Raw genomic sequence first — 57671 nt, 5'->3', positions numbered from 1 at the left:
GCCGATGCGTTTAAGGCGGACCCGAGCGCGCAGAACGCCGCGAAAGTCGCGGCCTGGTGGAGCACGGTGGCGAACTATTTCGGCAGCGAGCATCCGCTACTCGGGTTTGATCTGATTTACGAGCCTGCCGACAAGCTCAATCACAACCCGCAGCAGCTCAACCGGCTGTATGGCGACGTGATCAAAACCATTCACCATATTGATGCGCAACGGATGATTTTCATTGCGCCGCGTTTTCGCGCCGTGCCGGAAGATCTCTCCATACTGAAACTGCCGCCCCAAAGCAGCCACTATGTGCTGGCGCAGTGGCACATTTTCCCGTGGGGGCCGCTGCGCGCGAACGGCAAATACCCGTGGACCTCCGGCACGGCGGCGGAAAAAGCGGCGATCCGCGAGCGCATTAACAGCGCCCGCCGCTGGCAGCAGAAAACCGGTCATGTCAGTTGGGTTGGCGGCTGGTCGGCGGCGCAGACGGTGAAAACCACGCCGTCGGCGGCGACGCTCGCCTTCGCCAGTTTTATGGCCTGCGAGCTGAAAAAGGCGGGCATTCCGTATGCGCTCAATGCCGCGAATGAGTTTTACGATGGGGAAGAGGGCGCGTGGCGGCCTGTGCAGGCCGCCCTGCTTGACGCAATGATGAACCCGACCTGCGCTGTGGAGCGCGCTCCGGGGCACGAGCACGTTAAATCGTCTGTTCCGGCATCCGCGCACGGTGCGCCAGCGGCAGCCAGCACGCCAGCATCAGCACACCCATCGCCGTCATCAGCATCCCGAGGCTAAACTGCCCGTTCTGCGGCAGCAGCGCGGATGACCACGCGAGCAGCCCGGAACCGCAGTTTTGCAGCCCACCCACCAGCGCGCCGGCGGTGCCCGCCAGGAACGGAAACGGCTCCATCGCGCCGCTGGTGGCAAGCGGAAACAGCATCCCGGCACCGAAGAAAAAGAGCGCGGCGGGGATAAGCAGCGTCCAGACATTCATGATGCCAAGCCACCCCGGCAGCCACATCAGCACGCCCGCCGCGAGGCAGCTCAGCACCGCCTGCCACATCAGCGTGGTGAAGCGCTTATGCGTGCGTCCCGCAAACCAGGCACCGAAGAACGCCGCCGGAATCGGCAGAATAAACAGCACGCTCACCGCGAGACTACTCAGCCCAAGCCCCGCGCCCATCAACACGCCGGAGCAGGCTTCAAACACCGCGACGCCCGCGAGGGCGGCAACCAGCATAATCAGGTAACAGTTAAAGCTGGCGGTGCCGAACAGCAGTTTATAGCTCGCGAGCAGGCGAGGGCGCTGCGCCTGCACCGGGCGGGTCTCCGGCATCCAGCGGAACATACAGAATGTCACCACGACGGCAAGCGTGAGCAGAAACGCGAAGCAGGCGCGCCAGCCCCACAGCGTATCCAGCAGGCCGCCGAGCAGCGGGGCCACCAGCGGGCTGACCAGAATCCCCATGTTCAGCAGGCTATTGGCGTGACGCAGCGCCGGGCCTTCATAGAGATCGCGCGGCAGGGTTCGCGCCATCACGCCGCCAACACCGGTGCCCATCCCCTGTAAACAGCCCGCGGCGATCAGCACCGGCAGGCTTTGCGCCTCCAGCGCGACGAGTGTTGCCAGGATAAAAATGGCCAGGCCCACGAGGATCACCGGGCGACGCCCAACGCGGTCGGAAATCGGCCCGTAAATCAGTTGTGACACGCCGTAGGTGAGCAGATACGCCGCCATCACGCTCTGTACTGCGCCTTCACGCACGTTCATCTCAAGCGCGATATCGGCGATAGCCGGGATATAAATCGTCTGCGCCATCTGCCCGACGGCGACAAGCAGAATCAACATCATTAACAAATGACGGTTAGCCAACATTCTCATCATGATTATTCGATATGCACAGGTGAACGAAACAGGATATATCTCTGTATGGATATTAAATGCGAGAGAAATATACCGCATACGTGGGGATTATCCAGTCAACTGTCATGTCGTCATGAAACAGGGCAGGCAGCTTTTACGGACACTCAACGGAAAGATTTATTGCCACGGTGAATGATGCCACGGCGCATGGCCGCGGCTTGCCTCAGGCCACAGAGGGCAGCGTCAACCGGTGGGTAATGTGCGGGTGATCCATTGGCAGAAATCCTGCCTGTAAATAAAAGCTGAAGGCAGATTCCGGCGCGCGGATATTGAGGTAATCAAACGTGTTATGGGCGTGATGAGCAAGCGTCGCCAGCAGTTGATTGCCGACGCCCACGCGGCGTACCGCATGGCTGACGTAAAGATGGCGCACCCGTCCGGCACGCGGATGATTATCGAACGGGCAGCGATTCAGCCCGCCGACACCGACCAGCGCGTCGCCAAGAAACGCGCCGAGCAGTCGTTCGCCGGGGGCGGAGAATGCATTACTGCCGTCCATCCAGTGGACGGCGAGCCGGTCCAGCATCGCAAAGCCGAGCGCCTGACTCTCTTCACGCAGCCGGTCAAAATCGATGCCGACCGGGGTAAGTGGCCTGATGGTGATGATTCCTGACATCGTTCCCTCCTGGGGATGTACCGTGTTAAAGAGGGGCGGTTGCCCGCCCCTCTTTGGTGCGGCCTGAACCTGAGTTACCGAAGGAACTTCAGGACAGCATCAAGCAGTTGCAGGACTGCAACAATGAGTTTCAGGATAAGGATAAACAAATCCACTCCGCTCATACGCGTCTCCTCTGGTAAAGGAGCACCAACTGGCGTACCTCTCCGCTGCCTGTTGCCAGTTGTTTTGTTGGCGTAACACAGTGTGCTCTCTCGGGGTTAAGGCACTGACGGCACCACCCGTTTCAGCCAGGACTCTTTATTGCGCCCGTTTAAATGCGGCCCCGTATCGCACGCTGTGACAGCAACATCATTATAGATAAACACTGTATAAATGAACAGTATTTTCTGGACAAGAAAGGGAGAGCTGGACCATACTGATGAAAAGCCACTGCTGCGCCGCGCGCCAATTGCGGGTGCGCGTATTTGATCGTATAGTTACAGGGTTGACGTAACACAGTGTGCTTTGCGGCTACCACCCGCAACAGTAGCTGAAAAAACCTCGCCTTCGGCGGGGTTTTTTTGTTTTCGTACCCGCCCTGCGTGTGATAAGCCAAATCTTTTCCTGACCCTGCCGTAATAATCACGGTGAATAATATTCACATCGGTAGCCAACAGGCAGAGTAAAAAAGCGACATGCACGATATATTTTGCACTGTTTGTAAGGAAAATCTTATGACAAAAAAGTGCAATCAACTGCGTTTATGCTTTCCTGGCAAATAGGCTTTTTATGAACCCTAAATGCGTTAGCACTATTTGCTGTCATCATTATTTAAAAAATTTTACTTAAGATCTTGCAGTGTCTTTTTTAGCATGAAATTACGCACCCACTAAATATGGTAGCTCACTATATTCACGCCTTCTTAATAATGCCTTTTCAGATTAATCTTAATGGATGCCCGCTCCGCATTATCCTGCCCCTTTACTCCGTTAACGCGTTACGTTTTGTCGTTAGTAGTTCTTGTAAATCAAGCGTTTAACATTATAAAAGCAAATAGCTATTGCTGAAGGTATTTACTCTTTTCCGGATTATTTCTTGCACCAAAGGGCGGAAAATTCCTAAAAATGCGCTATTGAGTTAATCAGGCAGTCGTTTTCACCGAAATGCCCGCCAGACCTGGTGTTGAATTGTCATGAGGGTTATGTAGAATTTTCCCGCTCTGCCTCAGAAATATGCGTAAAACGTCCGGGTTTACTTCGGTAAAGCCCGTGCGGTAGCTATCTCTGAAGAAAATGAAATTCCTTCACCGAAATGGCATAATCTTCCCTGGCAATGACAAACTTTTAGTCATAGCCTGAATCCAGAAGCCGTTATTTCTTTGTATACAGAATATATTTGCAACGGAAACCATCGATGAATATGCGAATCGTATTAGCCCTGCTGTTTGTGTTAGGCGTAGCTGGTTGTAAAGCGCCGCCTCCTGCCGTTACGGATGACACTATCGTGACCAGTGTGGTTAATGGCGTCACGCTCACCCACCGCCACGCGGTGACTCCGCCAAAAGAGTTCGAGCCTGTTAACGAAGAGTACCGCGCGATGTACCCGGCGTCGGTCATGACCCGCCCGGATTTCGGCGGCAAAGTGGTTCGTCAGCTCGAAACCGGCAAAACCTATAACGTACTGGGCCAGGTTGAAGGCCATTGGCTGGCCATCGCCGATCAGGGTGAAGAGCAACTGATTGGTTATGTTCCGCTGCGCGCGGCAGTGAAAAGCAGTCTTTATGACGCGACCGTCAGTAAAGAGATCCCGAAACTGCGCCGTAAAACAGCCAAAGCCAACTGCGTGACGGTGGATGGCAACAGCAAAGCCTGTAAAAACACCAAAAGCGGAACCTGGGTTATCGATTAATCCTGCTTCAATGAGCCACACCTCATGAAAAACCGTACCGTTTTACGCCAGGGCTTCCTGGCGTTTTTGATTGCCGCTCTCACCTTACTGAGCGGCTGTTTATCGTCTTCACGCAGCGTTCCTTCCCAGTACAGCCTGCATTTTCAGGCTCACCCGCAAATTAATAATTCCGCCCCGCTAAAAGTCCGGGTGCTGCTTTTGAAATCAGACGCCGACTTTATGTCTGCGGATTTCTTTTCGCTGCAAAACAATGCTCAGACCGTGCTGGGAGCCAACCTGCTCAACAGCGACGAGTTCTTCCTGATGCCGGGCCAGCTGAACAAAACCCTCAGCGGCCAGAGCTCGCTTGACGCGCGCTACATCGGCGTGATGGCGGAATATCAGGCGCTCGACGGCAAAAAATGGCGAATCTCGCTCCCGCTGCCCGCCCCCAGTGACTCCAGCATTTATAAATTCTGGAAATGGTCATCCGACGAACTTGAGGCAAAAGTGTTTCTTGACGTCAATGGGATCCGCGTCATCAACGAATAATCAGCGCCCTTACAGGACACCAGTATGAACAAAGCAGAAAAAGTGGTCTGGACCGAAGGGATGTTCCTGCGTCCGCACCACTTCCAGCGCGCGGAAAGTTTTCTGCAACACCACATCCGCGAATGGGGTTCGTTGCAGCGTCCGTATCTCTGGGGATTTCTCGATCTGGAATTTGACGAGGCGATGCTGCGTCAGGGACGCGTGGCGCTGAGCTACGCCAGCGGCCTGCTGCCGGACGGCACGCCGTTCTCTTTCCGCGACGCCCGCCACGGCCCGGCGCCGCTCGCCATTCCTGACAACCTCACGCACGAGCGCGTGGTGCTGGCGCTGCCCGCCCGCCGCGCCGGACGCGAAGAGGTGATTTTCAGCGAGGCGGCCGATTCGCTCGCCCGCTACGCCACCTTTGAAGAAGAAGTGGAAGACGACAACGCGCTGTCGGTCGGCGCGGCGACGGTACAGTTTGGCCGCCTGCGTCTCAAGCTGATGCTGGAGAGCGAACTGACCGCCGAGTGGACGGCCATTGGCGTCGCGCAGGTGATTGAAAAGCGCAACGACAACCAGGTGCGCCTCGATACCAGCTACATTCCGCCGATGCTCAACGCCATCAACAGCGGGCAACTCTACAGCATGCTCAACGATCTGCATGGTCTGCTCGGTCAGCGCAGCCAGCAAATCAGCCAGCGTCTGCGCCAGCCGGGGCGGTTTAACACCTCGGAGATGGTGGAGTTCATGCTGCTGTCGCTGATTAACCATCATCTCGGCCACGTCACGCATTTAAAAACGCTGCCGTTGCTCCACCCGGAAACCCTGTGGCGTGACTGGCTGGCGTTCGCCTGCGAGCTCACCACCTGGACGGCGCAGCGCGCGCCGGAGACGACGCTGCCGGTCTATGACCACGACAACCTGGCGGGCTGCTTTGGCAAACTGACGCTGATGCTGCGCCAGGGGCTGTCGCTGGTAATGGAAGAGAGCGCCATTCAGCTGCCGCTCACCGAGCGTTCGCACGGGCTCAACGTCGCCACCGTGCCGGAAAGCAACATGGTGCGCGAGTTCGGTTTCGTGCTGGCGGTCAAAGCCAACGTGCCGGGCGAGGCGCTGCAAACGCACTTCCCGGCGCAGATGAAAGTCGCGCCGGTCACCAAAATTCGCGATCTGGTGCAGTTGCAGTTGCCGGGTATGGTGCTGCGCGCCATGCCGGTTGCGCCGCCGCAGATCCCGTGGCATGCCGGCTACAGCTATTTCGAACTGGAAAAGGGCGGCGAACTCTGGAAAGAGATGGAGAAATCCGGCGCGTTTGCGCTGCATCTCGCTGGTGAATTCCCGGGCCTTGATATGGAGTTTTGGGCCATTCGCAGTACGAATGAATAACACGACGAGCGCTCACTATGGAACCACAAGCCACCGGCAGCGATGCCATTCTTTCCGGCGCCAGCAGTAATAATCCGCTGGTCGCGGCGGCTAACCCGCTGCTTAACGCGATCCCGCAGATTCGTCATTCTGTATCGCATGAAGATCAGGCCGGGCTGCGCCAGCGCCTGATAGACGAGATCCGCCGCTTTGAAGTGCGCTGCCAGCAGGCGGCGCTGCCTTACGAAGTGATCGTCGGCGCGCGCTACTGCCTGTGTACGGCGCTGGATGAAGCGGCTGCGCTCACGCCGTGGGGCAGCCGTGGCGTCTGGTCCGGCAGCGGTCTGCTCGTGACGTTCCACAATGAAACCTGGGGCGGCGAGAAATTCTTCCAGCTTCTGGCGCGGCTGTCGCAAAACCCGCGCGAGCACATCTTTCTGCTGGAGATGATCAACTACTGCCTGCTGCTCGGCTTCGAAGGGCGCTATCGCGTCATGGATAACGGGCGCACGCAGCTTGAAACCATCAAACAGCGCCTGTGGCAGATGATCCGCAGCGTGCGCGGCAGCTACCCGCCGCCGCTCTCGCCGCACCCGGAAGATCAACCGGTGCTGCGTAAACTCTGGCGTCCGGTGGTGCCGCTGTGGGCCTGCGTGGCGCTGGCCGGTTTCCTGGCGTGCCTGTTCTTTATCATTCTCAACTGGCGGCTTGGCGATAACACCAGCCCGGTGCTGGCGAAGATTTACCAGACGCCGCTGCCGGAAGTCACCGTTCAGCAACCCGCGCGTGAAGTGGCGCCGGTGCTTAACCTGCGCGGTTTCCTGCGTCCGGAAATTGAAGCGGGCCTGGTGGCGGTGCGCGACGAAGCCGACCGCAGCGTGGTGATTCTGAAAGGCGACGGCCTGTTCGCCTCCGCCTCAACGGTCGTGCGTGGCCGTTATGAACCGGTTATCGACCGCGTGGCGCAGGCGATGAACAACGTCAGCGGCAAAATCCTCGTGGTGGGCTACAGCGACAACGTGCCTATCCGCAGCGCGCGTTTCGCCTCGAACTACGAGCTGTCGCTCGCGCGCGCCGAATCGGTACAGAAAATGCTCCAGGCGCACCTCGCCGACCCGAACCGCGTTAAAGCGCAGGGCCGCGGCGAGATGGACCCTATCGCTCCGAACAATACGCCGGAAAACCGCGCCCGCAACCGCCGTGTCGAGATAACGCTGCTGGTGTCGCCGGATAACACACTGGCCGAGCTGAACGGATTGCCGCAAGGAAACTAGGATGCTGAATATTCTCCTTTCAATAGTGACCAACCGCATCTTGTGGGGGTTCATGGGCGTTACCGCGCTGTCGGCGGTCGTCTGGATGATCGGGCCATTGCTGTCCATCGTCGACAGCCGCCCGCTGGAGTCGGAAACCAACCGTATCATCAGCATTGCGCTTATCTACCTGATTTGGGTGCATAGCCACATCGTACCGCGGCTCTACAACGCCTGGCTGAACCGCAAGCTGATGGACAAACTCAACGAAGGCAAGCCTGCGGAAGAGGGCGGCAGCGACGTTAAGCGCCTCGGCAATGACGATAAAGTGCTGGCGGACCGCTTTGACGAAGCCGCGCAGATCCTTAAAAAAGCGCACTTCAACGCGCCGGGCCAGCGCGGCCAGTGGACGCAGCGCTTCAGCACGCAGTATCTCTATCAGCTTCCGTGGTATGTGATTATCGGCGCGCCGGGCTCCGGTAAAACGACGGCGCTGGTCAACTCCGGCCTGCAATTCCCGCTCGCCGATCGCTTTGGCAAAACGGCGCTGCGCGGCATTGGCGGCACCCGCAACTGCGACTGGTGGTTCACCAACGAAGCGGTGCTGCTCGATACCGCAGGCCGTTACACCACGCAGGAGAGCGAACAGGCGCAGGACGCCGGTGAATGGCTAAGCTTTGTCGATCTGCTGCGTAAATACCGCCGCCGCCAGCCGATTAACGGCGTGATCATCACTATCAGCGTCTCTGACCTGCTGACCCAGTCGCCGGAGGCGACGCAACAGCAGGCCGTCAACCTGCGCCAGCGTCTGGCGGAGCTGCATGAGCAGCTCGGTATCCGCTTCCCGGTCTATGTGCTGGTCACCAAAGCGGACCTGCTGAAAGGCTTTCGTTCTTACTTTGGTCGCTTTGATAAAGCGCAGCGCGACCAGATCTGGGGCTTCACCTTCCCGTGGGATCGCTCAAAACAGGCCGATTTCGACCTCCTGGGCGCGTTTACCCAGGAGTTCGCGCTGCTCCAGCAGCGTCTCGACGCCGGCCTGCCGGATACGCTGCTTGCCGAAAGCGACCCGAAAGCGCGCGCCGAGTGTTATCTGTTCCCGCAGGAGTTCGCGGCGCTGCGTCCGCTGCTCGCGGATTACCTCAGCACCGTTTTTGCCCGTTCTAACTTTGAAACCGAATTCTCACCGCGCGGGATTTATCTTGCGAGCGGGACGCAGGAAGGGCTGCCGTTTGACCGCGTGATGGGCGAACTCAACCGCGCGCTGTCGCTGCCGTCCGGCGGCAAAGAGGGCGACAACTGGGATTCGGTGAGCAAAGAAGCGCCGATCCCCGGCGGCAAAGGGCAAAGCTTCTTTATTAAAAACCTGCTGCAAAACGTGATTTTCCAGGAAGCGGGCATCGCCGGGCAGAACCGCTGGTGGGAGCTGCGCAACCGCGCGGTGCTGTGGTCTGGCTATGCGGCGCTGATAGCGCTCTTAGTGGTGCTGGGCGGTCTGTGGCTCACCAGCTATGGCAACAACAAAGACTATCTGGCGGAAGTGAACGATAAAGTGCCGGGCGTCGAGCGCCAGAGTAAAGCGCTGCAAACCACCGCCGGGCGCGATCTCTTCAGCATGCTGCCGTTCTTTAACAGCCTGGTGGATCTGCCAAAGAGTAAAGAATTTGACCTGAACTCGCCGCCGGTGACGTACCGCATGGGGCTTTATCGCGGCGATGACGTCAACGACGCTTCGCAGGCGCTCTACCAGAAAGCGCTGCAGGAAATGCTGATGCCTGCCGTGGCGCAGCTCATTACCGGCTGGGTGCGCAGCGACAACGGCAGCGACGTGGAATACAGCTACGAAGCGCTGAAGGCGTACCAGATGCTCTACCAGCCGAAGCACTACGACGGCAAATTCCTGCACTCCTGGGTGATGCTCAACCTTGAGCGCAACCTGCCGCAGAACGTCACCCAGGCGCAGCTTAACCAACTCGAATGGCACCTGACGCAACTGCTGGAGCCGCAGATCCAGACCTCGCCGTACGCCAAAGACGAATCGCTGATCAGCCGCCAGCAGGCGATGATCAACCAGAAGCCGCTGTCGCTGCGCGTCTATGGCCGCCTCAAGCGGTTGCTGGAGCGCGATGAAAACTTAAAGCCGGTGTCGCTCGCCACGCTGGGCGGCCCGCAGAGCGAACTGGTGTTTTCGCGTAAAAGCGGCAAACCGGTGAGCGACGGCGTGCCGGGGCTCTACACCCCGAAAGGCTACTGGGAAAGTTTCAACGGCCAGATTGATAACGTCACCGCCTCGCTGCATGACGACGACACCTGGGTGCTGGGCCTGACCACCGCGCAGGAAGATAAAACGCAGACCGACAACGCGGTGCGCCAGCTCTATATGCGCGACTTTATCAGCCAGTGGGACAGCTACCTGGCGGATATTCAGCTTAACAACAGCGCCGATCTGAACCAGCGCATCAACACGGCCCGCGTGCTTTCCAGCAGCAACTCGCCGCTGCGCCGTCTGGTGATGAACTTAAGCCAGGTGCTGACGCTCTCCCGCGCCGAGCCGCAGGCGGGCGAAGGGGAAGCGAAAGAGCAGGGCAACCGCGCGACCCGCACGCTGGAGGCACTCTTCAGCGATCGCGAAAGCGGGGCGACTACCGCCGCCGCCGCGCCGCAAACGCCGGAACAAGTGGTGACCGATCACTACGCGCCCATCATCGAACTGGCGCAGCCGCTGGAGAAAGGCGGCAAAACCATCGTGTTTGATGACTTTATCAAGCAGATCGATGAGCTCTACCGCTACCTGACCGCCGTACAGGACGCCGCCAACAGCGGTATGCCGCCGCCGGGCGGCGAAGCCATCAGCCGTTTACAGGCGAGCGCCGGGCGTCTGCCGGGCGGGCTGCAAAATATGTTCAGCCGCATGGCGGTAGGGGCGAGCAGCGACACCCAGCAGCGCGAACTGGAAAACGTCCGCAAGCGTATCAGCGTGGAAGTCGGCAGCTTCTGCCGCCAGGCGATCGCGGGCCGTTACCCGCTGGTGCGCTCCGCCAGCAGCGAAGTGACGCCGGACGATTTGGCGCGCATGTTCGCGCCGGGCACCGGCCTGATGGACAGCTTCTTTCGCGATAACCTGACGAATAAAGTTGATACCACCCAGCAGCGCTGGCGCTTTACGCCAGGCATCGACGGCAAAACGCTGCCGGGCAGCGAAGGGGTGCTGCGTCCGTTCCAGCAGGCGCAATACATTCGCGACGCGTTCTTCGCCAACGGCGCGACCACGCCGTCTTATCGCGTGACGGTGCGCACCGTGCGGATGGATAACGACATTCTCACGCTGTCGCTCGACGTTGACGGCCAGCTTCTGCGTTACAGCCACGGCCCGCAGGCGGTGCAGCTGATGAGCTGGCCGGGCAGCGGCGGCACCAATCAGGTGCGTATGCAGCTCGGGCTTGCCAACGGCACCACCTCGACGCTGGTGACCAACGGCGCGTGGGCGCTGAACCGCTTTTTCGATCGCGCCCGCATTGCGCCGGGTGCAGGAAGCCTGAGCCGCCAGGCGACGTTTTCGGTTGACGGACACAGCGTGACGCTGGAATTCACGCCGAACAGTATCCGCAACCCATTCCAGCTCCCTGGCTTCGCATGCCCTTAACCGCAAGGAACGGATAATGAGTCATTACCCTGCGATTAGCTGGTACGGGAAACTGCCCAGTGCCGGCGACTTTCTCCAGCGCCGTTTTCCCGATGCCCTGCAACGCCAGTGGTCGCACTGGTTTCAGGTAGGGCTGTTGAACTGGCAGAAAGAGGATGAACAGCGCGAGACGGGCAACCGGCAGTTTGCCAGCGCGCCGGTCTGGAACTTCGTGGTGCCGCCGATGCTCGGCAGTCAGCAGGTGCAGATGGGCTGCCTGATGCCGGGCCGCGACAGCGTAGGGCGTCAGTATCCGCTCGTCGCGACGGTGGCGTTCAGCCCCGCCGAGTGGACGCCGCAGCATCTGGCGATGGCCGAAGAGTGGTATCAGCAGCTTGGCCGCGTCCTGCATCACGCGGTGCGCAACGCGTTTTCCGCCGAGCAACTCGACCAGGCGGTGCTGGCCATTCCGTCGCCTGCGCTGCCGGCACCGGAGAATCGCTCGGAAATTCTGGATGTGATTGGTTATCAGGAGACGCCGGTAACGCTGAGCTGGCGTCAGGCGGCGGAGTGTTTCGACCCGCAGCGCCAGACCAGCTTCTGGTGGACCAATCGCAGCGACGGTTATCCGCTCTACACCCATGTACACAGCGGCAATTTTACCGGACAGCTCTTTTCGCTGTTGTTTGATCCGGCGGGCGGTGCGCGTCCGGGTCGCCACGGGCTCTACCCGCCCATGTTCGAATAAGGCAGTTCGATGGATATTGAAACCCTTCTTACTCCGGTGAGCCCGGAGCAGCCGTGCGGCGACAACCTGGAGTACGACGCCGATTACCAGGCGATGGAACAGGCAAGCCAGGGCAAGGCGGAACAGCAGTTCGGCGACACCATTATTCCGGCAGAGCCGGCGGACTGGACTAAAGTTGAAAAGCTGGCTCTGTCGTTGCTTGAGCGCACCAAAGATCTGCGCGTCATGCTGGCGCTGACCCACGCATGGACCAAACGCCGCGGCCTGCCGGGCTATGCCGACGGGCTGCTGCTGATTCAGGAAGCGCTGACGCGCTACTGGGAGCCGCTCTATCCGCTGCTGGAAGAGTACGGCGAAAAAGATCCGTTCTACCGTATTAACGCGCTGGCGGGGCTTGGCGATAAATCCTCCCTGACCAGCACGCTGCGCACCGCGACGCTGCTGCGCAGCAACGGCGACGAAATTACGCTGCGCGACGCGCAGTCGTTGCTCGACAACAGCAAAAGCGAATGTCCGGGTTATCCGGGCGGCCGCCCGCGGCTGGTGGATGAACTCGCGCGCGGCGGCCAGCCGGGCATCGAGGCGATAGTCCAGATTCACACGCGACTGGAAGCGATTCGCACCATTCTGGTCAGCCACCTCGGTGAGAGCGGCGTGCCGGAGATGGAGCAGCTCCAGAAGCTGACGAGCATTGTGGCCCTGGCCTGCCAGAGCGGCGAAACCCAGGCGCCGCAGGAGTTACAAGACCCGGACGTGCAGGCGGAGAACGCGCCTGCCGCCACGACGACCAGCGCCCCGGCGCGGGTGGTTGAAACCGACTGGCGCAACGTGCAACTGCAAACGCGCGACGACGCCCAGTTAATGCTTGAGAAAGTGAAGCAATATTTTGCCCGGCACGAGCCGAGCCACCCCGCGCCGCTGATGATTGAGCGCGTGCAGCGACTGATTGAAATGAATTTCATGGATCTTATTCGCGACCTGGCGCCCGACAGCGTGCATCAGGTGGAAAACATTTTCGGACGCCGCGAGTAACGGCGTTCCCCTTTACGGCGGCAGGCATGAGGCCCGCTGCCTGAATTTCACCGCGCATCTTCGATGGAGAACATCATGCCAATGAGTAACAGTGGGCAGAAATTTATCGCCCGTAACCGCGCGCCGCGCGTGCAGATCGAGTACGACGTGGAAATCTACGGTGCGGAACGCAAAATTCAGCTTCCGTTTGTAATGGGCGTGTTTGCCGACCTGGTCGGGAAGCCGGTCGATCCGCAGCCTGCGGTGGACGAACGTAAATTCCTTGAAATTGATATCGACAACTTCGACGAGCGTATGAAAGCGCTCAAGCCGCGCGTGGCGTTCCAGGTGGACAACACCCTGACCGGCGAAGGCAAACTGAACATCGATCTCACTTTCGACAGCATGGACGACTTCCTGCCGGACGCCGTCGCGCGTAAGGTCGAGCCGCTGAACAAGCTGCTGGAAGCCCGTACTCAGCTCTCTAACCTGCTGACCTACATGGACGGTAAAAACGGTGCCGAAGAGCTTATCGCGAAAGTGCTTCAGGACCCGACGCTGCTCAAATCGCTGAGCCAGATGCCGAAAGATGACGATGGCACCAAAGGTAACGAGGAGTAATCGATGAGCAATCCTTCTCAACAGCAAGAGCTGCAATCGCAGCAGGCGTTCAGCCAGGATGAATTCAGCGCGCTGCTCAGCAAAGAGTTTCGCCCGAAAACCGATCAGGCCCGTTCGGCCGTCGAAAACGCGGTAAAAACCCTGGCCCAGCAGGCGCTGGAAAACACCGTGACCTTCTCGAACGACACCTACCGCACCATTCAGAACCTGATTGCCGGTATCGACGAGAAACTGTCCCAGCAGGTTAACCAGATTATCCACCACGAGGAGTTCCAGAAGCTGGAAAGCGCCTGGCGTGGCCTGAACTATCTGGTCAACAACACGGAAACCGACGAGATGCTGAAAATCCGCTTTATGAGCATCTCCAAGCAGGAGCTGGGCCGCACCCTGAAACGCTTTAAGGGCGTGGGCTGGGACCAGAGCCCTATCTTCAAGAAAATCTACGAAGAAGAGTATGGCCAGTTCGGCGGCGAGCCGTTCGGCTGCCTGGTGGGCGACTACTACTTCGACCACAGCCCGCAGGATGTTGAACTGCTGAGCGAAATGGCGCGCATTGGCGCGGCGGCGCACTGCCCGTTCATCACCGGCACCGCGCCAAGCGTGATGCAGATGGAATCCTGGCAGGAGCTGGCGAACCCGCGCGACCTGACCAAAATCTTCCAGAACACCGAGTACGCCGCCTGGCGCAGCCTGCGCGAATCGGAAGATGCGCGCTATCTGGGCCTCGTCATGCCGCGCTTCCTGTCGCGTCTGCCTTACGGCATCCGCACCAACCCGGTGGACAGCTTCGACTTCGAAGAAGAGACCGACGGCGCGAACCACAGCAACTACAACTGGGCCAACGCGGCCTACGCGATGGCGGCCAACATCAACCGTTCCTTTAAAGAGTACGGCTGGTGCACCTCCATTCGCGGCGTGGAATCGGGCGGCGCGGTAGAAAACCTGCCGTGTCACACCTTCCCGAGCGACGACGGCGGCGTGGATATGAAATGCCCGACCGAAATCGCCATCAGCGACCGTCGCGAAGCGGAGCTGGCGAAAAACGGCTTTATGCCGCTGATCCACCGCAAAAACTCCGACTTCGCCGCCTTTATCGGCGCGCAGTCGCTGCAAAAACCGGCGGAATACCACGATCCGGACGCCACCGCGAACGCCCGTCTGGCAGCCCGCCTGCCGTACCTGTTCGCCTGCTGCCGTTTCGCGCACTACCTCAAGTGCATCGTTCGCGACAAGATCGGTTCTTTCCGCGAGCGCGATGAAATGGAACGCTGGCTGAACGACTGGGTGATGAACTACGTGGACGGCGACCCGGCGAACTCCTCTCAGGAAACCAAATCCCGTAAGCCGCTGGCGGCAGCCGAGGTGCAGGTTCAGGAGATCGAGGACAACCCGGGCTACTACGCCGCCAAGTTCTTCCTGCGTCCGCACTACCAGCTGGAAGGCCTGACCGTTTCTCTGCGTCTGGTCTCCAAACTGCCGTCGCTGAAGAGCAACGAGGCGTAACGCTGCCTCAGGCCGTAAGGGCACTCCTTACGGCCTGCCACTTTTTCAGACTCACAGGGATACGTGATGAAAATACATCTTGCCCTGGCAAGCGCTCTGCTGGCGCTCTCGGCAATGTCTGCCGCCAGCACCACGGTTTATGAATATCCGCGGGCAGAGGATTTGCCTGAAGACAGCAGGGCGGTATTTCCTCGCGATCCGGCGCTATTAACGTCGCTGGATAGCCGTATCAACGCCGCGCGTTTTTTTAACGCCTGGAGCAACAGGCAGAACGAGCGCGAGCGTATTAAAGCTGATATGTATTTCGTGGGCGTGATGGATGCGACCGAAGGAATAGTGTGGTGCCCTGACAGACCGTTAAAACCCGGCTCGTTACGCAGTATTGCCTACGACTATTTTTCTAAATTATCGCCTGAGCAGCTTAAGAACGCGCAAGCCAAGACGCTGATTATTGAAGCGTTAAAAGAAATTTATGTCTGTAAGTAAACGCTTATGAAAAACCGCTTTTTGTTTTTGCTGTTTATCAGCACAAGCGGGCCAGCGAATGCTATTCAGGATCCGGCCGCATTTTTTAAAGACTTACCTTATAAGCAGGTCTTTAAAGACATGGTGCTGGCGCGCTGTCTGGCGCAGGTTTCCACTGATGACAGCGCTTTTAGTACCGATGCGGGCTTCAGCGCTTATGCCTTAATGCAATGGATACCTTTAGACATCGAAACGGGAAATGAAAAGGTCAATGCGCTCATCCTGAAATATCGCGATCGGCAAAATGGTTTTTCTCCGGAGGCATTAGCAGGACGTCCCATTAAGGGCGTTACGCTTAACTGTTTACGCCTCTATCACAGCCAGGCGCTGGAACAGTTAAGTAAAGAAGCTCTGGTTGGTGACTCTGGCCATACATGGATGCAAGACAACCCTGATGGTTGAGCGATTAACCCGCTCCGGATCTATCAGGAAATAACGAATAAGGAAATTCATGAAACGTTCTTTTTTTCTGGCATCAGTGCTTAGTGCGCTACTGCTGAGTGCCCCTGTGCTGGCAGGAATATGGGTTGTCGATCCCGATGAGAGCCAGAAAAACCGTTTCGATCCAGACAGAGGCAATGTGACAGGCGAGCAACTCTTAAACGCCTGGAACGACAGAGCAGATAAAGAGGCCTCGCTACAGGCGCAGATCTATTTGCTGGGCCTGTTTGATTCGACGGAAGGAATGGGCTGGTGCAGAAGTAAATCCATTATGCCCTCCACCCTTCGCGAATGGACTTACGGGTATTTTGAAAAATTACCGCCCGAACGGCTTAAAGAGAAAGCCAGCGTCCTGATGCTTGAAGCCCTTAAACATTATTTCCCTTGTCACAATAAAGCTGACAAGTGAGACCGTTATATCAGCACTAATAAATAACCTATTTTAGCGGCTCGCGTTGGCGGGCTGCTGAGATCGCCTGACGGAATAAACATGCTGTCAGGCTGAGAGGCAGAGGTAAAATATGGATGGTTTTATTCAGCCCCATGCTTTCCTGTTTGCCATATTAAGCGCTTTTTCGAAAGCAATAATCGTCATTAACGAAGAGTAAATATTATGGCTATTGATATGTTCCTGAAAGTAGACGGTGTAACCGGCGAATCTAAAGATTCCAACCACACCGGCTGGACCGACATCACCTCTTTTTCCTGGGGCGCATCCCAGCCGGGTAATATGAGCGTGGGCGGCGGCGGCGGTGCCGGTAAAGTGAATTTCAACGATCTGCACGTTAACGCGCTGATCGACAAATCCACCACCGCTATCCTGAAGCACTGCTCCAGCGGTAAGCACCTGACCAAAGTTGAGCTGTCTGTCTGCAAAGCGGGCGGCCAGCAGGTGGAATACACCCGTATCACTCTGGAAGATGTGCTGGTGACTTCCGTTCAGTACACCGGTGCTGACAACGGCGACACCGTTGGCGTTACTTATGCATTCCAGGCTGCGAAAGTGAAACAGCAGTACTGGGAGCAGACTGCGACCGGTGGTAAAGGCGCAGAAACCAGCGCTGGCTGGAACATCAAAGAAAACAAAGAAGCGTAATCGTAGTGAGCCCGCAAGGGCTCACTTTACCCTTTCAGGGATCAGGGATGGTGAAGCTATTCAGTCTGGCATTTGTCTTTACGGGGCTGCTCGCGTCGCAGGCGTTAGCCCGCACCACCACATACACCCCGGAAGAGTATCTAAGAAATTACGCCCTGAGCACTTGTATTGCGCAGGGTTATCAGTCTAAAGAAGTGAAAAACGACGCGGCGGCCGCAGCGAGAGGCTATCTGGAGTTTGGCGATTATTCGCTTGAGGCGCATACGGCGGTCATTGAGCTTGGCAAAACCTTTCTTGCGAAAACGTATGGCAGCCAGTCGGGCGAGCCGATGACGCTCGCGAAGTGCATTGATTTTGTACACAGCCCGGAGCTTGCAGCGCTTATCCAGCGTTATAAAAATCAGCCAGACCGCTAAGCGGGCGGTGAGAAAAATTCATGAAATTAAAAACACGTATCGCCGCTTTTACAGTTTTGACGGTTTCTTTCCACGCTGCACTGGCGCAGCCGCTGGCATCCATCAGCGAATTTACGCAGCCGCAGATTTTTAGTGAGTGGGTACAGAACCGCTGCATGGGGCACATTGCCGACAGCGTCGCGCTGAAAGAGGACGCCAACGCCAGCGCCGCCGCCTGGCTTGAGGCGAGCGAATTGTCGGTCGAGGCATTTAATGAAGCGGATACGATCATTACGCAGGCGCTGAAAACGCCTGTGGGCGGCACAGCGAAAAGCGATTACCGGGTGCTGAAATGCTCGTTGATTGCGCACAGCCCGGAAATTACGGCGCTGTATCAGAAGTCGCGTTAAGAGACGGCGGGTGCGCTTCGCTTACCCGCCCTACGTTTCAGCCTATGTGGCAAAAGATAAAACATGTCCCACAGCCAGGCGCGACAGCGACTATGTTTATGCGCAGCGATGATGTTAATGGCGCTGATATACCTATTATCAATAGAATAACCCCGTCCGGTTGTGAGGCGCGAGGCTTAACGACAGGCAGTCACGGGCAGCGCACAGGCGCGGCTCTGTTCCTTAGCACGCAAACGTCGGGCGTCTGATAAGACCCGCGACGTTTGAGCGCTAATAACCCCAGGCAGGAATACGCTATGCGATTCACGATTACTACCAACAAGCCCGGCCACCAGCCTCCTCAGAGCAGCTGTGACTTCTACCCGCCGGGCGGCACGATTGGCCGTGGTACGGATAACAATCTGGTACTGCCGGATAACGAAAGAACGATTTCCCGCCTGCAGGCGATTGTCCATATCTCCGCGGACGGCGAGTGCCGCATCACTAACCGCGGCAACGTCACCCGCGTGGTGCTGAACGATATTCCGCTCGAGCGCGGCCGCCAGGTGGAGTTACAGGACGGCGACGTGCTCGGCATTGACGATTACCGCATTCAGGTGAGCGATCTGGCGCTGAACGCGCAGCCGGTTATCGCGATGGCCGCGCCGAAACCGAACGTTGCGCCGCAGCAGCCTCAGGCGCCGCAGCCTGCGAAACCGCAGCAGCCGCCGAAAGCCGACGCGCAGGACAACGCGCCAACGGCGGTGCCGACCGAAATCTGGGACAGCCTGATGCAGGAGTTCTCTATCTCCGACAGCATCAGCCAGGGTCAGAGCCAGAGCGCGCGCCCGAAAACACCGGAAGCGCAGCCGTTTAACCCGTTCAACGCCCCGAAAGAGGCGGATCGCAATCCGGAAGATCCGCTGGCGCACTTCCAGAGCGGCGGCAACGAGCCGCTGTTCGGCAATGAAAGCGTCAACCCGGACAGCCTGTTCAAAGATGACACGCCGTTCGATAAAGACAGCATTTTCAACGATGTGACGCCGACCACGCTGGTGCCGCCGTCTGATAACCGTCAGGCCGCAAAACCGCAGGCACCGCATAAAGAGAATGAAGAAGAGCTCGATCCGCTGGCGCTGTTTGGCGGCGTGGGCTCCACGCCTGCGCAGAGCCGCAGCGACGATCCGCTTGGCCTGATGATGGGGGGCGCTGTACCGCTGACGCCGCCGGATGAGCTTAACGCAGGCGCTGCGCCATTAACGCCGCCGCCCGCCGCGAAGCAGGACGCCGAGCCGGTTAAGCCACCGGTTTCACCCGAAAAACCGCAGCCGGAGATGACGACCTCGCCGCTCGCGCCAAACGCGGACGACTCAATCGATCTGGCGTCGCTCGCCGGTTCGCCGCTGTTCCCGGAAGAAGTGCCGGAAGAGCCGGTGACGCGCGTGGAAGTCCAGCCGACACCGCCGGAAGTGCAGGATTACGCCGGTATCACGCTGCCGACGCCGCAGGCGGTGGCGCGCAGCACCGCGCAGACGCCAAAAGGCCGCCTGCGCATCGACCCGGTGCAGTCGCCGACCAGCCAGGGCGGTACGCCAACGGCGTCTAACGGCGACGTGCTGAACGGCGAGCTGCTGGAAGCATTGCTGGAAGGTATGGGTCTTGGCGAGCTGCAACCGACGCCGCAGTTTGACCGCGACAATATGCGCCAGCTCGGCCAGATGCTCAGCATGTTCTCGCAGGGCACCGTGGCGCTGCTCTCCTCGCGCTCGATTCTCAAGCGCGGCGTGAAAGCCGATATGACGATGGTGCTGGACGACGCCAACAACCCGTTCAAGCTGCTGCCGTCGGGCAAAACGGTACTGATGCAGATGTTCGGCACCCGTATGCCGGGCTTTATGCCGCCGAAAAAATCGGTCCGCGACGCGCTTATCGATCTCCAGGCGCACCAGCTTGGGATGATCGCCGGTATCCGCGCCATCATTGCCGCCATGCTGCAATCCTTTAACCCGGAGCAGCTTGAAGAAGAGGCGAAACGCGACGGCGCTATCTCGCGTCTGGCGCTGCCGGCGAGCCGCAAAGCCGCGCTGTGGGATTACTTTGTGCGTCATTACAGCGATACCGCGGGCGAGATCGAGGACGATTTCCATACTCTGTTCGGCGAAGCCTTCCTGCACGCTTATGACATGGAAGTGAATCAGTACAAAGACTCACAAAGCGGATCGGAAGAAGAATGAATATCAGCACGGCCTCACTCTCCAGACAGGGCGAGCGCGCCAGCAACCAGGATCAGACCGGAGAGACCATCGGCGAACGCTCCGCCTGCTTCGTGGTGTGCGACGGGATCGCCGGCCTGCCGGGTGGCGACGTCGCCGCGGCGCTCGCGCGCAATGCCATTCTTTCGCGCTTTGACGGGGAAAAGCATCTCAACGCGCAATACATCCGCGAGTATGTGAATCAGGCGAACCACGCTATCCGCGCCGAGCAAAAAGCGGTGCAGGATTATCACCGCATGGGCACGACGCTGGTGAGCCTGTTTATCGACCGCGATTATCACCTGGCGTACTGGGCGCACGCGGGCGACAGCCGCCTGTATCTCTTTCGCCGCGGCTGGCTCTATCACGTGACGACCGATCACAGCCTGGTGCAGCAGATGAAAGACGCCGGGCATCAGACCGACGGCGTGAACAGCAACCTGCTCTATTTCGCACTCGGCATGGGCGATGAAGGCCGCGAGGCGAGCTACAGTGATGTCGTACCGATTGAAGACGGCGACGCGTTTTTGCTCTGCACCGACGGCTTCTGGCACGGCGTAAGCGAAGAGCAGATGAAAAAATCCCTTCATATGGTGAATACCCCAGATGAATGGCTCACTCTGATGAATCAAATACTGTTGAAAAATGGTGAGCAGGGGCATGATAAGCAGGATAATTACAGCGCCGTAGCGGTCTGGGTGGGATCGCCCCAGGATACGACGCTGCTGCATACGCTCTCTGACGCGGCGCAGTTTTTCCCCCTTCGAGATTAAAGGCTAACAAGGACTTTTATGAAACTTTGGCTTCCGGGTCTGGCTCTGCTTGCGGCGTCATCCAGCGTCTGGGCAGATAATTACCGTATCGTTCAGTCAAATACCCTGAAACTGGATGTCTGGGTAGACAACATTAAAGACAACACGCCGCAAAGCTGGTGCGGCCCTGAGCTGCCGCTGCGCATCGTCTCCAGCGGCGACAAAACGCCGAAGGTGCTGGATAACTTTATGCCGCGTCTCGGCTCGCTGCTGGAAAGCCAGTGTAGCAAGCTGAAAACCGTGCGCTGGCAGTTGAACGACGCCCAGGGCAAAGCGCTGGCGAACGGCACCGCTACCAAAAGCGGCGACTGGAACCCGGTGGTGACGCCTGCCGCCGCGCCGGAGCAGACCCCGGCCGACACGACCGCCGCCGCGACGCAGACCACCGTCGATACGCTGCCGCAGGGCCGCCCGGAAGATCTCTCGCCGCCTGCCGACCGCACGCCGTGGCTCGAATTTAACCTTCAGGATGGTTGCCATCTGCGCACCTTCTGGAAAGGCGGCGCAGACGCTAAAGCGCTGTTTATTCCGGCGAAAGACGACGGCATCTGTGAAAAAGGCGGCTGGCTCAATGGCCGCAGCGAAGTGATTCAGAAGGGCGCGACCGGCGATCAGAAAATCGCGGTGACCTTTGTCCACGGCTTCCCGATTGTCGGCATTAACGCGGGCGTTGACGCCGATCGTCTGCTTATCACCAGCGTCAACAACGAGCGCATGGTGGTCAGCGATGGCCGCTCCGCCCAGAGCTGGATGATCCTGCCGTATAACCGCGAGCAGAACGTCTGGCAGGCGCAGGGCACGGTAGCGGTTGAAATTTCCCGCGAGCAGGCCAGCGACGAAGCGCGTCTGCGCGCGCGCTTAGAGGAAGTCCGCAAAGTCTGGTCCAGCTATGTCGCGCCGGGCACGACGCTCAATATTCTGTTGGTCGAAGCGCTGCATCCACAGCTGCGCGACCCCGCGGCGGGCGCTTACCGCGCGCTGTAATGACCGTTAAACGCCAGGAGCCGTTATGAACACGCTGTATCAACAACTGGCTGGCGCGAGCGTCAGCGACGCGCTGAGCCGTCTTGAGGCCGATATCAAAGCCCAGCCGGGCAACGCCGATCGCCGCGCCGCGTTTGTGCAGTTTCTCTGCCTGAACGCCAACTGGACCCGCGCGCTCACCCAGCTGAAAAGCTGGGCCGCGCTGGCACCGCAGGCGCAGCCGACCGTGACGCTGCTGCAACAGGCCATCGAAGGCGAGCAGCAGCGCGCCGAAGTGCTGGCAGGCCGCGCGCGTCCGCGTATGCCGGGCGAACAGTGGCCGTGGCTGGATCTGCTGCTAAAAGCGCTGGCGGAAACCGACCCGGCGCGCGCCAGCGAGCTTCGCAGCGAGGCGCTGGAACAGGCCGAAGCCAATCCGGGCGAACTGACGCTGGCGGTGGGCGACGCGCCCGGCGAGCCGGTGCGTTTTGACTGGCTGATGGACGGCGACGCGCGTCTGGGGCCGGTGTGCGAGCTTATCGTTAACGGCAACTACTTCTGGGTGCCGTTCAGCGCTATCGCGTCGATTCGTTTCCAGGCTCCGGCGAGCGTCACCGATCTGGTGTGGCGTCACGCGATGGTGCAACTGGTGGACGGCACCGAACAGGTCTGCCAGATCCCGGCGCGCTACCCGCTGGAAACCGGCGCGGAAGACCGCTTCCTGCTGGCGCGCACCACCGAGTGGCAGCCGCTGGACGCGGAAGGCATTCACTATCTCGGCGCGGGTCAGAAAGTCTGGCTGAGCGGCGAACAGGAGTTCGCGCTGCTGACGCTGGATATGCTCGCTTTCGGGCTGCCGGACGACGCATCGCATGAATAAACCGTATCAGGATGACGACAGCGGCGATCTGCTGCGCCACGGCTATCGTTCGCGCCGCAACGCCACGACGGTCAGCGCGCGCGACAAAATGCAGCCGTCGCTGCTGGACCGTCTGACCGATAACGCGCCGGACAAACGTCAGGAGCCGGCGAACAGCAATCTCGTCTCGCACAGCGCGCTGCGCCGCCAGGTGCTGCGCGATTTGCAGTGGCTGTTCAACACCATTAACAACGAAGCGCAGCAGGATCTGAGCCGGGTGGACCACGTGCGCCGCTCGGTCTTTAACTTCGGCGTGGCGCCGCTTGCAGGCAAGCGGATGTCGGAAATTGAGTGGGGCGACATCCAGCAGCGGCTCACCGAGGCGATTTTGCACTTCGAGCCGCGCATTCTGCCGCAGGGGTTGCAGGTGCGCTGCGTCTGCGACACCAAATCGCTCGACCTGCACAACGTATTATCGATTGAGATTAAAGGCCGCCTGTGGTGTGTGCCCTGGCCGCTTGAGTTCCTGTTCCGCACCGATGTGGATCTGGAAAACGGCCATTTTGAGCTTAAAGACGCGGGGTAAACATGGACAGTAAACTGCTCGAATACTACAACCGAGAGCTGGCGTATCTGCGCGAAATGGGCGCGGAGTTCGCCGAACGCTACCCGAAAGTGGCGGGCAGGCTCGGTATGCGCGGGATTGAAGTCGCCGACCCGTACATCGAGCGCCTGATGGAAGGCTTCGCCTTTCTCACCTCCCGCGTACAGCTCAAAATGGACGCCGAGTTTCCGCGCTTCTCCCAGCGCCTGCTGGAGATGCTCGCGCCGAATTATCTGGCCCCCACGCCGTCAATGGCGATAGCCGAACTGCACCCGGACAGCGCCAAAGGGGATCTGAGCAACGGGTTTGTGGTGCCGCGCGGCACGATGATGGACAGCCAGCTTCTGAAAAAGAACGGCGTCACCTGTAGCTACGCCACCGCCCATGACGTGCGCCTGCTGCCGCTGCATATCAGCCAGGTGGAGTTAGGCGGCGTGCCGGCCGATGCGCCGTTAAGCCAGCTCGGTTTAAGCCAGCGCGGCGCGGTCAGCGCCCTGCGCGTGCGCATCGCGTGCGACGGCCCGGTGCTGCTCAACCATCTCGATTTCGACCGCCTCGATTTCTTCCTGAGCGGGCCGGATATCCAGGCGCTGCAACTGCTGGAATTGCTGATGGAGCACCGCGTCGGCATCTTCTGCCAGACCGTTGGCCCGAAACCCTCTCGCGTGGTGCTCGCCGACGACGCGCTGCGTCAGGAAGGCTTTGAGGCCGACCAGGCGCTGCTGCCGGACGATCTGCGCAATTTCGACGGCTACCGCCTGTTGCAGGAATATTTCGCGTTCCCGGCGCGCTTTCAGTTCTTGAGCCTGCGCGGCATCGGCAAGCTGCTGGCGCAGAGCGGGCAGGCGAACGCGTTCGATATCATCATTCTGCTGGATAAAACCGACACGCCGCTGGAGCGCGTGGTGGATAAGAGCCACCTCGCGATGCACTGCACGCCGGTCATCAATTTGTTCCCGAAAATCGCCGAGCGCCAGAAGCTCACCGAGGGCTTAAGCGAATATCACCTGGTGGTGGATAACATCCGCCCGCTCGATTACGAGATTTTCTCGGTCAGTAAAATTTATGCCAGCGAAGATGGCCAGCGCGACGATCAGATCTTCCGCCCGTTCTGGAGCACCTGGAGCCGCGACGGCGGCAACTACGGCGCGTATTTCTCGCTGCGCCGCGAACAGCGCGCGCTCTCGGAACACGCGCTGCGCTACGGCACGCGTACCGGCTATGTCGGCTCCGAGGCGTTTGTATCGCTGGTGGATGCAAGCCACGCGCCGTGGCGCGACGAACTGCGCTATATCACCGCCGAAGTGATGTGCACCAGCCGCGATCTGCCGCTGATGCTGGCGCAGGATATGGGCCAGTTTGTGCTGCCGGATTCCATGCCGGTGCGTGCGCTCACCATGCGTAAAGGGCCGACGCCGCCGCGCCCGGCGCTGGCCGAAGGCTTCAGCACCTGGCGGCTTATCAGCCAGCTGCAAATGAACTACTTAAGCCTGATGGACGCCGAAGATGGCGAGGGCGCGGCGGCGCTGCGCCAGTTGCTCGGCCTCTATGCGCGCCTGGCGGAAGCGCCGGTGGCGCGCCAGATTGACGGCATTCGCCACTGCGTGCTGGAGCCGGTGCACCGCCGCGTGCCGGAGCCGGGCCCGATTGTATTCGCCCGCGGCGTCGGGATTTCGATGACCGTCGACGAACAGGCGTTTTCCGGCTCCAGCCCGTGGCTGCTTGGCAGCGTGCTGGAGCGCGTCTTCGCACGCCTGGTCTCCATGAACAGCTTCACCGAGTTCACGCTCAAGAGCCAGCAGCGCGGCGAAGTGGGCTACTGGGGGCCGCGAATGGGTAAAAGGGCGCTGATATGAGTGAGACGCAGCCACAACCCGCGCCGGTAAAAAGCGCCTCCCGGCTGCCGGAGAATTACTGGCAACAGATGATGGCCGCGCCGTGGCGCTACGATCTGTTCCAGATGCTGCGCCGTCTCGACGCGCAGGGCGGCGAACGCTACCGTTTAGGCCGCGCGCCGCTGCCGCGTTTTGAGCCGCTGCGCATCGGCCAGCAGCCGTCGATGGCCTTCGCGCCGTCAACGCTCGCCGCGGTGAAACCGCGCGACAACACGCCGCTGTACGATGTGTCGATTTTAAGCTTCGGCCTGTTTGGCCCGAACGGCCCGCTGCCGATGCACCTGACCGAATATGCGCGCGAGCGTCTGTATCATCATCAGGACGACAGCCTGAGCGCGTTCGCGGATCTGTTTCATCACCGCCTGACGCTGCTGTTCTACCGCGCCTGGGCCGACGCCCAGCCGACCGCGTCGCTCGACCGCACTGACGGGCCGCGCATTGAAAAATATCTCGCCTCGCTTATCGGCATGGGCCAGCCGGGGCAGATGGAAAAGGGCAGCCTGAGCCACCACGCGCGCTATTCGCTGGTCGGCCATCTGACGCGCAACGGGCGCGACGCCGAGGGGCTTGAAAAAATTCTGCGCCACTATTTCCACGTGCCGGTGACGATTGTGCAGAACATCCCGCAGTGGATGCCGTTAACCGAGCGTGAAAAAGCGCGTCTCGGCGCGGGCCGCCGGATGCCGCGTCTCGGCGAGGCAGCGTTCCTCGGCGTGGCGGTGCGCGACGTGCAGCATAAATTTCGCATTGAACTCGGCCCGCTGGATGAAGAGACCTACCAGCGTTTTCTGCCCGGCGAGCCGTGGGTCGAGGAGCTGCGCGACTGGGTGCGTCAGTATATGGGCATCGAGTATGAGTGGGAGGTGCGCGTTATCCTGCGCGCCGACGCGGTAAAAGGCGTCACGCCTGGCGGCACGGGCCGCCTCGGCTACAGCGCCTGGCTTGGCAAGCAGCCCACCCCGCAACCGCGCGGCGATCTGGTTTTTCGCGCGGAAAGTTAACATGGCCCGCGCCGGTGGGCGCGGTGTCAGAGAGGGTATACGGAACATACCTACTATCTCAGGAAGGAAAAAAATAATGCACAGCGACGTGATACTGACACAGCCCGGCGGCTGGATTAACGGGGTTTATGTTTTCGTTTCGCTGCTGTTACTTGCAGGTTTTATCGTCATCAAAACCCGACGACCGTCGGGTCGCGCAGTCATAAAAGTGATGGCCTTTTTCTTTATTCTTGTTTGCTCACTTCTTCAGTTTTTTATTTTTCGTTATGGACTAACCGGGGTTTACGAACTGGCTGGCTATTACCCGCAAGACGCGCTCTGGGTGCGTTTAGCCGCGCTGGCGCTCTGTTGCGCTTACGCGTTCTGCCTGCCTTTACGTTATGCCCGCCAATAATATCGCTTGTTGCGTAAGATACGCGCCAACCTGAACGGAACCGATCATGTCAGAAATCAGCCGTGCCGTACTGTTCGGCAAACTGGATACGCTGTTGTTTACCTCGCTGGAAAGCGCCACCTCCTTCTGCAAGCTGCGCGGCAACCCGTATGTGGAGCTGGCGCACTGGCTGCATCAGCTGATGCAGCAGCAGGACGGGGATTTACAACATCTGATCCGCCATTTTTCACTGGATGAAGAGGCGCTGAGCCGGGATATCGTGGCGGCGCTGGATCGCCTGCCGCGCGGCGCAAGTTCCGTTTCCGATCTCTCGGAGCATATCGACAGCGCGGTGGAGCGCGCGTGGGTGTACGGCTCGCTGAAATTCGGCGTGACGCGCATTCGCGGCGGGCATCTGCTGATCGGCATTCTGAAAACCTTTAACCTGGCGAACGTGCTGAAAGGCATCTCCAGCCAGTTCAACCGCATCAGCGCCGACCTGCTGGTCGAGCAGTTCGACGCCATCTTCGCGGGCAGCAAAGAGGCCCAGCAGGCGGTCGCCGCCGCGCCGGACGCCGCCGGTAACGCGCCGGTGCAGCAGGGCACGCTCGCGCAGTACGGCCAGGATCTCACCGCGCGTGCGCGTGAAGGCAAAATCGACCCGGTGGTCGGGCGTGATGAAGAGATCCGCCAGATGGTGGATATTCTGATGCGTCGCCGTCAGAACAACCCGCTGCTGACCGGTGAAGCGGGCGTGGGGAAAACCGCGGTCGTGGAAGGCCTGGCGCACCGTATCGCCGCAGGCGATGTCCCGGAGCCGCTGCAAAACGTGCAGCTGTGGCTGCTCGATATCGGCATGTTGCAGGCGGGCGCGGGCATGAAAGGTGAATTTGAAGCGCGTCTGCAGGGGCTTATCAATGAAGTGCAGTCCAGCGCCACGCCGATTGTGCTGTTTATCGATGAGATCCACACGCTTATCGGCGCGGGCGGCCAGCAGGGCACCGGCGATGCCGCTAACCTGCTGAAACCGGCGCTGGCGCGCGGTCAGTTGCGTACCATCGGCGCGACCACCTGGGCGGAATATAAAAAATACATCGAGAAAGACCCTGCCCTGACGCGCCGCTTCCAGACCGTGCAGGTGCATGAGCCGGATGAAGAAAAAGCCGTGCTGATGCTGCGCAGCACCGTCTCGCCGCTGGAAAAACATCACCGCGTGCTGCTGCTGGACGAAGCGGTCAGCGCGGCGGTGAAACTGTCGCACCGCTACATTCCGGCGCGCCAGCTGCCGGATAAAGCCGTCGCGCTGCTGGATACCGCCTGCGCGCGCGTCGCCGTCAGCCAGAGCGCGCCGCCGCCGCAGTTAGAAGATTGCCTGCACCGCATCGCGGCGCTGGAAGTGGAAGCGGAAATCGCCGAGCGCGAAGCGCGCGTGGCGGTGGGCGACGGCGAGCGCGTGGCGCGTCTGAACGCTGAGCGTGAAGCGCTGGAAGCCGAACGCGACGCCCTGACCGCCCGCTGGGAAGAAGAGCGCGCGCTGGTGGATGCGATTATCGCCCTGCGCGCCGAGCTGCATATGGCCGACGAAGAAGCCCAGCCTGCGCTGCGCGAGACGCTGGCGGAGCGCCAGAAGGCGCTGGCCGCCGTACAGGGCGACGCGCCGCTGCTGTTCGCCGCCGTGGACGCGAACGTTGTCGCGGCGGTGGTCTCCGACTGGACCGGCATCCCGCTGGGCCGCATGGTGAAAAATGAGATAGACGCGGTGCTGAAGCTTGCCGACACGCTGAACCAGCGCGTTATCGGCCAGCGTCACGGGCTTGAGCTTATCGCCAAACGCGTGCGCACCTCCCGCGCGCGCCTTGACGACCCGAACAAGCCGGTGGGCGTCTTTATGCTCTGCGGCCCGTCTGGCGTCGGTAAAACCGAAACCGCGCTGGCGCTCGCCGAGTCGCTGTACGGCGGCGAGCAGAACGTTATCACCATCAACATGAGCGAGTTCCAGGAAGCGCATACGGTTTCCACGCTGAAAGGCGCGCCTCCGGGCTACGTGGGCTACGGCGAAGGCGGCGTGCTGACCGAAGCGGTGCGTCGTCGTCCTTACAGCGTCGTGCTGCTCGATGAGATTGAAAAAGCGCACCCGGACGTGCATGAGATTTTCTTCCAGGTGTTCGATAAAGGCTGGATGGAAGATGGCGAAGGGCGTCATATCGATTTCCGCAACACGATTATCATCCTGACGTCTAATGTCGGCACCGATCTTATCAGCGCCATGTGCGCCGACCCGGACCTGATGCCGGAGCCGGATGCGCTCAGTGCGGCGCTGCGTCAGCCGCTTTTGCAGGTTTTTCCGCCTGCACTGCTGGGCCGATTGCTGGTTGTGCCGTATTATCCGTTAAGCGACGCGATGCTGGCCGAAATTGTGAAATTGCAGCTTAAGCGGATCCAGCGTCGTCTTGAGGAAAATCACGGTATTATTTCCGAATTCGACGACAGCGTAATTACCCAGATTGTGGCGCGTTGCACCGAGGTGGAATCCGGCGGCCGTATGGTCGATGCGATCCTTACCAACACCCTGCTGCCGCAGATGAGCCAGATACTGCTCACCGCCAGCGCGCAGGACGAGAAATATCGCCGTCTGCGCGTGACGTTCGAGCAGGGCGAGTTTCAGTGTCAGTTTGCGGCGTAACGCCATCATCAAGCAGAGAGTTTTCCAAACATGACGGATTACGAAAACAACCGGACTGTACCCAACGCCCTGCCGATTGGTTACCGTTTCAATGAGTTTGAAATTAAGGAAGTGATTGGTGGTGGCGGTTTCGGCATTGTCTATCGCGCCTGGGATCATCAGCTTGAGCGTACCATTGCGATTAAAGAGTTTATGCCGTCCTCGCTGGCGGTGCGTAATGACGACATGCGCCTGGTGTTGCGCAGCGACCGCTTCAGCAAAGCGTTTACCGCGGGCCTGAACAGCTTTATCCAGGAGGCGCGTCTGCTGGCGCGCTTTAACCACCCGAACCTGCTGCACGTGCTGCGCTTCTGGGTGCAAAACGACACCGCCTACATGGGCACCGTGTTCTACAGCGGCACCACGCTGTCGCGCCTGAGCAAACAGCACCCGGAGATGATCAACGAGGCGTGGATCCGCCGCACGCTGCCGATGCTGTTCGGGGCCATCAAAACGATTCATGACGAAGGCTACCTGCACCGCGATATCTCGCTGGATAACATCCAGATCCAGGATAACGGCCTGCCGGTGCTGCTGGATTTCGGCTCCGCGCGCCGCAGTATCGGCAACGTCTCCGATGAGACGGAAACCATGCTGCGTCCGGGCTTTGCGCCGATTGAACAATACACCGACGACAACGAAAGCGAGCAGGGCCCGTGGACCGATATCTACGCGCTCGGCGCGGTGCTGCATACGCTGATTATGGGCTCGCCGCCGCCGGTGAGCGTGGTGCGCAGCATCGCCGACAGCTACCGTCCGCTCGCCGAGCTGCGCCCGGAAGGCTATTCGCTGCCGCTGTTACAGGCCATCGACCGCGCGCTGGCGCTGAAAATGGAAGACCGTCCGCAGTCGATTGATGAATTCGCCGCGCTGATTGAAATGCCCGTCGCCGGGCTCGATGACGTCATGAGCGTCAAAAAGCCGGGCACCATGCTGGTGCCGGTGGAGGAAGAAGAGGCCACGCCTGCCGCCGAGACCGGCTGGCGCCGCTACAAAATGCCGGGGCTGATTGCCGCAGGCGTGCTGGTGGGCCTGGTTGCCGGTGGACTGCTGTTTGGCGGCAGCGGGGATAACCCCGCGCCGGAAACCGCCAGCAACGACAGCGCGCCGCGTGAACAAGCGCCTGCGCAGCCGCCGGTGCAGAACACCACGACCGCGCCGGCGACCACGACCACGACCACGCAGGACGCCGCGCCTGCGCAAAACGCGCCGGTACAGGGCGCGCTGGTGGCGCAGATCTACGTGCGCATGGGCGAGGGCGAGCAGCTGGCGCTTAACGGCAAAACGCAGACCGTGACGCCGGCTGAGAACGGCTTCGCCTCGCTGCAACTGCCGACCGGCGATTATGAGCTGACCATCAAAGGTCGCGGCCAGACCCGCAGTCAGACCATCAATGTCTCCCGTCCGGGTACCTGGCTTGTAAACCCGTAAGGATACCGGGAGGCGTTAGCGGCGGCGTATTACCCGCCGCCACCCCACGACGCCTCCCGTCCTGTCTCCGGCTTATACCTTCATAAAATGCCGGCAGGTGAATACCCGCTACAGGACAACACGTATGTACCACATCAAAATTGTCTCTATTTTCAAGGAATTCATCCCCCCTGCGCAGTTTGAGAGGATCATGCGCCCTGACATCGCCGCGCAGTGGATAATGTCTGTGCCGGATAACGCCGTGCGCTCGCTGTTTACGCGTTACGAGCTGTTTCAACCTTCTACCCGCGCGAATCCGTATCAGTCCGGGCGTGACTTACGCAAGCTGATTGCCGATGAATTCTGGCACGGCAACCTGGTGGCGATTGATGAAAGCTCGCGGCCCTGGTCGCCCACCACCGAGCTTTATTACATCAATGAAAAAGGCGAGCTGGAGCCGACCCACGCGCCCCGGTCGCTGATGTTTCCGTTGGGTTACATCATCGTTCGCTACGGCTCGATGGTGCGTGTCTATCGGACGCTTCCGCCGCCGACCGTCAGACCAACCCAGGTCGTGAAATCGAAAGCTGCAGCGGGCCCTGAGCTGGCGACGCCGGGCAAAGATATGAAGCAGACCGCCGCGCAGCTTAAAGCGATGACCAAGGCGGAACGCTGGCAGGCGCGAAAAGATCTCATCAGCAAGGGCAACAACAGCATTTACCCTGATGCGCAGATTGCCGCGAAGCGTCTTGCCGATAACAACATCGCCGTCGAAAAAGCCAAGCTTGCGGAGAATATCTATAAAACCACGAATCCGTTACAGGCGACGCCGGACGTGCCGGAGGGGTGGAAGGACATCAGTAATGATGTCGATGCTCTGAATAAATTTGGTCTGAAGAAAAATATGCTTTACGACAACGAAGAGGCACCTGATTTTCTGGCACGTGTTTATCAACCGGATACTGCCGTATTTGGTAATGACATGAACCCGACGTTAGTTTTCAGGGGGTCGAGAGCACCTGAATTCGTATCAATGTCCGAACCGATAAAAAATATCGCTGACTGGTCTAATAACGGCGCGCAGGGACTAGGAATGGAATCTGCCTATTACAGGAAGGCAGTCGATCTGGGGAACATACTGGCAAAATCCGGGCAGAATATTGATGTCGCCGGACACTCACTAGGGGGAGGCCTCGCCTCTGCGACCTCCATGGCGAGCGGTAAACCGGGCTGGACCTTCAACGCCGCCGGGCTGCATAGCAGCACCGTGGAAAAATATGGGGGTAGCATTCTGGGTAAAACCGATGATATCCAGGCCTACCGCGTTGAGGGCGAATTGCTGACGAAAGTGCAGGAAGTGAATGTCTGGGAAGATCTTAAGTCGATGGAAGGCCTCCCTGTGCCGACGCTTTTAAAAGAGGGCGTGTCGGCGTTCGCGCCAAATGCCGCAGGCATTCCACACGATTTGCCCGGTGGCACAGGAGGCGCGCTTGATCGCCACGGCATCGGGCAGGCGATTAACTGTATCGAGCAGCAAAAAGATGAGGATATTGCCATCATCGGGAGCCGCCTGTGAACAAACTCTTTTGGGGATGCCTCGTGCTGTGTTTTACCTTCATGATTCAGGGGTGTAAGCAAAATATGGATTTAAATCCGCAGGACTACTTTAGCGGCCAGCAACTGACGCTTGCTAAAGCTATCGAAGACGGCAAGGTTGAAGACGTCGAAAAACTCGCGCCGGAAACCGACCTGAATAAACCCGGCCAGCACGATATGACACTGTTGTTCTGGTCTATCATGAACGCCATCAACGATAAAAAAACGCCAGAACATTTGAAGGTTATTACCGTTCTCGTGAAGGCAGGAGCCGATCCGCTCCAGCCGCGCCCGGAGGGTAAAAGCAGCCCCGCCGAATATGTTTTGAAAGCCGACAGCGGCGACTGGATCAAGGCGATGCTGGATGGCGGCTTATCTCCGGACGCGAAAGATAAAACATTCCATGAGCCCATCATATTTCAGGCGATCAAAGCCAAAAATACTGACACGCTCAAAACCATGCTGGATGCGGGCGCGAATATCAACATCACTGATTCGCTCGGCAATACGCTGTTGATCGACGCGCTGGATTACGGGAAACACGACCATGTTCTGCTGTTGCTTGATCGCGGCGCCGACCCGGAAATCAAAGCCGACAATGGCTGGACGATGGGTAACCAACTGCAACGATTGTTGAATGGTGCTAAGGAAGGCAGCGAACATTATCAATCGCTGAACGAAATAAAAGAGAAGCTCATTGAGCACGGCGGAAAATGGCCGCCCGCCCCGGTTAAATAATTCCTGCACGACCTTACCCGCTGACGCGCCTGCATAATTCCTGATTATGCAGGCGATATCATTTCTGATGCCGCGGGTTTTCTCCCTTTCTGCTTTGCCGCTACGCACGCGATCGCATAAGACATTATGGAATGAAGACTATGCTCAACCGAATCACCGTTCAGCTCCCGGTCGAGGGGCTGCTTTTCTGGAAACTCTCCGGGCGCGAGGCGCTGTCGGAGCCGTTCATGTTCACCCTGACGCTGCTCGGCACCGACGCGCGCGCTGACCGCAGCGCGCTGCTGGGGCAGCCGGTGACGGTGACCATCCCGACCCAGGCGCTGATGACGCCGCGCTACCTCAACGGCAAGGTGACCCGCGTGGCGGTGAGCGCGGTGGAGCTTTCCGGCACCCGTTATGCGGCCTATGAGCTGACGGTGGAGCCGGACCTGTGGCCGATGCAGCGCGACCGCAACCTGCGTATCTTTCAGGGCCAGACGGTGCCGCAGATAGTGAAAACGCTGCTGGGCGAGAGCCGGGTGAATATGGAAGAGCGTCTTTCCGGCAGCTACCGCGTCTGGGAATACTGCGTGCAGTACCAGGAGAGCAGTCTGGACTTTATCAGCCGCCTGCTGGAGCTGGAGGGCATCGCCTACCACTTCCGCCACGAGCAGGACCGCCACACGCTCATCCTCACTGACGCCCCCGGCCAGTACGAGCCGTTCCCGGGCTACGAGACCATTCCGTACCACGTCACGCCGTCCGGTGGCTCAACCGACGAAGAGGGCATCAGCCAGTGGGCGCTGGAAGACAGCGTGACGCCGGGCATCTACAGCCTCGACGACTACGACTTCCGCAAGCCGAACGCCTGGCTGTTCCAGGCGCGGCAGAACCCGCTGTCGCCGCAGCCGGGGAGTATTGACGTTTACGACTGGCCGGGCCGCTTTGTGGAGCACGGCCACGGCGAGTTCTACGCCCGCATCCGCCAGGAGCGCTGGCAGGTGGAGCACCGCCAGACGCAGGGCACCGCGACGGCGCTCGGCATCGCACCCGGCCACACCTTCGTGCTGCGTAACGCCCCGTTCTTCGGCGACAACGGCGAGTACCTCACCACGGTCGCCCACTACCGCTTTGAAGAGAACCGCTACGCCAGCGGCCCGGACAGCAACACCCTGCATGAAATCCGCTTTGAGGTGATACCGGCGGACGTGCCGTACCGCCCGGCGCAGAAGACGCCGTGGCCCAGAACCTACGGCCCGCAGACGGCAAAGGTGGTCGGCCCGCAGGGCGAGAGTATCTGGACGGATAAATATGGCCGCGTGAAGGTGAAGTTCCACTGGGACCGTCTGGGCAAGGGTGACGACACCAGTTCCAGCTGGGTGCGTGTCTCCAGCGCGTGGGCAGGCCAGGGTTTCGGCGGGGTGCAGATACCGCGCGTGGGCGACGAGGTGGTGGTGGATTTCATCAACGGCGACCCGGACCGTCCGCTGATTACCGGCCGCGTGTACAACGAAGCCAGCATGCCGCCGTGGGCGCTGCCTGCTGCAGCGACACAGATGGGCTTTTTAAGCCGTAGTAAAAATGGCCATAAAGATAATGCCAACGCCCTGCGCTTTGAGGATAAGGCGGGCCATGAGCAGATCTGGATCCATGCAGAAAGAAATATGGATACAGAAATTGAAAACTCTGAGACCCATCACGTTGCTGTAGATCGTAATAAAACAATAGGTAGAGATGAAAAAAATACCATTAAAAGAAATGTGACTACCAGCGTGGGTGTTGACTCAATTAATAGTATTGGTTCGAAGCATACTGTCAACGTTGGTCAGTCTGCCTGTATATTAACTATGGATAAAGACGGTAATACATCTCTGGAAGCAACATCAAGCATTAAACTCAAAGTAGGTGATAATTATTTATTAATCACACCGACGGGTATAAATATTACTGTGTTGCAAGGAGATTTGACTGCCGAAAGCATAAATTCGGCCTCTTTAAAAGGCGATCAATTGACTGCAATAGGTGGTGGGGTAAATGTCGATACAACAGCAAAAAATACCGTAAATATAACTGGGGTCAATCTTACTGATATCAAAGGTGCCGTAGTAAAAATAAATAGTTAACATAAGCATAAGGTGAATGTGTATGGGGAAGCCAGCCGCCAGAGCGCTAATTGATAAAGGCGCGCATTTGGGTTTAATACAGACAGGGAGTCCAAATGTAATTATTGGTGGATTTCCTGCAGCAAGAAAGACTGACGGTTTATTGTGCAAAAAACACGGTCAGGGAATAATAGTCGGTGGTTCTGGCACGGTGTTTGTTAATGGGCTTCCTCTTGCCCGGTTGGGAGATCAGACCCAGTGTAATAAAGCTGCGGCTCCTAAAGACAAAACCGCCCCACCAAAATATTGGGGAGCAACGGTAGCAAAAAAAGCAGGGCCAGATGGCGTTATTCATGGTGATAACTATGATGCGCGAGCACTGGGGGCGTATGCCAGCCTGGAGGATAAGTCTGGAACAGGCAGGTTCGACACGGCAACAATTGGCTTTGCTTTACAAGACTTAGTGATAGGTAATATGAAAAGCCAGTCGTTAATCCGTGGCGAAATGCGCACCAAAGTAGCAGCCGCCAATGCTTCAGGAACCCTTTATGTTACTGAAAAAGATATGGCAACCGGCAGTGCCAATGCTACCGCTACTGGTGTTCAGTATGGTGCTACAGGTGCAATTGGTAAAGAAGGCGGTCTGTATATGAGCGCAGGCGGCGATTTTACGTTCGGCACAGCTGAAGCTAAAGTGATCAGTGAAGTTTATCGTGGTGGTAAAGGGAAATATGGTTTTTCAACTGAGATTGGTGCTGAGGCAGCGGCCGTCAAAGGAGAGATTACAACTAAAAGCGACATCCTCGGAGTGCTGACAACAGAAGGTAAGATTGGCGGGTCCTTAGGGAGTGTAGGCGCGTCTGCAGGAATGGCGTTGTTGGTTGATGAAACCGATTACTCTTTGAATGTAAAGGCCTCTGGTGAGCTTGCGCTTGCGTTAGGTATCAAAGGGGATGTAAATATCAAATTCGCCCTAAAGCCGCTATATGATAAATGGATTGACTTTCACATTCATTTAATTAAGCTTGGGGCTGAGTTTATTTATGGTGATCAGAAAAATAAAAACGTCGCTACTAAATCTGTGTCGGAGGATGGAATAATAATTAGTGGTTGCGGAACGGTCTTGGTTGGAGACTAAGCACGACAAAAAGGGTGCAATATGTCATATTTGGTATTTGCTGTTTTTGTATTAATGGCATTATATGTAATCTGGAAAAGTAAACTCCCTTCTGGAAAAAAAGGTTGGCTTTATTTTATTTTAAAAATGGTTGGTATTTATGTTATAACCATGGTTTTGGCCTCGATTTTATTTATCCTGGAGAATTATTTCTTCGTCATTCCCTATGGGGCTGCCGAGCGATACACAGGAATAAGCTTTCTTTCGCTGGCGACACTGTGGGGGATCCAGTTTCTGATGAGACTGTTCCTTTCTTTATTTGGTGGTATGTTGAAGTTCCATGAGAAATACAATAGTGATAATTATGAAAAAATTAAGGGATTTACCAATAGCCTCTCCCCATCACCCTTGCTTGTATTAAGGTTGTTTTTGTCGGTAGGGGCGATTTTAATATATTACGGCATTTGGTTGAGCTAACATTGAAAGGGCTTTTTATGGATTTCGATATTGAACACAGCTTTCCGGTTACGCTGGATTTCAGTAAAAATGAAGCCGAAGAAACGTTTTGGAAATGTTTGTATACGGCTCCTGTGCAGGAAAACCTTCACTACTGGGTTATTTTGCCTAAGTATGTTAAACCCGTTGAGCTTGAACCAATCGAATTTAAAGACGTAGCCTTAACTAATATTGGGCGCTATATCTCACAAGAGGCTTCTTTTTATATGGAGGTCTGGGTGGCTTATGAGAATGCGCCGTGGGAAATGAATCCATCTGACTGGTTGTTTAATAAACTCTCACTGATGGGTGAGGAAATTCTCCATAAGCGAATTATCAATCATCCTTCTGGTGCCGGTAAATTTGCAGATGTGCTTACATTCAAACGTCTTAACTCTGGTGAGAAAGTTATATCAAGATTCACGGTGCAGAAGGATTATAACCCGGTAAATGGTGGCGGCAATTACTTCCTATTGAAAGCATCCTGTGCAGAAAATGACTATGAAAATAATGCAAAAATTCTTCATTTTACTGCAGTCAACTGGGATCTTTCACACAGAAGTAATCTTTTACTAGCGGAGTTGCTCTCTACCGCAACGGCAGGCAAAGAGAGCGGGATTTCTTTCAAAATCCCTGACTCATGGGCTTCTAAAGTTATTGCAGATAACAGACTGGTTATTGAACACACCTTTAATGATATCAACCATGGTGTGATTAATTTATGTTTCTTCGCGAAGGTGGCCTATATCTCGCCAGAGCAGATTTTCACGATGGCGACCTCGCGGTTTAATAAACATGATAATGCAGTCGCACTCAGCGCCGATGGACCTAAAAATATCGTTAATGATATGAATGAACGTTTAGATGATGTGCTTTTTGAGTGGAATGGTGAAATCATAAGCGCCGCTGAAAAGGTACGTGCGCTTTACAAGGCTTATGTCTTTGGCTGCGATGACGTATGGTGTTATGCAGAAATGGTTGGGCCTCATATGAACCACAAAGATTACTATTTTGAAGCAAACATTAGATGCCTTGAAATAATTCTGGCAACCTTTGATAAAGATCGCGGTGCTATTGAGAATTAATACTTTTTTATCTGTATATAAAATTTATCTTAAAATCATTAAAATCTATTATAACGCATAGGCTATTTTTTATATTTTGCAGTAGGCTATGGTTAAGCTAAATAAACAGAATTTTCTCTTTTTGTGGGGCATTGCCGTTAAGGTTAAGAAAATGAACAACAGAGAAAAGCCCAGCGTGCTTTTGGTGTTGCTTCCGGCACTGTCATAAGACCACTGCGTCAACCAATCACCACTTTGATGCTTAAATTAAAAATCCTCGGATCCGGCTTTCCTTCCTTTCAGCATTGACTGTTCGTGAATATAGAGACTGAAGTTATGCTCAACCGAATCACCGTTCAGCTCCCGGTCGAGGGGCTGCTTTTCTGGAAACTCTCCGGGCGCGAGGCGCTGTCGGAGCCGTTCATGTTCACCCTGACGCTGCTCGGCACCGACGCGCGGGCCGACCGCAGCGCGCTGCTGGGCCAGCCGGTGACGGTGACCATCCCGACCCAGGCGCTGATGACGCCGCGCTACCTCAACGGCAAGGTGACCCGCGTGGCGGTGAGCGCGGTGGAGCTTTCCGGCACCCGGTACGCGGCCTACGAGCTGACGGTGGAGCCGGACCTGTGGCCGATGCAGCGCGACCGCAACCTGCGTATCTTCCAGGGGCAGACGGTGCCGCAGATAGTGAAAACCCTGCTCGGCGAGAGCCGGGTGAACATGGAAGAGCGTCTTTCCGGCAGCTACCGCGTCTGGGAATACTGCGTGCAGTACCAGGAGAGCAGCCTCGATTTCATCAGCCGCCTGCTGGAGCTGGAGGGCATCGCCTACCACTTCCGCCACGAGCAGGACCGCCACACGCTCATCCTCACTGACGCCCCCGGCCAGTACGAGCCGTTCCCCGGCTACGAGACCATTCCGTACCATGTGACCCCTTCAGGCGGCAGCACAGACGAAGAGGGCATCAGCCAGTGGGCGCTGGAAGACAGCGTGACGCCGGGCATCTACAGCCTCGACGACTACGACTTCCGCAAGCCGAACGCGTGGCTGTTCCAGGCGCGGCAGAACCCGCTGTCGCCGCAGCCGGGGAGCATTGATGTTTACGACTGGCCGGGCCGGTTTGTGGAGCACGGCCACGGGGAGTTCTACGCCCGCATCCGCCAGGAGCGCTGGCAGGTGGAGCACCGCCAGACCCAGGGCACCGCGACGGCGCTCGGTATCGCGCCCGGCCACACCTTTGTGCTGCGCAACGCCCCGTTCTTCGGCGATAACGGCGAGTACCTCACCACGGTGGCGCATTACCGCTTCGAGGAGAACCGCTACGCGAGCGGCCCGGACAGCAACACCCTGCATGAAATCCGCTTTGAGGTGATACCGGCAGACGTGCCGTACCGTCCGGCGCAGAAGACGCCGTGGCCCAGAACCTACGGCCCGCAGACGGCGAAGGTGGTCGGCCCGCAGGGCGAGAGCATCTGGACAGATAAATATGGGCGCGTGAAGGTGAAGTTCCACTGGGACCGTCTTGGGAAGGGTGACGACACCAGCTCAAGCTGGGTGCGTGTCTCCAGCGCGTGGGCAGGCCAGGGTTTCGGCGGGGTGCAGATACCGCGCGTGGGCGACGAGGTGGTGGTGGATTTCATCAACGGCGACCCGGACCGTCCGCTGATTACCGGCCGCGTGTATAACGAAGCGAGCATGCCGCCGTGGGCGCTGCCTGCCGCGGCGACACAGATGGGCTTTTTAAGCCGCTCGAAGGACGGCTCGCCGGACAACGCCAACGCCCTGCGCTTTGAGGACAAGGCGGGCGAGGAGCAGGTGTGGCTGCAGGCCGAGCGCAACCTTGATACCAAAGTGAAAAATGACGAGTCACATACTGTCCACGGCGCGCGCAGCCATTACGTGCGTAAAAACGAATTGCATCGCGTTGAAGAGAATCAGATTCAGGCAGTTAAAGGCGGCACCGAAATCCTGACGGGAAAGGGCAAGCTGGACGCCGTTGTTGAACAATATGTTCTGGCCTCAGGAACCAAGCTGCGTCTGGTCTGCGGTGAAAGTGCCATTGAGCTCAATGCAAACGGCAAAATAAATCTGATCGGTAAAGAGTTTAATTTCTTTGTCGAAGGGGATGGCTATATCACGACAGGCGGTAAGCTACACCTCAATACTGCCGGTACGCAGCCGGGAACGACGGCGCCGGGGAGTCAGCATAAACAAGATATTGATGCGGCAGTGCAGGAAAAATTCACGCCGGGAAAGAAAAGTAAAGGCGCGCCAGTTCCTACGCACGCGCCAGCTAAAAAACCGGCTCCAACTCCGCCAGCAAAACCAACTCCCTCACAGCCAGCAAAGCCTGCTGCGCCGACTAACCAGAATCAGGATAATTTTTCAAAAATTTCACCGATCATTTTCAAAAATGAAGGCGGTTATGTTAATGACCCTGATGATTCTGGTGGTGCAACAAACAAAGGCATAGCATGGAATACATGGCAAAAATATGCCAAAGAAGATCTTGGTGTTGAGCCTACTCTTGATAATCTTAAAAATATTACCACTGAGCAAGCAGAAACAATTTATCGTAAACGATACTGGGATCCTTCTGGTTTTAATAATATTAAAGACCCAAAGCTTGCTTTAATGTCTTATGACTGGACCATTACTTCCGGTGGGGCAGGTAAACAAATACAGAAATTACTCAATAATGAATTCGGGCAACAGTTAGCTACTGATGGCAAGATTGGGCCCAAAACAATTGAAGCCATGAACAGTGTCAATGACTCCGCGAAACTAACTTCCCGGATAGCTGAAATCCGAAAGGAATATTATGAAAATCTGGTGATCAACAATCCTAAAAATGGTAAGTTTTTGACAGGATGGTTGAATCGAGTCGATCGGTGTTCACAGGTAAATTTTGAATGAATATAAAATTGACGGCTTGCGCATTTTTGATGGGGCTGTACAGCGTTTCAGTAATGGCTGGTGACACGTTTACCGGCCAATGGGAGGGTGCCGTTCAAAATGACTCGACATTAACGCTACGGCTTAAACAGCAAGGAAAAAAATTAACCGGAAGTTACTGTTATATTACTCAGCGAGGCAATCGTATTGATTGTCCGGCCGCCGGGGAGGAAAATCTACGTGGTACTGTTAATAATGATCAGGCTGCTGTTGAATTTACTTCCTCTTTTGGTGGGGGCACGGGACAAGCACAGCTCAGTGTGAGTGGTGATAAAATGTCCTGGAAAATGGTACAGGCACCGGATAAAGGTGAGTATTACGCACCAGAAACCTATAACTTATCTAAGCAGGAAGGTGCAGGCTTATCGGAAACCAGACGATTTACCACAGAAAAATTTAATATAAGCCTTACAAATAAATGTGGGAATTTTTTATCCAAATGTAATGATATGCTTTATTTAGGAATTAGAAAAAGCGATAACAGTGTTATTACCTTAAAAGGCAAATCTCTTTTAGATGATCAAGGCAAGGTCATTGGTTCAGAATATAATAATGCTGATGTGAAATATACTGTTCAATATGAACCGCTGAGGCTTACCGTCAATCAGGGTAATAAAACATTAGTAAATCAGCCTGGCGAATGGTCGAAATAACTTACTTTTAATCAAGCCGGTGTCTGTATTTATAGGCGCTGGCTATACAAACGTTAAGCAATAATGAAAAACAGAATAACACGTTCTCTGTTGTTTATACTGTCATCCATACCGCTATTGTGCGTTGCGGAACAAACCAGCGCAGGTCATAAGGCGTTATGGCAAACCACGCGCGAATTAAAATCCGTATGGGGAAAACAAGCAGAGGATGTTAGTCAGCTTCTTAAACAGCCTCTCGTCCGAACGTTGTCAACATCGGATAATCGCTTCACGTCCGCACCGTTTACATTACTGGACGGTACCCGGCTCAGCGGACTTGATGTTCGCCTTTGGGGCAACGGTGACAAAAGCGTCTCGCTGGTTTCGTTTATTGTTGATACGCCTTGTATCACGCTTGAGCAAGTCAGAGAACATTTCCCTGATGCTAAATTGTTTAACATACCGAAGGGACATGCCGTCGGACAAATGATCGGTTACCGGACTGCAAGAGATGACCGCGGACTTGCCTGGGCTTTTAGTTTCCCGGAACAGGATTCACGGTGTCTGAAACGTATCACGATGGCTAAGTATGAATATTAAGCGCAGGTACTCTTAACCCGCTCTTGATTATTATTTAGCGTACAAATCTAATTACAGGCCCACCATGAAATATACCCTTCAGGAAGGTTCGTTTTCCCTTTTTCCTGCCGCCTGGCAGGACACCAGCATGACGATGTTACGCGATGATGAGAGCGGGTTATCGTTAATTGTCAGCCGCGGCGCAATTCCGGATGACAGCGATTTCGAAAAAGAATTTCACCGCCAGTGGGAGGTGCTGCGCGCACAAATGGGTGAAATCCAACAGAGCGAGTTTGCACGTATCCTGGTCGGACAGCCTTCGCACCGCGCGGTGGAAGTTGAAACCGCGTTTGTACGTCAGGATCAGCAAATCTGGCAGAAGCAATTTGCCGTACAGGCACCTGATGCACCGCGCCTGTTAATTTTCACTCTTTCCGCACTACGCCCCTTCACTGATGAAGATGCGGAACGCTGGAATGCGATTAAACAAAGCCTGACGCTGCATAAATAATGGAATACGTGGCATGAGCGACAAACATGCGGCCCGCCAGGGCGACAAGATTATCCACTCCAGTATCTTTGCCGATATCACAAGCCTTGTGGCTGAAGGTCTCGCGTATGCAGCCATTGGCTCGGCGGTAGCCGTGGCCGCAACGGCTGCCGCACCGCTTGCGGGGGCTGGCGCTGCGGCGGCGGGGCTGGCGGCGATAGGTTCCAGCTGCGCGCTGAGCGGAATTATCGGTGGTATCCTGGCGAACGCCGCAGGGATCACGGATGACATCAGTAATATGGCGACGGGGATCGGCAATGCGATTTTCCCGCCATCACCGGCCGGGACAATCGCTACCGGCTCTGCCAATGTGCTGACCAACAAGCTTCCGGCCGCTCGCGCGGCAGGCAAACTTACGCCGGGCGACACGCCGCCGCCGGAGCCGCAAAAGCCTGGCAGTTTTGCCGACTACGGCGGTATGTTGCTTTCCGCAGCGGCGCAGTTCGGCAGCGAGATGTGGCAGCCTACGGTCGCGACTGCCGCGCCAGGGACCTCGTCGCTGGAGCTGGATACCGTGCTGTGTGATAAACACTCCGGCCCGCAATACCTGGCGGAAGGGTCAAAAAGCGTCTTCATTAACGGCCAGCCTGCCGTGCGCGCCAAAGATCGCACCACCTGCGAAGCCACTATTTCGGACGACGTATCGCCAAACGTCATTATCGGCGGTGAAACGCTGACGGTGCGCAATATCAAAAGCGGTAAAACCGCAGGGCTGGCGGTAGCGATGATTGCTCTTTCGCTCATTCGAGGACGTCCGGGCAACATTCTCAAAAATATGCCCTGCGCTTTAGTGTCTGCAGGCGCCGGTATGCTCACGGATATGGCGATAAACGCCGTTTTCGCCTCATCTCACCCCGTTCATGCCGCTACCGGCGTGAAGGTTCTGAACGATAATAATGAACTGGACTTCTCACTGCCTGGTCGTTTTCCCCTGCGCTGGCAGCGCAGCTATAACAGCTTAACCACCCGCGAAGGATTGTTCGGCCTGGGCTGGGCTACCGCTTTTGACAGCTACCTGACGCTGGAAGATGGCGAAGTTACCTGGTTTGACGAGACTGGCCGTGAGTTGCGCTTTACGCTGCCGCCGCTGAACCAGGCGCTTTACAGTATCAGCGAAGGGCTTATCGTTCGTCGTAATGAGAACGGCGATGTGGCGATCGCCGATGATGACGGTGCCGTCTGGCGCTTATTTAAACCCACACGCGCCAACCCTTCAGTGCTGCGCCTTGCATCGCTAAGCGATGAATATGGCAATGCGCTGGAAACCGGCTGGGATGAACATGGCCGCCTGGTGCGTATTCACGACGCGCCGTGCGCCATTGATGTCACGCTGCGCTATGAGGATAAACGCTTTGCGCAGCGTTTGACGTCAGCCGTGCATTTTGATGGTGAAAGAGAATGGCCGCTGGTCACTTATCGTTACGACGGTCGCGGGCAACTGGCGGCAGTCACTGACGCAGCCGGCATCACGACACGTGAATATCGCTATAACGATGCTGGCCTGATGATCTGGCACCGGTTACCCGGTGGGCTGGAGAGTGAATATCGCTGGGAGCAATTCGATCACTGGCGCGTGGTAGAGAACCGCACCAGTACCGGTGATGGCTGCCGCATCGCTTACGATCTGGCGGCAGGCCTGACGACGGTCACGCAATACGACGGCCAGACGCGCCAGCATTACTGGAACGCGCAGGGGCTTATCACGCGTTTTGTTGACGAACGTGGTGAGAGCTGGCGTTACGAGTGGAATGAACACGATCTGCTGACCCGCCGTGTCGACCCACTGGGTAACGCGACCACCTTTGTTTATGACGACATGGGTAATCGGGTGCAGGAAGTGGATGCTGAAGGCAACATCCGCGCCACGCAGTGGCTGGAGCACCGCGCCTTGCCTGCGGCTATCACCGAGGCGGACGGTACCGCCACGCGTTTTTATTACGATGAACATCATGGGCTGGCGCGCATCGTCGATGCGCTCGGGCAAACCACACTGTTGCGCCGCGACGAGTTTGGTCAAATCGTGGAAGAGGTGGATGCGGCGGGTAACAGCCGCCACCAGGAATACAACGACGCGGGGCAAGTCATTCGCGCGACGGACTGTTCGGGGCGCGTTACCCGTTACCGCTATCACCCGCTTGGTTGGTTAAGTACTGCAATCTCAGCGGATGGCGAAGAGACCCGCTATCACTACGATGCTGCAGGCCGTCCGATCCAACTGGAGCGCCCGGAAGGCTGGGAAGAACGCCTGTTATGGAATGCGCGCGGTCTGCCTGAGGCGCATGAAGGGGCTGACGGCAAGCGCAGCGAATTTACTTATGATGCTGCGGGGCGACTTGTTTCAACCTCTAACCCGCAGGGGGATACCGTGCGCCGCCGCTGGGACAGCCGTGGCCGCCTGATTGCACTCGAAAATGAAAAAGGCGAGACATACCAGTTCCGCTGGGGCGCGGATTCTCTGCTGCTGGAGGAAGAAAGTTTAGACGGCGTGATTACCCGCTACGGGTATGACGCCTGCGGACGCACCATTTTGCGTACTTTCGCCGCCGGGCATTCTGAGGCGATTACCCATACTTTCGCCTGGAGCGCGGCCGGGCAGCTTCTTTCACGCACGACGCCGGAAGGCCAGACCCGCTACGACTACACGCCAGCGGGATTAATCAGTCGTATCGCACTGCATGCTTCGCTTGCGGAAAACGTCTGGAGCCGCGAGGCGGAACAGGAGCTGAGCTTTGAGTATGACGCCCTAGGCCGCGTCATCGGCGAGCAGAGCGAAAACGGCGCGCTGGGCTGGACCTACGATGCGCTCGGCAACCGCACGTCTGTGCAACTGCCCGACGGGCGAATGCTGAAACACCACTTCTACGGCAGCGGTCATCTGTTGTCCATTGCGCTTGATAATCTGCCAGTCACGGATTTTACCCGCGATGAACTGCACCGCGAGCTGAGCCGTACACAAGGGGTGCTCACGAGCCGCAACGAGTATGACCGGCTGGGCCGCCTGACGAGACGCGATGTTTTCACCGGCGATGCGCAACGCCCCGCGCCGCGCCGCTGGTCTCGCCGCTGGGATTATGATTATCGCAACAATCTCATTCGCGAGGAGCGCGACGACAACCCCTTCAGCTGGTACCGCTGGAAATATGACAGCGCAGGGCGTCTGCTGACGCAGGACGGCACACTGCCGGGCCAGGAACAGTGGCAGTGGGACGCGGCGGGCAACCCGCTTGATAACAGCGCGACGCAGACGGTGCGCTTCAACCGCGTGACGCAGCTTAACGGCATTCAGTGGCGTTATGACATTCATGGCCGCACGGTAGAAAAAGATAACGGGCAGACCCGCTGGCGCTACCGCTACGACGGCGAACACCGTCTGACGGACGTTATCAGCCAGCCACGCGACCGCAATAAGCCGCAGGTGGAGGTGAGCTTCCGCTACGATCCGCTCGGGCGGCGCATCAGCAAGACCCGCCGTCAGTTTCTGGCGGGCCAGCCCACCGGTAAAGCGGTCACCACACGCTTTGTCTGGGAAGGATTCCGGCTGCTACAGGAAATCCATGACGAGGTGCCGCTCACCTACGTTTACAGCGACCCGCACAGCTACGAGCCGCTGGCGCGCATCGATGGCACGCAGTCATCGGACATTTACTGGTTCCACAACCAGCCGAACGGCACGCCGGAGCGGCTGACCGATGTGGAAGGCCGGTTGCGCTGGGAAGGGCGAAACAGCGCGTGGGGCAAACTGGCGCATGAGTCGACGCCGTTGCCGACGGGCTATCACCAGAACCTGCGGATGCAGGGGCAGTACCTGGACCGTGAAACCGGGCTTCACTACAATTTATTTCGTTATTATGACCCGGACTGCGGCAGGTTCACGCAGCATGACCCGATAGGGCTGGCGGGCGGTATCAATCTGTACCAGTTTGCGCCGAATGCGCTGGGATGGGTGGATCCTTTAGGATGGATGCCATTGAGCAACCCTGTAAAGCAAGGGCATCATATGGTTCCACATGAGGTTGCTACTCATTTGGGGATAGAACCATTTAACTCACAGACAAAGGTGCCAGCGATGTACTGGGGTGAGTCTCAATGGAGCGGTATCGAGCATAGTGCAATGCATGGCTATAATGGAATTGGTGCGGAAACTAAGCCTTTGGTTAAGCCAGAGCAAGTAATCAAAGCGGGCATGACGAATGATGAGTGGTTAAATTCATTAGAAAACCATTATAACAATCCCGCTTTACAAGATATTCGTGGTGACTTGCATGAAATATCAGCTTCAGGTACGAAAGGAAAAGAAATTATAAAGAATGTAAGCCCTTCAGAGGCATGGGAAGCAACGAAAGAGTGGGCAAAAAATCAAGGTTGTCTCAAGAAGAGGTAAAAATGAAAGAATTACAGTATGCAGTTGATAACATCAACTCGATTAAGAAAATAGAAATAAAAACCAGTCAGGGGAATTTTGATATTTCTTCCCTATTGGACTATACCTTTAAAGGTAAAACTGTAATTAATATTGAAGTGATTGAGCCAGATAAACCTTCTTTTTTAGAAAAATATATTGACGATTATAAAACTATCTTAGAGCCAGTTATTGTGGCTAGTAATCAATTCAGTATTTGTATTAAGGGGGTAACGGGAGAAGAGTTTACTTTTGGGGATCAACAAGAATTGCATGATCCTACTTATAGAATAGGCGTTTATTTATATAAAGATGTCCCTCATACTGGGGAGGAAGTTAATTCATCCGGTAAAAAGGAGTTGTTGGAACGGGCTAGTATTATAAATATTCATGTGATTGCCAGAAGTCTGAGTTGTAATCCCTATCATTCCTCGAAAAAAGATAATAAGGCAGTTCGTTATTTTGGCGGGTTGAGTGAATTAGGTTTTATGCTTACAGACATAAAACTATTAGAATCTTTCTTGAAAGATAAGATACATAATAATGATCTTATAGAAGAGTTTACAACAACAGAACTAGCCAATGAAATCTTTAATGAGGGATTGATGGTTCTGTCATGGGGTAACACGCCGTGGGTTTATTACATTCTTTCTTGTCATGAAAGTAATATGCAGTCTCCTTTCATAGGGTATGAAACTCCTTACAATGGAAAGTACTATTTAAAAGAAGCTATTAAAGAAGTTAGTGTAATTCCTGGTCATGCTTTAAGAAATTGGGATGAGCTAATTAAAAATGAATGGCCAAAAATTAAGATAAACGGGAAAGGTGATTTGCTTTCTTTAAAACTTTATGTAAAAAATGCACTCTCTCAGAATGATACCAACTACCCTATTCCGACCTTTTTAATCGCAAGAGAGGAAAAGACTCCAGTCACAGAACCCCTGCTTGAATCTTATCTCTAACCAAAAAAGATATTAAAAATAGGTTTGGCCAGTTATCACATCTGGCCTGTTAATATAGTAAAATTAAATAGCACCGCATATAAATTTGCTTAAATTATTTATTGCTACCGCAGAGCACACGATAGTGCATGGCGTCAGCTGACGCAGACGGTGCGCTTTAACCGTGTGACGCAGCTTAACGGCATTCAGTGGCGTTATGACATTCATGGCCGCACGGTAGAAAAAGATAACGGACAGACCCGCTGGCGCTACCGCTACGACGGCGAGCACCGTCTGACGGACGTTATCAGCCAGCCACGCGACCGCAATAAGCCGCAGGTGGAGGTGAGCTTCCGCTACGACCCGCTGGGGCGGCGCATCAGCAAGACCCGCCGTCGGTTTCTGGCGTGCCAGCCCACCGGTAAAACGGTCACCACACGTTTTGTCTGGGAAGGATTCCGGCTGCTACAGGAAATCCATGACAGGGTGCCACTCACCTACGTTTACAGCGACCCGCACAGCTACGAGCCGCTGGCGCGCATCGACGGCACGCAGTCATCGGACATTTACTGGTTCCACAATCAGCCGAACGGCACGCCGGAGCGGCTGACTGATGTGGAAGGCCGGGTGCGCTGGGAAGGGCGAAACAGCGCGTGGGGCAAACTGGCGCATGAGTTGACGCCGCTGCCGACGGGCTATCACCAGAACCTGCGTATGCAGGGTCAGTACCTGGATCGCGAAACCGGGCTTCACTACAATTTATTCCGTTACTATGACCCGGACTGCGGCAGGTTCACGCAGCACGACCCGATAGGGCTGGCGGGCGGTATCAATCTGTACCAGTTTGCGCCGAATGCGCTGGGATGGGTGGATCCGTGGGGGTTGTCATGTAGACAAAATACCTGGAATGAATTCCAACGTCAGCATAGAGGTCATTTTAAATCATCTACGGAAGCTGCCGCTGCATATAAGAAACTGGTACATGAACAATCGCCTTGGCCGCTAGATGAACCACCATTAAATGCTACTTTAATTCCCGGTACCAAGGTAAAAATGGCTGTATCTCCGGGACAGCCAGCAACAAGACCCGGCGGATTTGCTACATTTGATGATATTACTGACGTATCTTATGTTCGAAATGAGCTTGCTGTTAAACAGGAATGGAAACCAGACATTGATCGTGTTATCACTTATGAAGTAACAGAGCCATTACCAGTTAAAATTGGTATGGTTGGCCCTCAAGTAGATAAAGGAACCAGTACTTATCTTCCGGGTGGTGGATCACAGGTTGAAATGGCGGTTCCTCCTGCAGAACGTATGAATTATTTAAAAGTTATTGACGAAAAACCAATAAACCCCTGATCTTAATGAGTGAAACATGATTGAAAATTTTTGTGTGGATAATACTAATCTTTGCTGGTCTGTTGATACAAAGGAAATAATTTTATATATAGAGGGCCTTGATCAGGCTATGCTTGATGACCATCGCCAGAAAATTATTATACTATGTAATGCTCGGCCTCTCCCTGATAAATTAGTCGCCTTGGATAAATGTGGAAATAAAATTCATTCTTTTTCTCCACCAGATGGTGCTAACTTTTGTTATTTAACTAAAAATAGTATGCAGGAAGTTTTAGTAGTGTGCGTTTTTAATGAAAAATTTGAAGGGTGGCATGAGTGGCACTTTTCTATTGACATTAAAAACAAAACACTGGTCAAAATGTCTCCGGCTTATTAAGTGGCACAAAGTGTTACAGAAAGTGCCGACTGGGTATACCATGCAAGAATATCTGGCGTTTTCGGATGTCTGCCTGACGCCGATTCCTTACTTTAAATATCTTAAGGCAACGCAACGGTTGAGCAGGGCCACGCACCCGTAATGTCAGTGTGTGACAGTATAATTTCTTTGAGGCAATGGAATGTTTTTCGTGGGATTTGTTTTTTTCCTGGCGTGCGCGCTGTATATCATCTGGAAAGGTAAAACGTCCTTTACTCGCAGGCAGTGGCTTTTCTTTGGTCTTAAGCTTGTCGGCATTTTTATTATTTTCGAGGTCGCCTCTTTCGTTTTTCTCGCGATGGCGCTCGTCTGGAATATCTTCTCTCCTGCCGCAGCTGAACATTATTCATGCACCCTGCTTCTGTCAGCCATTGTGCTGTGGGGATTGCAGTTTGCTTCTGTGGGCATAAACACGCAGTTTTTTCTTATTATGAAATTTCATGAGAATTTCAATCAGGATAATTATCAGACAATACAGTCAGCCGTTAAAAATGTCCGCCCGGTAGCGCCATTAGTACTCAGAGCGGTGCTTTCGCTGGGCGCCGCTCTGATTTATTACGGGATATGGCTCGCCCCGTTTCACCCGCAATGACAGGAATAGTAAATGGAGACTGTAACGTTAATTATAAAAAGCATGCATTATATTATTCCTGTGGCCTTTGTCGGGATAATCATTTACACCATGATAAAAAATAAGAAAACGGATAAGCAGCAACAAGCTATTCTGAATGACCCTCTGTATATAGATGCCGAAATACTGCAAGTGATACCTGGCACCCCTTCCGCAGATGGTATCGTGAACATCAGATTAAAATATCAGTATCCGCTCCCGAATGGGGAGATGATGGTCCAGGATAATGTCCTTACCGCCATAGAAACGATGGACCTATTTAAATTTCAGAAAGGTTTACCTATCCCGGTGATCTGCCTTAAATCCGACCCGCGTCAGAATATGTTGAAGATGCGAAATATACTGGATGTCAGGCTGGAGAATCACAGGTGGCCGTGGCAAAGGAAAAAACAATAAAGGCGACCTTAAAAGAATGAATCGATTGTTAATCTTATTTTCTTTCCCGCACTGCGTTTATCCGCAAGAAAGATAACCGTTCTGTCATGTTCCTCAGCAATATGGACTGAAGTTATGCTCAACCGAATCACCGTTCAGCTCCCGATCGAGGGCCCTCCCTTAAGGATAATATGATTTTCATTCGCCATACTGGAAAGGCTATTACCGCTGCGTTAATAACCTTGTTAATGCTTAGCGGCGCTTCAGCCAGTACATCCTCTGCCAGCCTCTGGCAGTTTATTAGTACGATGCGGTCATCCTTAGCGGATATCAACGTCGCCACGCTTAACCATGCGCCTTTAACATTCCAACTGGATTCTCAGAACGAGTACATCAATTTTTACCGGGCGGGAGATGTCGCGTTTACTGCGTCAGGGAAACTGACCGACATTGAATTACGGCTGAGCAGAGATCTGCAGGAGAAAACGCTGCTGTTTATCTCTCACTGGCAGGGGCGGTGCCTGACGCTTAACGACGTTAAACAGCATTACCCCGTATTGACGATAACCGACACCCCGCGCGGTCATTCGCAAAACGAAGTGACCAGCTACACCACGCCTGCCGGTGCGTCTGGCGAGGCTGTCACGTTCAGCTTTAGCGAGAAAACGCCGGATTGCCTGAGTAACGTCATTATTAGCCGGGATAAGTAATGCCCGGCGCGGCCTGAGTGATGATGCCGGCACGACGCACCGCGCTCGCCGCTGAGCGCACCGCCACACCCGCAAAAGCCTCTATCATCCAGAATCTCGCAGAAAACCTCTTGCACGCCGGGGTAAATAATCCGTTATTTACCCTACCCACCATAATTAGTGGTTCCCCTAAGCTAAATATTATCCTTTCATATAAAAAGCCTTTCTCAGCGCGGTAAGTAAAAGAAAATTCTCTTTCTTTCATGAATATTTCAGCGCGTTATTAGTGACGCTCTCCATAAAAATAGTGCGCGAGTCGTCAGAATTTATCCCAACCATCAATCCTTACAGCCAGTGGAATCAGATTAGTCTGTATATTCAGAATAATGGCGGTTTTTCGATGAGTCACTTATTGGTATATTTGCACAGCAAGCGCGTGGCGTTTGTATAGCGTCTTTTTTACCGCTTCGTTACCTGACATTTCCTGATATGGCTTAACCTCGATCGAGGCTATGGCAGCGGTAGCCGTATTATGAAATTTCATGTCGCCTGCAATATGAAATTAACTAAAACTGCAAAGTGTTTCTGGCAGAGTGTCTGCTGCGCGGCCATAAGCCTGAAAGGTATGCGTCATTTGCTGCTGTGCTGTGATTTACGGGCATAGCCAGGTGGATGTCTCCGGCTCTGGTATGCACCGCATATACACATAGGGATGGAAGTTATGCTCAACCGAATCACCGTTCAGCTCCCGGTCGAGGGGCTGCTTTTCTGGAAACTCTCCGGGCGCGAGGCGCTGTCGGAGCCGTTCATGTTCACCCTGACGCTGCTCGGCACCGATGCGCGCGCCGACCGCAGCGCGCTGCTGGGGCAGCCGGTGACGGTGACCATCCCGACCCAGGCGCTGATGACGCCGCGCTACCTCAACGGCAAGGTGACCCGCGTGGCGGTGAGCGCGGTGGAGCTTTCCGGCACCCGGTACGCGGCCTACGAGCTGACGGTGGAGCCGGACCTGTGGCCGATGCAGCGCGACCGCAACCTGCGTATCTTCCAGGGGCAGACGGTGCCACAGATAGTGAAAACGCTGCTGGGCGAGAGCCGGGTGAACATGGAAGAGCGTCTCTCCGGCAGCTACCGCGTCTGGGAATACTGCGTGCAGTACCAGGAGAGCAGTCTCGATTTCATCAGCCGCCTGCTGGAGCTGGAGGGCATCGCCTACCACTTCCGCCACGAGCAGGACCGCCACACGCTGGTGCTGACGGACGCCCCCGGCCAGTACGAGCCGTTCCCGGGCTACGAGACCATTCCGTACCACGTCACGCCGTCCGGTGGCTCAACCGACGAAGAGGGCATCAGCCAGTGGGCGCTGGAAGACAGCGTGACGCCGGGCATCTACAGCCTCGACGACTATGACTTCCGCAAGCCCAACGCCTGGCTGTTCCAGGCGCGGCAGAACCCGCTGTCGCCGCAGCCGGGCAGCATTGACGTCTACGACTGGCCGGGGCGTTTTGTGGAGCACGGCCACGGGGAGTTCTACGCCCGCATCCGCCAGGAGCGCTGGCAGGTGGAGCACCGCCAGACGCAGGGCACCGCGACCGCGCTCGGCATCGCACCCGGCCACACCTTTGTGCTGCGCAACGCGCCGTTCTTCGGCGATAACGGCGAGTACCTCACCACCATCGCCCACTACCGCTTCGAGGAGAACCGCTACGCCAGCGGCCCGGACAGCAACACCTTGCATGAAATCCGCTTTGAGGTGATACCGGCGGACGTGCCGTACCGCCCGGCGCAGAAGACGCCGTGGCCGCGTACCTACGGCCCGCAGACGGCGAAGGTGGTCGGCCCGCAGGGCGAGAGCATCTGGACGGATAAATATGGCCGGGTGAAGGTGAAGTTCCACTGGGACCGCCTCGGCAAGGGCGACGACACCAGTTCCAGCTGGGTGCGCGTCTCCAGCGCCTGGGCGGGCCAGGGCTTCGGCGGGGTGCAGATACCGCGCGTGGGCGACGAAGTGGTGGTGGACTTCATCAACGGCGACCCGGACCGTCCGCTGATAACGGGCCGCGTGTATAACGAAGCCAGCATGCCGCCGTGGGCGCTGCCTGCTGCAGCGACACAGATGGGCTTCTTAAGCCGCTCGAAGGACGGCTCGCCGGACAACGCCAACGCCCTGCGCTTTGAGGACAAGGCCGGTGAGGAGCAGGTGTGGCTGCAGGCCGAGCGCAACCTTGATACCAAAGTGAAAAAAGATGAAACCCACAGCGTCGGCGGCTCGCGGATACTTTCTGTAAAGCAGGACTACACCGGCAAGGTTGAAGGCAAGCAGGAACACGCCATTCAGATGAGCCGCAATGAGCTGGTCGGGGGGCAGTACGACATCAAAGGCCAGGGCACGGTGACTGTTTCTTCCGCGACTGGCATTCGCCTCGTCACGGGCGATTCGGTGCTGGAAATGAGCGCGAACGGCGAGGTCAATCTCTACTGTACAAAATTCGCGATCAACGCCAGCGGCACAGGGCAAATCAATACCGGCGGCACGCTCGATCTGAACCTCAAAAATGAACCGGACAAAGCGTCAAATGTCGCGCCGACGCCCGGGGATATCCAGAACGAAGTGGCAAAAACATTTAATTCCGACGGAGAGGGACAGGCATGAGCCAGGTGAAATATACGTTATCAGAAGGGACGCTGACGCTGCCGGAAGCCGTGCAGGATCGCAGCATGACGATATTGTCACTGCCGAAAGCGGGTGCCTCCCTGGTGCTGACGCGCGCCTGGGACGTCAAGCCTGGCGAAGAAGAGACTTACCTGAAAAGCCAGGTCGCCAAAATCAAACGTGACATGAAAAAGTTCACGGGTGATGAAGTCACTGATACGCAGGTGGGCGGCAGGCCCGCGCGGGAAGTCGCCATGCGTTTTGAAAACCACGGCGTGACGGTTTATGAACAGCTCGCCACCACCATGCTTGACGATCACCTGCTGGTGATGGCGATGAGCCGCACCGCGCCGTTTGATGACGACGCGCTGGCGGTGTGGGAATCCATTAAAGCGGGGCTGGAATTCACGCCTGGAGAGGGAGCGTAAGCGTGTCCGAACTGTTAGCTGCCCGTATAGATGATCCGCTCATCCACAGCTCTCTGCTCGCCGATGTCGTCAGTGGCGCGGTGGAGGGGGCTATCTGTCTTGCCGCCATAACGGCGGGTTCGGCGATGATGGGCACGGGGCTGGGTACGGTTGCGGGCGTTGTACTGATCGCGGCCGTATTCACCACGGGTATTGCAGAGGACGCCGGCGATCTGGTGGGGCAAGGCGTCGATGCTGTGCTGGATTTCTTCGGCTGGCTCGGCCCGCCGGATGCGATTATCAAGACAGGCTCTCACAACGTACGCATTATGGAAAAAGCCGCCGCGCGCGCGGCGGGCACGGTTGATCACAACTATCTCAATACGCCCATCCCGCAAGAGAGCTTTGGCGATCAGGCGAAGGCATTTGCGATAGGCACCGCGGTTGCCATTCTCGAAGTGGCGCAGTTTACCCTGCACCCGCTGGATAACCTGGCGGCAGGAGCAAGCGCCATCGCCAGCAGCGGCTGGGACGGAGTAAAAAAATTCGCGGGCAGCGTCTGGGATAACTTCACGCAACCCGTCGTGGCGGGCGCCAGCCCGTACGCTAAGGCGGCGCCGGGCGATATCGTGGTGTGCACCAAAGGCCATACGGTGACCGGCACCAACTACCTGGCGGAAGGCTCGAAAAAAGTGCTGATCAATGGCCAGCCCGCGAGCCGCAACGGCGATCGCAGCACCTGCGAAGCCAAAGTCAAAGTTAAAGAAAACACGCGCGTGCGCATCGGCGGCGAAAGCATCGTGGTGCGCGATATCCGCAGCGGTAAGAATTTCTGGGCGCGGCTTATTGGCAACACCATCGGCAGCCTTGGCCCGGCGATTATCCGCAACCTCAGCAAAGGGATGCTGAAGACACTCTTCAGCCGCCAGATCATGAAAACCTTTTGCTGCCAGTTTGCCGCCGATCTCGGCATGGGCCTGACGACATTCGGGCTGATTCAGGCAGGCAAAGTGGGCAGCGAGGCGCGCCAGACGCAGCACCCGGTGGATATCGCCAGCGGCGCGAAAATCCTCGCGGGCGCTGAAGACCGCGATTTCACGCTGGAAGATCGCATTCCGCTCATCTGGCAGCGTGTCTACAACAGCCGCAATCTGGCGACCGGTATGCTCGGCACCGGCTGGCTGCTGCCGTTTGAGACCCGCTTCTTCCGCCTTGAGAACAATCAGTTTATCTGGCGCGATATGTCGGGCCGCGAGCTGGGCTTCGGCGAGCTGACCCCCGGCGACGTGGTGGATTATCTCGAAGACGGCGTCACGCTCTATTACACCGTCAGCGGCACGCTGATGCTCCAGATGACGAGCGGCGAATACCACGTCTACGAACCGGACCCGACGCGTCCGGGCGAGTGGCGGCTGTTCCGCATCTACGATCGTCATGAGAACTGCCAGTACTACAGCTGGGATGAACACGGCAGGCTGGTGCGGATTTCCGGCGACAACGAAGCGCTGGATGTCGAACTGGCGTATGAGAAAACGCATGGCCGCCTCGCCAGCGTACACCAGGTGTGCAACGGCGAGCGCCGCCTGCTGGTGACTTACGGCTATAACGAACACGGCCAGTTGATCGAGGTCACCGACGCGGACGGCATCGTCACGCGCCGCTTCGGCTGGGATCGCGCCAGCGACATGATGGGCTGGCACAGCTACGCCACCAACCTCAGCGTGCATTATCAGTGGCAGCCCGCCGCCGATGCGCCCAACTGGCGTGTGTGCAGTTATCAGGTGCTGGATGACCAGGGCAACGTGCTGGAGCGCTGGCGCATCGATGCCGACGAGGCGAAACGCTGCGCCACGGTCAGCTGCGACGCGGGTTTCTCGACGCGCCACTGCTGGGATTACCTCTACCGCATCACGGAATACACCGACCGCCACGGCGGCGTGTGGCGCTACGAGTGGGCGGATTATGCCGAGCTGCTGAAAGCGGCCACCACGCCGGACGGCAGCCGCTGGGTATACGGCCACGACGAGCACGGCAACCTGACGGAAGTGCGCGACCCGCTCGGCAACAGCACCTTCACCACGTGGCACCCGGTGTTCGCCTTCCCGGTGAAGGAAGTGCTGCCGGACGGCGCCACCTGGCAGTACGAATACAACCCGCGCGGCGATGTGGTCTCGCTCACCGACCCGAAAGGCGGCGTGACGCGCTTTGAGTGGAACGAGCAGGGCGACCTGGTTCAGCAGACCGACGCGCTGAACAACACGCACCGGTTCTGGTGGAACGAGCGCGGGCAGCTGGTGCGCGACGAGGACTGCTCCGGCAACCAGAGCCAGCGGCTTTATGACGCGGCGGGGCGACCGCTGAGCGCCAGTGACGCCGAAGGCAACACCGACCGCTGGACGCTGACTGCGGCAGGGCGTCTGCGCACCTGGCGACGGGCGGACGGCCGCGAGACGCACTACGAATATGACAGCGCCGGGCTGCTGTGCGGGCAGGACGACGACGGGCTGCGCGAGCGCAAGGTGACGCGCAACGCGCGCGGCCAGGTGGTGAGCGCCGCCGACCCGGCGGGCCACCAGACGCGCCTGCGTTACGACCGTTTTGGCCGCCTGACGACGCTGGTGAACCCGAACCGCGAGAGCTGGCGGTTTGAGTATGACGCCGCAGGCCGCCTGACGGGGCAGCGGGATTACGCGGGCCGCCTGACGGAATACCGCCACGACGCGCTGGGCCGGGTGACGGAGGTGATTCGCCATCCGCTGCCGGGCAGCCCGGACGCGCCGCTGGTGACTGCCTTTGAATATGACGTGCTGGGGCGTCTCACCGCCCGGGAAACCGCAGAGCACCGCACCGAGTACCGCCACAACACGCTCTCGCTGGAAATCCGCCGCGCCACGCGCGCCGAATGGCGGCAGGCGCTGCTGGAAGAGCGCGAACCTGAGTGGGACGCCGTGCTGGTTTTCACCCGTAACGCGGCGGGCGAGCTGGTGAGCGAGGAGAACCACGGCGGGAAGTTTGAATACGGGTACGACGCGCTGGGCAACCTCAGCAGCACAACATTCCCGGATGGCCGCGAGCTTGCCACGCTGCGCTACGGCACCGGCCACCTGCTGGAGATGCAGCTGCGCCACGGCGGGGCAATGCACACGCTGGCGGCGTACGGCCGCGACCGGCTGCACCGGGAAATCTCCCGCAGCCAGGGCGTGC

General features: G+C 56.9%; 49 protein-coding genes and 1 pseudogene (1 of these 50 running past the window's edge). 46 read left to right on the top strand and 4 right to left on the bottom strand.

What is annotated here, in order from left to right; translation table 11 throughout:
- A protein-coding gene (locus tag G9X48_RS20425; protein WP_038879247.1) for a cellulase family glycosylhydrolase crosses the window boundary here: on the top strand, window positions 1-780 show its 3' portion. Its footprint begins 318 nt before the window's first position; the window shows 780 of its 1098 coding nt (coding positions 319-1098); the start codon falls outside the window, past its left edge; its stop codon occupies window positions 778-780.
- Here the strand turns inward: G9X48_RS20425 and emrD are convergent.
- From emrD to tisB, 3 genes are all read right to left on the bottom strand, one after another.
- Window positions 683-1861, bottom strand: a complete 1179-nt coding sequence (gene emrD / locus G9X48_RS20420) for a multidrug efflux MFS transporter EmrD (RefSeq protein WP_097641958.1) — start codon at window positions 1859-1861, stop codon at window positions 683-685. The genes G9X48_RS20425 and emrD overlap by 98 nt on opposite strands.
- A gap of 211 nt (window positions 1862-2072) precedes the next feature.
- Complete coding sequence (locus G9X48_RS20415; RefSeq protein ID WP_004385975.1) at window positions 2073-2525, bottom strand: GNAT family N-acetyltransferase; 453 nt, start codon at window positions 2523-2525, stop codon at window positions 2073-2075.
- Window positions 2526-2599: 74 nt separating this feature from the next.
- Window positions 2600-2689 (bottom strand): type I toxin-antitoxin system toxin TisB, encoded by a 90-nt coding sequence (gene tisB / locus G9X48_RS20410; RefSeq protein WP_032803729.1) that lies wholly within the window; start codon window positions 2687-2689, stop codon window positions 2600-2602.
- A gap of 1231 nt (window positions 2690-3920) precedes the next feature.
- Between tisB and G9X48_RS20405 the strand changes: the two genes are divergently transcribed.
- From G9X48_RS20405 to G9X48_RS20200, 42 genes and pseudogenes are all read left to right on the top strand, one after another.
- Window positions 3921-4415: a hypothetical protein gene (locus G9X48_RS20405; protein ID WP_007872337.1), complete on the top strand. Its 495-nt coding sequence runs from the start codon at window positions 3921-3923 to the stop codon at window positions 4413-4415.
- A gap of 24 nt (window positions 4416-4439) precedes the next feature.
- A complete protein-coding gene (gene tssJ, locus G9X48_RS20400) occupies window positions 4440-4946 on the top strand; it encodes a type VI secretion system lipoprotein TssJ (protein ID WP_004385973.1) in 507 nt (168 codons plus the stop codon).
- A gap of 24 nt (window positions 4947-4970) precedes the next feature.
- Window positions 4971-6314 carry a type VI secretion system baseplate subunit TssK gene (tssK, locus tag G9X48_RS20395; RefSeq protein ID WP_004385972.1) on the top strand — a complete coding sequence of 448 codons (1344 nt, stop codon included), beginning with the start codon at window positions 4971-4973 and terminating at the stop codon, window positions 6312-6314.
- 17 nt (window positions 6315-6331) lie between these two features.
- Complete coding sequence (locus G9X48_RS20390) at window positions 6332-7567, top strand: DotU family type VI secretion system protein (protein WP_004385971.1); 1236 nt, start codon at window positions 6332-6334, stop codon at window positions 7565-7567.
- Window position 7568: 1 nt separating this feature from the next.
- Window positions 7569-11189, top strand: a complete 3621-nt coding sequence (tssM, locus tag G9X48_RS20385) for a type VI secretion system membrane subunit TssM (RefSeq protein WP_029039594.1) — start codon at window positions 7569-7571, stop codon at window positions 11187-11189.
- 16 nt (window positions 11190-11205) lie between these two features.
- Window positions 11206-11916 (top strand): type VI secretion system-associated protein TagF, encoded by a 711-nt coding sequence (gene tagF / locus G9X48_RS20380; protein ID WP_004385967.1) that lies wholly within the window; start codon window positions 11206-11208, stop codon window positions 11914-11916.
- A 9-nt stretch (window positions 11917-11925) separates the two neighbouring features.
- Window positions 11926-12948 carry a type VI secretion system protein TssA gene (gene tssA, locus G9X48_RS20375; RefSeq protein ID WP_054624923.1) on the top strand — a complete coding sequence of 341 codons (1023 nt, stop codon included), beginning with the start codon at window positions 11926-11928 and terminating at the stop codon, window positions 12946-12948.
- A 75-nt stretch (window positions 12949-13023) separates the two neighbouring features.
- The gene (tssB, locus tag G9X48_RS20370) at window positions 13024-13548 is read left to right on the top strand and encodes a type VI secretion system contractile sheath small subunit (protein WP_007853510.1); all 525 of its coding nucleotides are present in this window, start codon (window positions 13024-13026) and stop codon (window positions 13546-13548) included.
- A gap of 3 nt (window positions 13549-13551) precedes the next feature.
- On the top strand, window positions 13552-15051 hold the full coding sequence (gene tssC / locus G9X48_RS20365; protein WP_004385964.1) for a type VI secretion system contractile sheath large subunit: 1500 nt from the start codon (window positions 13552-13554) through the stop codon (window positions 15049-15051).
- Window positions 15052-15117: 66 nt separating this feature from the next.
- Window positions 15118-15537 (top strand): Rap1a/Tai family immunity protein, encoded by a 420-nt coding sequence (locus tag G9X48_RS20360; protein ID WP_097641959.1) that lies wholly within the window; start codon window positions 15118-15120, stop codon window positions 15535-15537.
- A 6-nt stretch (window positions 15538-15543) separates the two neighbouring features.
- Window positions 15544-15978, top strand: coding sequence for a T6SS amidase immunity protein Tai4 family protein (locus G9X48_RS20355; protein WP_105629592.1), 435 nt, complete (start codon window positions 15544-15546; stop codon window positions 15976-15978).
- A 49-nt stretch (window positions 15979-16027) separates the two neighbouring features.
- Complete coding sequence (locus tag G9X48_RS20350; RefSeq protein ID WP_080321938.1) at window positions 16028-16426, top strand: Rap1a/Tai family immunity protein; 399 nt, start codon at window positions 16028-16030, stop codon at window positions 16424-16426.
- A 204-nt stretch (window positions 16427-16630) separates the two neighbouring features.
- The gene (locus tag G9X48_RS20345) at window positions 16631-17113 is read left to right on the top strand and encodes a type VI secretion system tube protein Hcp (protein ID WP_004386969.1); all 483 of its coding nucleotides are present in this window, start codon (window positions 16631-16633) and stop codon (window positions 17111-17113) included.
- 47 nt (window positions 17114-17160) lie between these two features.
- Window positions 17161-17529, top strand: a complete 369-nt coding sequence (locus tag G9X48_RS20340) for a T6SS amidase immunity protein Tai4 family protein (RefSeq protein WP_097641960.1) — start codon at window positions 17161-17163, stop codon at window positions 17527-17529.
- A 20-nt stretch (window positions 17530-17549) separates the two neighbouring features.
- Window positions 17550-17918: a T6SS amidase immunity protein Tai4 family protein gene (locus G9X48_RS20335; protein ID WP_097641961.1), complete on the top strand. Its 369-nt coding sequence runs from the start codon at window positions 17550-17552 to the stop codon at window positions 17916-17918.
- A gap of 296 nt (window positions 17919-18214) precedes the next feature.
- Window positions 18215-20131 carry a type VI secretion system-associated FHA domain protein TagH gene (gene tagH / locus G9X48_RS20330; protein WP_069683179.1) on the top strand — a complete coding sequence of 639 codons (1917 nt, stop codon included), beginning with the start codon at window positions 18215-18217 and terminating at the stop codon, window positions 20129-20131.
- The gene (locus G9X48_RS20325; RefSeq protein WP_004386964.1) at window positions 20128-20922 is read left to right on the top strand and encodes a protein phosphatase 2C domain-containing protein; all 795 of its coding nucleotides are present in this window, start codon (window positions 20128-20130) and stop codon (window positions 20920-20922) included. The genes tagH and G9X48_RS20325 overlap by 4 nt, the downstream gene beginning before the upstream one ends.
- Window positions 20923-20940: 18 nt before the next feature.
- Window positions 20941-21945, top strand: a complete 1005-nt coding sequence (locus G9X48_RS20320) for a hypothetical protein (RefSeq protein ID WP_004386963.1) — start codon at window positions 20941-20943, stop codon at window positions 21943-21945.
- 25 nt (window positions 21946-21970) lie between these two features.
- Window positions 21971-22804 (top strand): type VI secretion system accessory protein TagJ, encoded by an 834-nt coding sequence (locus G9X48_RS20315; protein WP_023897738.1) that lies wholly within the window; start codon window positions 21971-21973, stop codon window positions 22802-22804.
- A complete protein-coding gene (tssE, locus tag G9X48_RS20310; RefSeq protein WP_004386961.1) occupies window positions 22797-23369 on the top strand; it encodes a type VI secretion system baseplate subunit TssE in 573 nt (190 codons plus the stop codon). The genes G9X48_RS20315 and tssE overlap by 8 nt, the downstream gene beginning before the upstream one ends.
- A 2-nt stretch (window positions 23370-23371) precedes the next feature.
- Window positions 23372-25243, top strand: a complete 1872-nt coding sequence (tssF, locus tag G9X48_RS20305) for a type VI secretion system baseplate subunit TssF (RefSeq protein ID WP_004386960.1) — start codon at window positions 23372-23374, stop codon at window positions 25241-25243.
- The gene (tssG, locus tag G9X48_RS20300; RefSeq protein WP_004386959.1) at window positions 25240-26283 is read left to right on the top strand and encodes a type VI secretion system baseplate subunit TssG; all 1044 of its coding nucleotides are present in this window, start codon (window positions 25240-25242) and stop codon (window positions 26281-26283) included. The genes tssF and tssG overlap by 4 nt, the downstream gene beginning before the upstream one ends.
- A 76-nt stretch (window positions 26284-26359) precedes the next feature.
- The gene (locus G9X48_RS20295; protein ID WP_097640625.1) at window positions 26360-26677 is read left to right on the top strand and encodes a hypothetical protein; all 318 of its coding nucleotides are present in this window, start codon (window positions 26360-26362) and stop codon (window positions 26675-26677) included.
- Between the two features lie 46 nt (window positions 26678-26723).
- Window positions 26724-29339, top strand: coding sequence for a type VI secretion system ATPase TssH (gene tssH, locus G9X48_RS20290; RefSeq protein ID WP_007889015.1), 2616 nt, complete (start codon window positions 26724-26726; stop codon window positions 29337-29339).
- Between the two features lie 30 nt (window positions 29340-29369).
- A complete protein-coding gene (locus tag G9X48_RS20285) occupies window positions 29370-30809 on the top strand; it encodes a serine/threonine-protein kinase (RefSeq protein WP_032988565.1) in 1440 nt (479 codons plus the stop codon).
- A gap of 124 nt (window positions 30810-30933) precedes the next feature.
- Window positions 30934-32364, top strand: a complete 1431-nt coding sequence (locus G9X48_RS20280) for a phospholipase A(1) (protein WP_032988566.1) — start codon at window positions 30934-30936, stop codon at window positions 32362-32364.
- The gene (locus tag G9X48_RS20275) at window positions 32361-33122 is read left to right on the top strand and encodes an ankyrin repeat domain-containing protein (protein ID WP_097640624.1); all 762 of its coding nucleotides are present in this window, start codon (window positions 32361-32363) and stop codon (window positions 33120-33122) included. The genes G9X48_RS20280 and G9X48_RS20275 overlap by 4 nt, the downstream gene beginning before the upstream one ends.
- Window positions 33123-33262: 140 nt before the next feature.
- Window positions 33263-35224, top strand: coding sequence for a type VI secretion system tip protein TssI/VgrG (tssI, locus tag G9X48_RS20270; RefSeq protein ID WP_097640623.1), 1962 nt, complete (start codon window positions 33263-33265; stop codon window positions 35222-35224).
- A 22-nt stretch (window positions 35225-35246) separates the two neighbouring features.
- A complete protein-coding gene (locus tag G9X48_RS20265) occupies window positions 35247-36341 on the top strand; it encodes a PAAR domain-containing protein (RefSeq protein WP_097640622.1) in 1095 nt (364 codons plus the stop codon).
- Between the two features lie 21 nt (window positions 36342-36362).
- A complete protein-coding gene (locus tag G9X48_RS20260) occupies window positions 36363-36797 on the top strand; it encodes a hypothetical protein (RefSeq protein ID WP_097573877.1) in 435 nt (144 codons plus the stop codon).
- 17 nt (window positions 36798-36814) lie between these two features.
- Window positions 36815-37900 carry a hypothetical protein gene (locus G9X48_RS20255; protein ID WP_041460909.1) on the top strand — a complete coding sequence of 362 codons (1086 nt, stop codon included), beginning with the start codon at window positions 36815-36817 and terminating at the stop codon, window positions 37898-37900.
- Window positions 37901-38215: 315 nt separating this feature from the next.
- Window positions 38216-40795, top strand: a complete 2580-nt coding sequence (gene tssI, locus G9X48_RS20250; protein ID WP_097640621.1) for a type VI secretion system tip protein TssI/VgrG — start codon at window positions 38216-38218, stop codon at window positions 40793-40795.
- Complete coding sequence (locus G9X48_RS21325; protein ID WP_176687329.1) at window positions 40792-41487, top strand: hypothetical protein; 696 nt, start codon at window positions 40792-40794, stop codon at window positions 41485-41487. The genes tssI (G9X48_RS20250) and G9X48_RS21325 overlap by 4 nt, the downstream gene beginning before the upstream one ends.
- A gap of 63 nt (window positions 41488-41550) precedes the next feature.
- The gene (locus tag G9X48_RS20240) at window positions 41551-42066 is read left to right on the top strand and encodes a hypothetical protein (RefSeq protein ID WP_234006922.1); all 516 of its coding nucleotides are present in this window, start codon (window positions 41551-41553) and stop codon (window positions 42064-42066) included.
- Between the two features lie 64 nt (window positions 42067-42130).
- Window positions 42131-42556, top strand: coding sequence for a DcrB-related protein (locus tag G9X48_RS20235; protein ID WP_007872472.1), 426 nt, complete (start codon window positions 42131-42133; stop codon window positions 42554-42556).
- A 13-nt stretch (window positions 42557-42569) separates the two neighbouring features.
- Window positions 42570-46976 carry an RHS repeat-associated core domain-containing protein gene (locus G9X48_RS20230; RefSeq protein ID WP_243760759.1) on the top strand — a complete coding sequence of 1469 codons (4407 nt, stop codon included), beginning with the start codon at window positions 42570-42572 and terminating at the stop codon, window positions 46974-46976.
- A gap of 2 nt (window positions 46977-46978) precedes the next feature.
- Window positions 46979-47956 (top strand): hypothetical protein, encoded by a 978-nt coding sequence (locus G9X48_RS20225; protein WP_097640620.1) that lies wholly within the window; start codon window positions 46979-46981, stop codon window positions 47954-47956.
- 105 nt (window positions 47957-48061) lie between these two features.
- Window positions 48062-49297, top strand: a pseudogene (locus G9X48_RS21560) (RHS repeat-associated core domain-containing protein); the annotation flags it as partial.
- Window positions 49298-49313: 16 nt separating this feature from the next.
- Window positions 49314-49673 carry a hypothetical protein gene (locus tag G9X48_RS20215; protein WP_133067117.1) on the top strand — a complete coding sequence of 120 codons (360 nt, stop codon included), beginning with the start codon at window positions 49314-49316 and terminating at the stop codon, window positions 49671-49673.
- 181 nt (window positions 49674-49854) lie between these two features.
- Window positions 49855-50304 carry a hypothetical protein gene (locus G9X48_RS20210; RefSeq protein WP_097640619.1) on the top strand — a complete coding sequence of 150 codons (450 nt, stop codon included), beginning with the start codon at window positions 49855-49857 and terminating at the stop codon, window positions 50302-50304.
- A 12-nt stretch (window positions 50305-50316) separates the two neighbouring features.
- On the top strand, window positions 50317-50739 hold the full coding sequence (locus tag G9X48_RS20205) for a hypothetical protein (protein WP_007832645.1): 423 nt from the start codon (window positions 50317-50319) through the stop codon (window positions 50737-50739).
- Between the two features lie 170 nt (window positions 50740-50909).
- A complete protein-coding gene (locus tag G9X48_RS20200) occupies window positions 50910-51428 on the top strand; it encodes a hypothetical protein (RefSeq protein ID WP_097640618.1) in 519 nt (172 codons plus the stop codon).
- On the opposite strand, the gene G9X48_RS20195 is transcribed toward G9X48_RS20200, so the two are convergent.
- Window positions 51412-51672: a hypothetical protein gene (locus G9X48_RS20195; RefSeq protein ID WP_097640617.1), complete on the bottom strand. Its 261-nt coding sequence runs from the start codon at window positions 51670-51672 to the stop codon at window positions 51412-51414. The genes G9X48_RS20200 and G9X48_RS20195 overlap by 17 nt on opposite strands.
- A 456-nt stretch (window positions 51673-52128) precedes the next feature.
- On the opposite strand from G9X48_RS20195, the gene tssI (G9X48_RS20190) reads away from it, so the two are divergent.
- From tssI (G9X48_RS20190) to G9X48_RS20180, 3 genes are all read left to right on the top strand, one after another.
- Window positions 52129-54060 carry a type VI secretion system tip protein TssI/VgrG gene (gene tssI, locus G9X48_RS20190; protein WP_014729882.1) on the top strand — a complete coding sequence of 644 codons (1932 nt, stop codon included), beginning with the start codon at window positions 52129-52131 and terminating at the stop codon, window positions 54058-54060.
- Window positions 54057-54488 (top strand): DcrB-related protein, encoded by a 432-nt coding sequence (locus tag G9X48_RS20185; protein WP_012126135.1) that lies wholly within the window; start codon window positions 54057-54059, stop codon window positions 54486-54488. Before tssI (G9X48_RS20190) ends, G9X48_RS20185 begins: the two co-directional genes overlap by 4 nt.
- A 2-nt stretch (window positions 54489-54490) precedes the next feature.
- Window positions 54491-57671: DUF6531 domain-containing protein (locus tag G9X48_RS20180; RefSeq protein WP_166499973.1), on the top strand; the 3181-nt coding region annotated here is incomplete at its 3' end.

The sequence above is a fragment of the Cronobacter sp. HA18006 genome (genome assembly GCF_011605445.1).
Taxonomy (GTDB): Bacteria; Pseudomonadota; Gammaproteobacteria; order Enterobacterales; family Enterobacteriaceae; genus Cronobacter; species Cronobacter sakazakii.
This window is presented reverse-complemented; position numbering and strand designations above follow the sequence as displayed.

Coding starts and splice junctions, on each gene's coding strand:
- G9X48_RS20230 (WP_243760759.1), top strand. CDS start 42,570: ATGAGCGACAAACATGCGGCCCGCCAGGGCGACAAGATTATCCACTCC.
- G9X48_RS20210 (WP_097640619.1), top strand. CDS start 49,855: ATGTTTTTCGTGGGATTTGTTTTTTTCCTGGCGTGCGCGCTGTATATC.
- tssF (WP_004386960.1), top strand. CDS start 23,372: ATGGACAGTAAACTGCTCGAATACTACAACCGAGAGCTGGCGTATCTG.
- G9X48_RS20265 (WP_097640622.1), top strand. CDS start 35,247: ATGGGGAAGCCAGCCGCCAGAGCGCTAATTGATAAAGGCGCGCATTTG.
- tssI (WP_097640623.1), top strand. CDS start 33,263: ATGCTCAACCGAATCACCGTTCAGCTCCCGGTCGAGGGGCTGCTTTTC.
- G9X48_RS21325 (WP_176687329.1), top strand. CDS start 40,792: ATGAATATAAAATTGACGGCTTGCGCATTTTTGATGGGGCTGTACAGC.
- G9X48_RS20195 (WP_097640617.1), bottom strand. CDS start 51,672: ATGAAAGAAAGAGAATTTTCTTTTACTTACCGCGCTGAGAAAGGCTTT.
- G9X48_RS20295 (WP_097640625.1), top strand. CDS start 26,360: ATGCACAGCGACGTGATACTGACACAGCCCGGCGGCTGGATTAACGGG.
- G9X48_RS20320 (WP_004386963.1), top strand. CDS start 20,941: ATGAAACTTTGGCTTCCGGGTCTGGCTCTGCTTGCGGCGTCATCCAGC.
- tssB (WP_007853510.1), top strand. CDS start 13,024: ATGCCAATGAGTAACAGTGGGCAGAAATTTATCGCCCGTAACCGCGCG.
- emrD (WP_097641958.1), bottom strand. CDS start 1,861: ATGTTGGCTAACCGTCATTTGTTAATGATGTTGATTCTGCTTGTCGCC.
- tssI (WP_097640621.1), top strand. CDS start 38,216: ATGCTCAACCGAATCACCGTTCAGCTCCCGGTCGAGGGGCTGCTTTTC.
- tssG (WP_004386959.1), top strand. CDS start 25,240: ATGAGTGAGACGCAGCCACAACCCGCGCCGGTAAAAAGCGCCTCCCGG.
- G9X48_RS20255 (WP_041460909.1), top strand. CDS start 36,815: ATGGATTTCGATATTGAACACAGCTTTCCGGTTACGCTGGATTTCAGT.
- tssJ (WP_004385973.1), top strand. CDS start 4,440: ATGAAAAACCGTACCGTTTTACGCCAGGGCTTCCTGGCGTTTTTGATT.
- G9X48_RS20215 (WP_133067117.1), top strand. CDS start 49,314: ATGATTGAAAATTTTTGTGTGGATAATACTAATCTTTGCTGGTCTGTT.
- tssE (WP_004386961.1), top strand. CDS start 22,797: ATGAATAAACCGTATCAGGATGACGACAGCGGCGATCTGCTGCGCCAC.
- G9X48_RS20390 (WP_004385971.1), top strand. CDS start 6,332: ATGGAACCACAAGCCACCGGCAGCGATGCCATTCTTTCCGGCGCCAGC.
- G9X48_RS20350 (WP_080321938.1), top strand. CDS start 16,028: ATGAAACGTTCTTTTTTTCTGGCATCAGTGCTTAGTGCGCTACTGCTG.
- G9X48_RS20345 (WP_004386969.1), top strand. CDS start 16,631: ATGGCTATTGATATGTTCCTGAAAGTAGACGGTGTAACCGGCGAATCT.
- G9X48_RS20415 (WP_004385975.1), bottom strand. CDS start 2,525: ATGTCAGGAATCATCACCATCAGGCCACTTACCCCGGTCGGCATCGAT.
- G9X48_RS20335 (WP_097641961.1), top strand. CDS start 17,550: ATGAAATTAAAAACACGTATCGCCGCTTTTACAGTTTTGACGGTTTCT.
- tssK (WP_004385972.1), top strand. CDS start 4,971: ATGAACAAAGCAGAAAAAGTGGTCTGGACCGAAGGGATGTTCCTGCGT.
- tssA (WP_054624923.1), top strand. CDS start 11,926: ATGGATATTGAAACCCTTCTTACTCCGGTGAGCCCGGAGCAGCCGTGC.
- G9X48_RS20260 (WP_097573877.1), top strand. CDS start 36,363: ATGTCATATTTGGTATTTGCTGTTTTTGTATTAATGGCATTATATGTA.
- tssM (WP_029039594.1), top strand. CDS start 7,569: ATGCTGAATATTCTCCTTTCAATAGTGACCAACCGCATCTTGTGGGGG.
- tisB (WP_032803729.1), bottom strand. CDS start 2,689: ATGAGCGGAGTGGATTTGTTTATCCTTATCCTGAAACTCATTGTTGCA.
- G9X48_RS20280 (WP_032988566.1), top strand. CDS start 30,934: ATGTACCACATCAAAATTGTCTCTATTTTCAAGGAATTCATCCCCCCT.
- tagH (WP_069683179.1), top strand. CDS start 18,215: ATGCGATTCACGATTACTACCAACAAGCCCGGCCACCAGCCTCCTCAG.
- G9X48_RS20405 (WP_007872337.1), top strand. CDS start 3,921: ATGAATATGCGAATCGTATTAGCCCTGCTGTTTGTGTTAGGCGTAGCT.
- tagF (WP_004385967.1), top strand. CDS start 11,206: ATGAGTCATTACCCTGCGATTAGCTGGTACGGGAAACTGCCCAGTGCC.
- G9X48_RS20285 (WP_032988565.1), top strand. CDS start 29,370: ATGACGGATTACGAAAACAACCGGACTGTACCCAACGCCCTGCCGATT.
- G9X48_RS20185 (WP_012126135.1), top strand. CDS start 54,057: ATGAGCCAGGTGAAATATACGTTATCAGAAGGGACGCTGACGCTGCCG.
- G9X48_RS20200 (WP_097640618.1), top strand. CDS start 50,910: ATGATTTTCATTCGCCATACTGGAAAGGCTATTACCGCTGCGTTAATA.
- G9X48_RS20240 (WP_234006922.1), top strand. CDS start 41,551: ATGAAAAACAGAATAACACGTTCTCTGTTGTTTATACTGTCATCCATA.
- tssH (WP_007889015.1), top strand. CDS start 26,724: ATGTCAGAAATCAGCCGTGCCGTACTGTTCGGCAAACTGGATACGCTG.
- G9X48_RS20225 (WP_097640620.1), top strand. CDS start 46,979: ATGAAAGAATTACAGTATGCAGTTGATAACATCAACTCGATTAAGAAA.
- G9X48_RS20235 (WP_007872472.1), top strand. CDS start 42,131: ATGAAATATACCCTTCAGGAAGGTTCGTTTTCCCTTTTTCCTGCCGCC.
- G9X48_RS20360 (WP_097641959.1), top strand. CDS start 15,118: ATGAAAATACATCTTGCCCTGGCAAGCGCTCTGCTGGCGCTCTCGGCA.
- G9X48_RS20325 (WP_004386964.1), top strand. CDS start 20,128: ATGAATATCAGCACGGCCTCACTCTCCAGACAGGGCGAGCGCGCCAGC.
- G9X48_RS20315 (WP_023897738.1), top strand. CDS start 21,971: ATGAACACGCTGTATCAACAACTGGCTGGCGCGAGCGTCAGCGACGCG.
- G9X48_RS20340 (WP_097641960.1), top strand. CDS start 17,161: ATGGTGAAGCTATTCAGTCTGGCATTTGTCTTTACGGGGCTGCTCGCG.
- tssI (WP_014729882.1), top strand. CDS start 52,129: ATGCTCAACCGAATCACCGTTCAGCTCCCGGTCGAGGGGCTGCTTTTC.
- G9X48_RS20355 (WP_105629592.1), top strand. CDS start 15,544: ATGAAAAACCGCTTTTTGTTTTTGCTGTTTATCAGCACAAGCGGGCCA.
- tssC (WP_004385964.1), top strand. CDS start 13,552: ATGAGCAATCCTTCTCAACAGCAAGAGCTGCAATCGCAGCAGGCGTTC.
- G9X48_RS20205 (WP_007832645.1), top strand. CDS start 50,317: ATGGAGACTGTAACGTTAATTATAAAAAGCATGCATTATATTATTCCT.